The sequence below is a fragment of the Streptomyces sp. NPDC092952 genome (assembly GCF_044754785.1).
In the GTDB taxonomy this organism is placed as follows: domain Bacteria; phylum Actinomycetota; class Actinomycetes; order Streptomycetales; family Streptomycetaceae; genus Streptomyces.
In genome coordinates this window covers 167,158-213,398 of record NZ_JBIVPT010000012.1, presented here as the reverse complement: position 1 = coordinate 213,398, position 46,241 = coordinate 167,158, and the positions used below count along the sequence as shown (strand labels likewise).

The window sequence follows — 46,241 nt, the reverse complement described above, 5'->3', positions numbered from 1 at the left end:
ACACCTACAATCACCACCGTGGACACACCGCACTCGCAGGCAAACCACCCGCCAGCCGCGTCCCCAACCTCACAGGGCAATACATCTAGGGCGTGCTCGTGGTCGAGGAGGGTGTAGCGGCCGGCGAGCAGGAAGCCGTCGGGCCGCGGCTCGTCGAGGCCGAGGGTCAGCTCGATGGGCTCGGTCTTGTTCACGCCCAGGCCCCACGCCTTGATGACGCCCTCGTCGCGCAGCCGGGACAGCACCCGGAACGCACCGGTACGGGCCTCCTCGAACTTCTGGATCCACGCGTCGCCGTGGAAGTCCTGGGCGATGTCGTGGACCCAGACGATGTCCAGGCGGTCGACGCCGAGGCGCTTCAGGCTGCCCTCGATGGAGCGCTCGGTGGCCTCGGCGGTCCACTCGTGGACGATCCTGTTCGGGTTGCCGTGCTCGAACAGGCCGCCCTTCTCCCCGAGGTCCGGGAGGTCCGTCTCGTGCTCGTCGAGGATGACCCGGCCGACCTTCGTCGACAGTACGTAGGAGTCACGGGGCTTGGTGGCGAGGACCCTGCCGAGGCGCTCCTCGGAGAGGCCGGCCCCGTAGAGCGGGGCGGTGTCGTAGTAGCGGATGCCCTGGTCCCAGGCGGCCTCGACGGTGGCGCGGGCCTCCTCTTCGGGGATCGCGCGGAACATGTTGCCGAGCGGGGCCGTACCGAAGCCGAGACGGCCGGGAAGGATTTCCTTGAGGGACATGACGGTGCCTTTGCTGGTGTGCGACTGGCACGCACATTAAGTTGCATGCGCGCCTTACTTGCAAGAACAATACTTGCAGACGCTTGCTAATGCAAGGTCGGGCTGCGCTTCGCCACGCGGCCGTCCGGCATCATGGGCCCATGGACACCCCGAGCACCGAGTGGATCACCGTCGCGGCCTACGAGAACCTGCCGGGCCGCCCCGCGCCGATGGCTGCCGTCCGCGCTTGACTGCGGGAGCGCGGCATCGACTGGATGCCGTTCGCCCCGGAGGAGATGCGGTCCGGACTGGCCTGCGGCATCGGCCCCGACGGCCACTGGCACGGCTGGTTCGACGTCCGCGTCCGGGCCGACGCGCTGCGGCGGCTCGGCCTCCATCCCGACCAGCCCGCGTCCGAGGTCACCGGCGACTCCCCGCCCGGCTGGTGGCACGCGGCTGCGGAACGGTACGCCCACCGGCACCCCGGGCGGCCGCCGAGGGAGTGAGGCGGCCGCCCGGCGGATCACCGCGCGAGGAACTCCAGCAGGTCGGCGTTGAACCGCTCCTTGTCACCCGGGACCATGGCGATGCCGTGCGAGCCGCCCTCGTAGACCTTCAGGGTCGCGCCGGGGATGATCTCCGCCGACCTGCGCCCGGTCGCGTCGACCGGCACGACCTGGTCGTCGTCGCCGTGGACGACGAGGGCGGGGACGTCGATCTTCTTCAGCTCCTCGGTGAAGTCCGTGTCCGAGAAGGCGTCGACGCAGGCGACCCCGGCCTCGATGGTCTGGGCCATGCCCATGAGCCAGAAGGCGTCCTTGTTGCCCTGGGTGACCTTGTTGCCCGCGCGGCCGGCGGAGAAGAAGCCGACGGCGGTGTCCTTCCAGAACTGCGAACGCTCGGCGACGATGCCCGCCTTGATCTGGTCGAACACCGCCTTCGGCACCCCCTCGGGGTTGCCCGGGCCCTGGAGCATCAGCGGCGGGATGGCCGAGAGCAGGACGACGGAGCGGATCCGGCCGGTGCCGTGGCGGCCGATGTAGCGGCACAGCTCGCCGCCGCCCATCGAGTGCGCGACGAGGGTGACGTCGCGCAGGTCGAGCCCCGTGACCAGGTCGTTCAGGTCGTCCGCGAAGGTGTCCCAGTCGTAGCCGTCGAAGACCGGGGTGGAGCGTCCGTGGCCGCGCCGGTCGTGGGCGATGCCCCGGTAGCCGGCGTCGACGACGGCCTTGAGCTGGTCCTGCCAGGCGTCACCGTTCAACGGCCAGCCGTGGATGAACACGACCGGGCGCCCGCGGCCCCAGTCCTTGTAGAAGATCTCGACCCCGTCACGTGTGGTGCACACGGGCATGGTGGCGTCCTTCCGTTCGTGGCTTTCGGCGGCGCTGGGCCGGTTCCAGGAGTGGTCGCGCATGGGTACGGAACTCATCCTCGGGGCTGCCCGGCGATCCGCAATCCGGGCCCGCTCCCGGCCGGGCCGTTCCACCCGGGTACGGTCCGCGTATGACCAGGACCACGCCGGACCGACCGGTGCCGGTGGAGACCGTCTTCCCGGAACTGGCCGCGCACCGGGGCCGGACCACCCGGCTGCACCCGAGACCCGGGCGGCCCGGCGCGCACGACAGCCATGTGGGTGGGCCGATGCTCTGGCCGGACGACGAGGCCTGGCCGGTCTGCCGCGAGCCGCACCGGCCCGAGCCCGAGGGGTACGCGCCGGACGGGATCCGCGCCGCCCGGACCACGGGCTCCCGGCCGCCGGCCCGGCCGTGGCCCGGTACCGGAACGCCCGGGGAGGACGGGCCGGTGCCCTTCACCGGGCTCGCCCAGCTCTTCCGCCGGGACGTCCCGGGACTGGCCGCCGGGCCGGACGGCGCGGATCTGGTGCAGCTCTTCCGCTGTTCCTTCGCCCATGGCCCGCACCTGGAAGTCCGCTACCGACTGCGGTGGCGGCGGGCCGCGGAGACCGGGCACGCCGGACGCCTCCTCGCCGCCCCGCCCGAAGCGCCCCTGCTGCGCCGGCCGGACGACCTTCCCGAACCGTGTGTCCTGCACCCCGAAGAGGTGGACACCTATCCGTGGGCGGAGGGCGACACGCTGCCCGCCCCGCTGCTCGCCCGTATCGACGCGTGGGACGACGCCCGGGCGGCGGAGCACGGCCCCGACGCCCCCAGCTACCAGGGCGACCTGTCGATCCCGCCCGGCTGGCGGGTCGGCGGCTTCCCCAGCTGGCCGTCGACGGGCCCGATGTCCGTCGAGTGTCCGTCCTGCGCCGCCCCGGGACGGCTGCTGCTGACGGCCGACGGGATCGAGTGGGACGGCTCCTCGCTCAGCTGGATACCGGTCGAGGACCGCGCCCTCGTCCTGCGTGGGAACGCCCCGGCCCCGGAAGGCGTGGCGATGGCCCGGCCCACCCGGCTCCGCTCCGGCCGCGACCGCGACCTGCATGTCTTCGTCTGCCCGGCCGACCCCGGACACCCGCCCCGGTGGGTGCTCTCCTGAACCGTGCCCCGGCCCCGGACTCGCCCGGCGCCCTGCCGGACAATGACCCGATGACCTCCGCACCGCGGCAGTGGACCCGCGCCGAACGCCTCGCCCCCGACCGGCTGACCGCCGCCGTGCACCGCGCGACGGGGGTGCGGCTGGTGGTCGAGGGCCCCTGTCCGGGAGGGCAGGTGGGGGCCGCGTACGTCCGGTGGCCCGACGGGCACCGGTCCGTGCTGAAGTGGCGGCCCGGCGCCCGGCTCGACGAGCTGCGGGCTGGCCCGCTGGCGGTCTGCGCGGTACTGCGCGAACGGGGGTACCCCTGCCCCTCGACGGAGCTGGCGCTCCAGGTGGACGGTGCGGTGGTGCTGGTCCAGGAGCTGCTGCCGGGCGCGCCGCCGGACGTACTGGACCACGACGGGCTGGACCGGGCGCTCGCCCTGAACGCCGCGCAGGCGGGGCTGCTCGCCGGGCGCCCCGACGTCCCGCGGGTGCCCCTGTATCTGCGGGAGGACGGCCCCGGCTACTGCCTCCACGATCCGCTGCGCCGGCACAGCGGGCGCGGCGCGGCGCTGGAGGAGCGGATCCGGTCGGTTGGCGCCGCCCATCCCCCGGTGCTGGCCGGGGACGACGTGGTGCACCTGGACTTCCACCATGGCAACCTGCTCGCCGTGGACGGCTCCGTCACCGGGGTCGTCGACTGGGACGGTGCCGGGCGCGGGGACCACCGCTTCGATCTGGTCACCCTCCGCTTCGGCCTGCACGCCGAGGAACAGCCCCCGGGCGTCGTCGGCCGCCTCGACGAGCTTCTGGACACCCTGCCCGAGGACGTCCTGCGCCCCTGCTGGGCCCACATGAGCCTGCGCATGACCGACTGGGCCGTCCGGCACTTCCCTCCGGAGCAGGTGGAACACTGGCTGGAGCTGGCCGAACAACGCCTGTGACCTGGGGTGTTCGAGCCGGTTCACGATAGGTTCCCGCGATGACCTCCGACTGGCGGGACAACCGCATAGCCAGTGCCCTGCGGGGCGAGAACCCGGCCGTCGTACGCCGCCTGGACGCGGGGTTCGCCGCGATCGGGGACGTGCAGTTCCTGCCCGGGTACTCGGTGCTCCTCGTGGACGAACCCGGGGTGCGCCGTCTCTCGGACCTTCCGAGGGCGAAGCGGCTGGCCTTCCTCTCCGACATGGACCGGCTCGGCGAGGCCGTCGAGCGCGCCTGCCTCCGTACCGACCCCGCTTTCCGACGGGTCAACCTGGAGATCCTCGGCAACACCGACGGCTTTCTGCACGCCCATGTGTGGCCCCGCTACGACTGGGAGCCCGCGGACCGGGTGTCCCTGCCGGTCTGGCTCTACCCGCGTGACCGCTGGACCGACGGCCGCTACGCCCTCGGCCCCCGGCACGACGCGCTGCGGGCGGCGCTCGGCGAGGAGCTGGACCGGACCGGCGCCTCCGGGGACGGTGAGAAGTGACCGCATCGGCCACCGGGGCGACGGCCGTCCCGACCCCGCTGCGGATTCCCGCCTTCCGGCGGTTCCTGCTCGCCAACCTCGTCTCCGCCACCGGTTCCGCGATGGCCCCGCTCGCGCTGGCCTACGCGGTGATCGGACAGGGCGGCGGGGCGGGTTCGCTCGGGACCGTCCTGGCCACGAACTCCGTACCGACCATCGTCTTCCTCCTCGCGGGCGGGGTGCTCGCGGACCGGTTCTCGCGGAGCCGGATCCTGTTCCTGGGCAATCTGCTGGCCGCGCTCGCGCAGGGGGCCCTCGCGGCGCTGGTGGCCACGGGCCATGCGACGACCGCCTCGATCGCCTCGTGCGGCTTCGTATCGGGGGTCGCCGTCGCCTTCACCGCACCGGCCGCGGTGGGCGTGGTGGGTCAACTCGTCGCGGCCGAGCAGTTGTTGCGGGCCAACGCCCTGGTCCGGCTTCCGAACAACGCCGTCAAGGTGCTGGGGCCGGTGGCCGCGGGGGTGATCGTCGCGGTGGGCGGCCCGGGATGGGCCCTGTCGTGGGACGCGCTCAGCTTCCTGGTCGCGGCCCTGCTGCTGCTCGGGCTGCGGCTGGACGCGCCGGTCGCGGCGGCGGGAGGCGCGATCGCCGATCTGCGGGCGGGCTGGGCCGGGTTCCGGGAACGCATCTGGCTGTGGACGTACACCGTCTCGGGCACGGTGGTGGTCGCCGCGTGGCTGGCCGGGTTCCAGCTCCTGGGCCCGGTGGTCGCGGCCGAGCACTACGCGGGGGCGCGGTCCTGGGGGCTCGTCCAGGGCGCGTTCGCGTCCGGGCTGCTGGCCGGGACGGTGCTGTGTCTGCGCTGGAGGCCGAACCGGCTGCTGGCCGTCGCCGTGGTCGCGAGCGCCGGACTCTGCCTGCCGCCGACGGCGCTCGGGCTCGGGCTGCCGCTCCTCTGGGTGCTGCTCGGCGCGGTGCTCGCGGGCATCGGGCTGGACGTGGCCGTCGTGGCGTGGAACACCGCGCTCCAACAGCACGTCCCCCAGGACGAACTGGGCCGGATGAGCGCGTTCAACGGGGTGGGCGAGCGGATCGCCATCCCCGTCGGCTACCTCGCCGCCGCCCTCTCCGCGCAGGTCTGGACCGAGCGGACCGTGCTCCTGGTCTGTTCCGGTGCCATCGTGGCGACCACGCTCCTCAACCTCTGCGTCCGGGACGTGTACCGGGTCAATCGCCTCCGGGCCGATCAGTAGGAGGGGTCGGCCGTGCCGTCCGCCGGGAGGTGGAGGGCCTGTCGCGCCGTCGTCGTCGTACGCGGGGCCGGGAGGGCCTGGGCGAGTGCGTCGGCGGTGACCGGGTGGGCGGTGCGGCCGGCCGTGGTCTCCGGGCCGAGGGCGCGCAGGCGGTGGGCGGCGTCGGCGCGGGGCGCGGCGTCCGGAGCCACCGGGTCGTGGCCGGTGCACCGGGCACCGGGCCTCGGCGTGCCGCCGCGGTCTTCGGCTCCTGACAGCCGCGGCAGCCGTGCCGCTACTCGGCCCCGCCCGCCCCCGCCGGTGCCGGGGCCGTCGACTCGCGGACCACCAGGCGGGGGCGGATGAGCAGGGAGCGGCCCGCAGCCGGGGCGGACTCGATGCGGGCGCGGAGCTGCTGGAAGGTCTCCGCCGCCATCTCCGGCAGCGGCTGGCGGACCGTGGTGAGCGGCGGCTCGAAGAGGTCGGCGAGGAGAATGTCGTCGAAGCCGACCACGGAGACGTCCTGTCCCGCGCTGCGGCCCGCGTCCTTGGCGCCCCGGCAGATCCCGATCGCGCACATGTCGTTGATCGCGACGAACGCGGTGGGCGGGCGCGGCCCGGACAGGAGCTCGCGGGCCGCGTTGCGGCCCAGCTCGGCGGCGTCCTTGTCGCCGAACTCGGTGGCGTCGGCGCCGGGCCAGACGATCGCGTCGGCCGGATCGAGGCCCGCCGACTCCAGGGCGGCCCGGAAGCCGCGCAGCCGTTCCCGGCGGTTGACGCTGTTGACGGAGCCGGAGACGAACGCCAGGCGCCGGTGGCCCAGTTCGATCAGATGGCGGGTGGCGAGCTCGGCGCCCATCGCGTTGTCGACGCTGATCGAGGCCAGTGACGGCGGGTCGCCCGCCTGCGCGGTGCGGTCGAAGGCGACCATCTTCAGCCCCCGGCTGAGCAGGGGCGTCACATGGTCGATGGAGGGCAGCGAGGAGCACAGCACCACTCCGCTGACCCCGTCCGCGAGCAGCTCCTCGCCGTACTTCAGCTCGCGGGCCGGATCGCGCTCGCTGTTGCAGAGCAGGACGTGGTACCCCTCGGCAAGCGCGATGGCCTCCAGCTCGCGGGCGAGGGCGCCCCAGAACGGGTTGGCGACCGAGGGCACGATGAGGCCGATGACCTTGATGCGGCCGGTGCGCAGCATCCGGGCGGCGCGGTTGGGCCGGTAGCCGAGCTGCTCGATCACCTGCTCCACCCTGGCCAGCGTGGCCGCCTGCATCCGGTCCGTACGCCCGTTGAGGACGTTGGAGACCGTGCTCGCGGACACCCCGGCCGCCCGCGCGACCTGATGGATCGTTACCCCGCTCATGCCACCTCCGGTTCGACTACGCATGACCCTATCAGTGTATCGATTTACTGAACATCGTTTACCACTACACCCGTTAACGCTCCGGAAAATTCATGCACACAAGCTGTTGACGCCCCTCTCGACGCCTTCCTAGCATCACTGCATCGATTTACCAGCGCTTCCCAGCCATGGCCGGGACTCTCTGCTGGATCGATCCACAGCCTCCACCTCAAGAGGGGTGTCCCATGCAACTCAATCGACGGTCGCTGCTCGCCGCCATCGGCGCCGGAACGGCCGCCGCCGCGCTCGGCGGCTGCGGGACCGGCACTTCGCCGGCCGGCTCCGCCGAAGGCCCCGCCGAGGGTGAGATCACTCTGCTCACCCCGATCTACGAGGGCGCCGACGGCAAGAAGCTGCTGGAGCAGGAGATCCTCGGCGGCTTCCGGAAGAAGTACCCGGACGTCAAGGTGAACGTGGACTACACCACGTACCAGCAGCTCAACGAGAAGATCACCACTGGTCTGGCGGGCGGTCTGCTGCCCGACGTGCTGATGATGGGCGTGGGCTGGATCCCCCCGTTCGCGGCGAAGAAGGCGATCGCCGAACTGCCGGAGAAGTTCGCCACCGCGCACGACTACGAGGAGCGGGTACTGGAGCCCTCCCGGTACGGCGGCAAGCTGTACGCGCTGCCGGTCGTCCTCGACACCCGCATCGTCGTCTACCGCAAGGACCACTTCGCCGAGGCCGGGATCAGGAAGACCCCGGCCGACTGGGCCGAACTGCGCGCCGTGGCCAAGCGGCTGACCCGCGGCGGACGGATCGGCTTCGACCCGTTCTCCATCGAACTGCGCCAGTGCTGGGAGACCTTCCTCTTCGCCAACGGCGGGCAGCTGTTCAGCCAGGACGGCAAGAAGGTGATGTTCACCGACGCGCGCGGGGTCGAGGCGCTCCAGTTCTTCAAGGACCTCGTCGCGGACGGCTCCGCCGACTACGGGAAGAAGACCGAACTCGGCGCCCCGTCCAACGTCCAGACCGGCAGGGCGTCGATGATGATGACGTCGAGCGCGCTGTGGAAGCAGGTCGGGGACCAGGCCCCGGACCTGCTGAAGGAGGACAGGCTCGGTGCGTTCGTCCTCGCCAACCGCAGGCCCGCGATGCTCCAGGGCGGCACGCTCGTCAGCCAGTCCGCCGGTTCGAGGCACCCCGCGGCGGCCCGCGCGCTCGTCGAGTACCTGGCCGCCCCCGAGTCGGTCCTCGGTGCCGCCAGGCAGCGCGGTTCGGTGCCCGGTCTGAAGGACCTCGGCGACACCTCGTACGTGAAGGAGAACGAGTTCGTCGACCTCTCCCTGCGGAGCATGGGCGACGCGTGCTCCGAGGGCGGCACCCCCGCGTGGATGGAGATCCGCGAGAAGATCAAGCCGACGCTGGAGCCCGCGATCGTGGGGAAGCAGTCCGCGAAGGACGCCATCGCGGAACTCGGCCGGCTCGCCGAGGCCGCCATCGGCCGGATGTAGGGACCCGTCACCGTGGGAACGACATCCGTACTCAAGGCGCGTCCCGCGCCGCCCGCCTCCCCGGACGCACGCCCGGCCGCGCAGCGGCGGCGCGCCCGCCGGACCCCCACCGGACCGGGACGCCGCAGGCAGCGCGCCGGCATGCTGATGGTGGCGCCCGCGCTGCTGCACGCCTCGCTCTGGATCGGTCTGCCGGTCGTCGCGTCGGTGGTCCTGGCCTTCACGAAGTACGACGTGCTGACGGCGCCGCAGTTCGTGGGTCTGGACAACTTCCGCGAGATGCTGGGCGACACGGTCTTCCGCAAGTCCGTCGTCAACACCGTCGTGTACACCTTCTTCACCGTGCCGTTCGGCATGCTGCTGGGGCTGCTCGTCGCCCTGGCGCTGCACACCGGCCTGAGGGCGCGGGGGATCTTCCGTACCGCGGTCTTCCTGCCGCAGGTGACCGCGACGGTGGCGATCGCGCTGGTCTGGCTCTGGATCTACAACCCGGGCAACGGGCTGTTGAACACCCTGCTGTCGTTCCTCGGGATCGACGGCCCGGCCTGGCTCTCCTCGACGACCTGGGCGATGCCGTCGGTGATCCTGGTCGGCATCTGGCAGGGCATCGGCATGAAGATGCTCATCTATCTGGCCGCGTTGCAGTCCCTGCCGAAGGAGCTGTACGAGGCTGCCTCGGTGGACGGCGCGTCCAGGGTGCGGCAGTTCTTCTCGATCACCCTGCCGCTGCTGAAGCCCGCGACCTTCTTCGTCCTCATCACGTCGATGATCAGCGCCTTCCAGTCCTTCGACCAGATCTACATCCTGACCGACGGCGGCCCCGCCAACAGCACCACGATGATGACGTACGAGATCTACAAATCCGCCTTCCGGGAGTTCCGCGTCGGGTACGCCTGCGCGCAGTCGCTGGTGCTGTTCGTCCTGCTGATGGGCTTCACCCTGGTCAACCGGCGGATCATGGGAGGCACCCGTGGCCACAACTGAGCCCTGCGCACCGGCAGCCACGCGCGAGCCCCGGCGGGCGAGGAACCGCAAGCCGGTCCCGGCCGGCCGGATCGCGCTCTACGCGACCCTGGTCGTCGTCTCGCTGCTGATGGTGGTGCCCTTCGTCTGGATGGTGCTCACCTCGCTCAAGACCCCGGTGGAGATCGCCTCCCAGGACGCCGGACTGCTGCCGGAGCACTGGGAGTTCGGGAACTACGTCGACGCGCTCAGGGCGGCGCCGTTCGCGACGTACGCGCGCAACAGCCTGATCATCGCGGTCAGTCACACCACCATCAACGTGGTCGTGGCGTCGATGGCCGGGTACGCGCTGGCGCGGATCAGGTTCCGGGGCAGCGAGGTCATCTTCTACCTCTTCATCGCCGCGCTGATGATCCCCACGTACACCAAGGTGCTGCCGGAGTTCCTGATCGTCCGCTTCATGCCGCTGGCCGGGGGGAACGACATCCTCGGCCAGGGCGGCAGCGGCTGGCTGGACTCCTGGTGGGCGCTGATCGTGCCCGGGGCGGTCACCCCGTTCGCGGTCTTCCTCTTCCGCCAGTTCTACCTGGACCTCCCGGTGGAGCTGGAGGAGGCGGCCCGGCTCGACGGGCTGGGCGAGTTCCGGATCTACGCCCGGATCATGACCCCGCAGGTCAAGCCCGCGCTGACCACCGTGGCGCTGCTGACCTTCGAGTCGTCGTGGAACAACTTCCTGTGGCCGCTGCTGGTGACCCGCACGGACAGTCTGCGGGTGATCCAGGTGGGGCTCTCCGTCTTCAAGACGGAGAACGGGCCCCAGTGGCACTTCCTGATGGCCGGCACCACGCTGGCCACCCTCCCCATGGTCGTTCTCTTCCTGATCGGCCAGCGCTACTTCGTCCAGGGCTTCGCGACCGCCGGTCTCAAATGACCCCGCCCGCCCCGGATTCCCCCTCCTCGAAAGGTACGTGCTCCATGTCTGCTGATCTCCACGGTTCCCGCGCGCTGGTGACGGGGGCGGGCCACGGCATCGGCCGGGCCATCGCCGTCGCGCTCGCCGAGGCCGGTGCCGACGTCGCCGTCCACTACCACTCCTCCGCCGACGAGGCCGCGCGGACGGTCTCGGAGATCGAGGCGCTGGGCCGCCGGGCGAAGGCGCTGCGGGCCGATGTGACGGTGACGGAGGACGTGGACCGGCTCGTCGAGGAGGCGACCGGCTTCCTCGGCGGCCTGGACGTCCTGGTCTGCAACGCCGGCCATCTGATCGGCCGGGCCACCGTCGCCGAGATGACCGACGACCACTTCGACCGGGTCCTCGCCACCAACCTGACCTCCGCCTTCCGCACCGTGCGCGCCGCCCTGCCGCATCTGAAGGAGTCGGCGGCCGGGCGCGTCATCACCATGTCCTCGCTGGCCGCGCACAACGGCGGCGGCCCCGGTTCGGTGGCGTACGCGGCGGCCAAGGCCGGTGTCCTCGGCCTCACCAAGGGCCTGGCCAAGGAGTTGGGCGGCACCGGTATCACCGTCAACGCCGTGGCCCCCGGCTTCATCAAGGGCACCGCCTTCCACGACACCTTCACCGCCCCCGAGGCCCAGCACGCGATCGAGGCGAGCATCCCGGTCGGCCGGGCCGGCACCCCGCAGGACGTGGCGGCCGCGGTGGTCCACCTGGCCTCGCCCGCCTCCGGCTTCCTCACCGCCACGACGGTGGACATCGACGGTGGCGTGTGGCCGCGGTGAGGCGCGTTCCCCGGGAGCGGGGCGGCTGGTGGCACGCGTACGTCTGCCCGGCGCACGGCGTGGAGCTCGATCACGGTGATCTGCTCGGCGGGGTGTTCCCCGAGGGCGGCGCACGGTGCGCGTACGGCTGCCGGGTGGACGACGAGGCGGTGCGCGGCGCCTGGCTGGTGCTGTCGCACCAGGCGTGGGCGCGGCGGGTGCGGGTGCTGGCGCACCGGGGCGAGCGCGCGGAGGCGGTGGCCCGGCTGGTGGAGTACGCGGGGCTGTACGCGGAGCTGGCCACCGAGCGGCACGGCGAGGCGCAGGACTGGATGCTGCGCGGCCGCCTCTTCCACCAGGCGCTGACCGACGCCATCTGGGCGGTGAACATCGGCCACGCCGTGATCACGCTGGCCGAGGACTCCACCGAGGGCCTGGCCGGTGTGCTGCCCCTGCTGGACGCGCTGGAGCGGGCCGCGCTGGACGCCCGCTCCGTCCTCACCGGCCAGGGCCTTCTCGCGTCGAACTACACCGCGTGGCTGAACGCCGCGGGCGCGGCGGCGAGCCGGGGCGCGGCGGCGGTGCGCGGCCGGGCGTGGGACGGGGCCGGGAGGTGGCTGGAGGGCGAGCACGGGCTGTACGCGCATCTGCGGGTCGCGGTCGCCGAGGACGGCTGGGAGTGGGAGGGCAGCACCTACTACCACGGGTTCGTGCTGCGGGCCGCGCTGCTGGCGCTGCGCGGCGCCGACCCCGCCGCCCTGCCCCCGGACGTGGTGGACGTGCTGGCGGGGATGACGGACGCGCTGGCGGCGGTCGCCACGCCGGGCGGCATCCTCCCGGCGTTGCACGACGGCCCGTACCGGCGCGCCCCGCTCGCCCTGGAGTGGCTCGAACTGGTCGCACTGGCACAGCAGTTGACGCCCTCCCCCGCCCTGGAGGCGGTGGCCGGGCGGGCCCGTGCCGAGCTGGGCGGGGGCGACGACGGGCTCGACCGGGAGCTGGGCGGCTGGTTCGCCGGTCCGCCGCTGCCGAACCGGCCGGCGCCCGGCGCGGTGACGGTGTTCCCGGACACCGGGTACGCGGTGCTGCGCCACGCGGGCGTCCACGCGCTGCTGGACTTCGGCCCGCACGGCGGCTCGCACGGCCACCGCGACAAGCTGTCGTTGTATCTCTACGGCGACACCACCGCATGGCAGCCCGATCCGGGCCAGGTGCCGTACGCGCACGCCGAGTTCCGTGAGCTGTACGCGTCGACCCGGGCCCATCCGGCCTTCCGGGTGGACGACGGGGAGCAGGCGGAGTGCGCCGGGCGGCTGCTCGGCTCGGACGCCGCCTCGGTCACCGCCGAGGTGACGGAGGCGTACGAGGGGGTGCGCGCGGTGCGTCGGGTGGTGCTCGGTGACGGGCATCTGGTCGATCTGCTGACGGTGGAGGCCGGGCCGGAGCGGTCGCCGGTCGCGCAGTTGCGCCCCGGGGTGGCGCTGGACGTCCAGGTCCGGCCCTCGGGCGAGCTGCACACCACCTGGTACGGCGACGAGGTCCTGCACGGCCGGCACGTCCACACCCCGGGCACGACGGTGCGCCCGGTGTCCCGGCCGGGCCCCGGCCCGGCGGACGATCCGCAGCGGGTGCGCACCCATGTCGACCTCACGGCGCGGGCGGAGCGGGTCACGTTCGCCTCCGTGTACCAGGCGGCGTCGGCCGCTCCCGCGGTGACCGGCGTGGAACTGGACGACGACGGGGTGCTGACGGTCTCGCTGGCCGACGGGCGAAGCGCCGTGTACCGGACGGAGGGCTGACCCGTGCTGCTCTCGGCGACCCCGCCGCCCGGACCGCGCCCCGCGCAGCGGGCCCGGCTGTACGCGGAGGCCGTGCGCCATCGCGGACTGACCCCGCCGCGCACCCACCCGCTCGCCAGCGTCACCTGGCTGGGCCCCGCCGCGTCCAACCCCGCGCTGGCCCACCGGGTGGGCGGCGACCCGGCCCATCTGGCGGAGAGCGCGCGGTGGATCGAGGCGGCCGCGCGGCTGCCGCACTGGGGCCGGGCCCATATGCCCGACCACGACCTGGACGCCGGCTGGCTGCTGCACCACCTCTCGCTCGCCCTGCGGTGGATCGGCGACGAACTGCCGGAGGAGACGCGGGCGCTGCTGCGGTACAAGCTGCTGCTCCAGGGGCGGCGGATGTACGAGTTCGCGGTGGCGAGCGAGGGCGGCTGGTGGTCGTCGTCGTACTGGCAGAACCACAACTGGATCTGCCACGCGGGCCTGGCGACGGCGGGTTACGTCCTGGGCAAGGAGGAATGGACGGAACGCGCCAGGGACAATCTCGGCACGGTCCTCGATCTGCTGCCGGACGACGGCTCGCACGCCGAGGGGGTCGTCTACTGGCGCTACGGGGTGCCGTTCCTCGCCGCCCATCTGGACCTCCTCCAGGAGGCGGAGGGCATCGACTGGTGGGAGCGGGGCGGTTTCCTCTCCCGTACCTTCCGCTACCGGATGCACCAGCTGGCCCCCGGGTTCGCGTTCAACGTCGACCACGGCGACTGCCACGACCGGCGCAGCGGGCACAGCGCCGGGCTGTACTACCGGCTCGCGGCGCGGTACGGGATCCCGGAGGCGCAGTGGCTGGGCGATCTCGTCTCGGACGAACTGCTGTGGCAGGAGGCGGAGCACAGCGGGGTACGGCCGGGCATCCTGCCGGAGGCGTACCTCGAATACCTCTGGTACGACCCGTCCGTCCCGGCCGAACGGCCCACCGAGACCCGGGCGTTCTTCCCTGACCTGGGGCTGCTCGCCGCCCGTACCGGCTGGGAGGACGACGCCACGCTCGTCTCGTTCAAGGCGAGCCCCGGCGGCGGCCACAAGGCGTGGGAGGCCTCCGCGAAGCACCGGGCGGAGCGGGGCTGGGACACCCTGGACCAGGGGCACCACCATCCCGATTCGGGCTCGTTCGTGCTGGTCTCGCAGGGCGCCTTCCTCGCGGTCGACGAGGGCTACAGCAACCGCAAGCGGGCCGCGCACCACAACCTGTTGCTGGTGGACGGGCAGGGGTACGCGGACGAGGACCGGTACCACGTGTACCGGGACATCCCCCACGACCGGCAGGCCCGCCAGCGCGACGTGCTCCTCGCGCCCGACCGCGGCTGGGCGCACGCCACGGCGGAGATCGCCGCGATGTACGACCCCGCGCTCGGGGTGCGGCGGCTGGACCGGACGCTGGTGTTCACCCCGGCGGGGCGGCTGGTGCTGCTGGACCTCGCCGAGGCCGGGGCGGAGCGGGAGTGGACGTTCCTCCTCCAGACCGACCGGCCGACCGAGCCGCTGCCCGGCGGCGACCGGCTGATCCGGTCCGGGACGGCCCGTGCGCTGGTGCGGAGGTTCGCGCCCCTGGACGCCCGGGTCGTCGCGGAGACCACCGAGGTCGAGGCCAATCCGACATCCAGCACACCGGAGCTGCGGCTCACCCGCACCCTGCACACCCTGCGGGCGACGACCGGCCCTTCGGCCGGGGCGGCCTTCCTCACCGCGATCGTCCCGGGCGCGGAGCCGGGCCCGGCCGAGCGGGTGGGGTGCGAGCGGGGGTGGGGCGTCTCCTTCGACACGGAGACCGTGCTGCTCTCCCCCGTCGACCGCCGCATCCGTACCGCCGGGGTGTCGGCCGACGCGGCAGCGGTGCTGCTGGGTGGCGGCGACCCGGCCCCGTACGTGGTGGCGGCCACCCGGCTGGAGCGGGACGGCCGGGTGCTGCTCGACGTGCCGGAGCCGTACACGGGAAGGGTGGGCTGACCATGGGCGCGCGTTCCTCGTCCACCTGGCCGACGCTGCTGCGGCGGCTGGAGTTCGTGGCGTACCCGGCGGCGGCCGGGGCCGCGTTCACCGTGCTGTCGCTCGGGATCGTGACCTGGCTGCCCGCGCTCGCCGCGCTGGCGCACGCGCTCCAGCGGTGGCGGGAGGAGGGGGACGGCCGGTGCTTCACCGGGACGTTCGCCGCCTTTCCCCGCTACTGGCGGGCGCTGTGGCGGCACTCCCTCGCTTCCACCGCGGCCGGTGGAGTGCTGGCCGTCAACACCGTCCATCTGCTGGGCCGTCCGGAGCCGTGGACCTTCGTCCTGCTCGCCGCGCAGGTGGGCATCGCGGCCGCGCTCACCGTCCACCATGTGGCGCTGGCGGCCGAGGCGGGCCGGTTCCCGCACGGTTCGGTCCGCGCCTGGTCGCGCGGTGCGCTGGCGCTCGGCTTCGGCTCGGCGGCCCGTGGCACCGCGCTGCTCGGAGCGGTGGTGTCCGCCGCGCTGCTCTCCCTCGTCGTACCGCTGGGCCCCCTGCTTCTCGGTCCCAGCGTTCCCGTACTGCTCGCCCTGTCCTTCGCCGATCCCAGGAGGCACACCCCATGAGCCGTGTTCTGCGTTCCGCTCTCGTCGCCGCGCTCGCCGCCGGCGCCCCGCTCGTCCTGCCCCCGCCGTCGGTGGCCGCCGGGGCCGCCACCGCTTACTACGTGTCGCCGTCCGGCAGCGACGCCAACGCCGGTACGGAGCAGGGCGCCCCGCTCGCCACGATCCAGAAGGCGGTCGACCTGGCGCCCACCGGCGCGGTGATCAACCTCGCCGCCGGGACCTACCGGCAGGACATCGTCACCAGGCGCGCCGGGGTGACCATCACCGGCCCGTCGGACGCCGTGGTGAAGGGGGCGGGCGAGGCCCGGATCATCCAGGTTCAGCACGATTCGACGACGCTCAGCGGCTTCACGGTGGACGGGCTGCACGGTTCGTCGGCCGATGTGTCGGGGTACCGCCTCAAGCTCATCTATGTCATGAGCACGACTCCCGGGAACGGGGTGGGCGGGCTGCGGATCACCGGGATGACGCTGAAGAACGCCGCCGACGAGTGTCTGCGGGTGCGCTATCTGGTGACCGGTGCCGACATCTCCGGGAACACCATCACCCACTGCGGCGTCAACGACTTCGTGTTCGGCGGGGGCGGGAAGAACGGCGAGGGCATCTACCTCGGCACCGCTCCCGAACAGCAGGGGGCCAACGGCGCCCCGGACGCCGCCCCCGACATCAGCAGGAACAACCGCATCCACCACAACACCATCGCCACGTACGGCAACGAGTGCGTCGACATCAAGGAGAACTCGACCCACAACTACGTCGAGTACAACGACTGCGGCGCCCAGAAGGATCCCGGCTCCGGCGGCCTGGACGCGCGCGGCAGCGGCAACATCCTCCGCTACAACACGGTCCACGACAACGTCGGCGCGGGCATCCGCCTCGGCGGCGACACCGCCACCGACGGCACCGACACCAGCGTCTACGGCAACACCATCACCGGCAACGCGGGCGGCGGCATCAAGTTCATGCGCACCCCCCAGGGTCCGGTGTGCACCAACACCATGAGCGGCAACACCGGCGGCGACGCCGTCGGCACCTACGGCGGCGCGTACGACCCGACGGGTGCGTGCCCCGCGTGAGCGGCTGGGCACCCGCCAGGCGCGGGGTACTGACGGCGGCGGCCGGCGGGCTGGCCGCGGTCGCGGTCACAGCACCGGCGGCGCGGGCGGCCGGTCCCTCCGGAGGTCCGGGCCCGTCCCGCTGGACGGTCTCCTGGGCCACCGCGCAGACCGCGCCCACCCCCGCCGACCCGATGGCGGCGGCGGGCCTGACCGACGCCCTGTGCACCACCCGCGTACGGCTGTCGGCGGGCGGCCGGGTCCGGCTGCGCTACGCCCACCCCTTCGGCACCTCACCGGTCCTCGTCGGCCCGGTGACGGCCGGCGGGCGGCCGGTCGCCTTCGGCGGGCGGCGACAGGCGTGGCTCGCCGCGGGCGCCTCGCTGACCAGCGACCCGGTCGCCGGGCTGCGGGCCGCCCAGGGGGCACGGCTGACCGTGGAGACCCGGCTCCCCGGGCCCACCGGCCCGCTCTCCTTCCACCGCAACACCCATGCCTCGCACTCCGTCGACGGCACCCGTACCACCTCGGTGTTCCTGCTCACCGGCGTCGAGGTGACGGGCGCTCACGGACCGGCGGTCGCGGTGCTCGGCGACTCCATCACGGAGGGCGTCGGCACCCCGGACGACGCCGATCTGCGCTGGCCCGACCAGCTCGCCGGACGGCTGCCCGGATCGGCCGTCGCCAACCTCGGCATCAGCGGCAACCGGCTGCTGCTGGACGACGCCCGGTTCGGGCCGGGCGGCCAGGCCCGCTTCGACCGGGACGTGCTGGCGCTGCCCGGACTGCGCACCGTCCTCGTCCAGCTCGGCGTCAACGACCTCCAGCAGCCGCCGCACCAGACCGACCCGGCGCTGATCCTGGCCGGATACCGGCAGCTGGTACTGCGGGCCCACGGCTCCGGACTGCGGGCGGTCGGCGCGACCATCACCCCGTTCGAGGGCTGGACCCGCTGGACCCAGGAACTGGAGGCGGTACGGCAGCACGTCAACGCCGCGGTGCGTACCGGCCGGGTCTTCGACGCGGTCGCCGACTTCGACGCGGCGCTGCGCGACCCGGACCGCCCGTCCCGGCTCCGGCCCGCGTACGACAGCGGCGACGGACTCCACCCCGACCCCTCCGGTCACGCCGCGCTGGCCGCGGCCGTGGACCGCCGACACCTTCTGTGAGGACCGCATGACCGACCCCGGCACCACCTCCCGCACCACCCGCCGCACCGTCCTCGCCACGGCTGCGGCCCTCGGCGCGGCGGCCGTACTCCCGCCGCCCACCGCCTCGGCCACCGGACGCGCCACCACCGGGGCCACCGCCGACGACCCCGCCGCCCTGCGCGTCCGCTGGCACACCCTGCTCACCGGCGGCCCCGGCCTCGACCTGGCGGACCCGCGGATCGCGGCGGCCGTGGTCCGGACCGGCAAGGCCGCGACCACCGCCGTCAAGGGCCTCGACCCGGCCCGGACCGACGGGCTCTTCCCCGACCTCACCAGCACCGCCCTCTCCAACCATGTGACGACCTCGTTCAAGCGGCTCGCCACCGCCGCCACCGCGTGGGCCGTCCCCGGCACCCCGCAGTACGCCGACCCCGCGCTGCGCGATCTGCTGCTCGCCGGGGTCGACTGGATGCTGGACCACCGCTACGGGCCCGCCCACGCCCGCTTCGACAACGACTGGGACTGGGAGATCGGCTCCGCGCTCGCCCTCAACGACACGGCCGTGCTCCTGTACGACGTTCTCGGGCCGGAGCGGCTCGCCCGGGTCACCGGGGCCGTGCGGCACTACACGCCCGACCCGAACCTCTGGCGGGCCGACCGGCAGATCGCCACCGGGGCCAACCGGGTGTGGGTCTCCACCGTGGTCGCGGTCAACGCCGTGCTCAGCGGCGCCGGCGACGACCTGGCCCGGGTCCGGGACGCTCTTTCGGACGTCGAGGGTTCGGGCGCCAACAGCGTCCTGGCCTTCAACGACGCCAACGCGGCGGCGGAGGGCACCGGCGAGGGCTTCTACTCCGACGGATCCTTCCTCCAGCACTACAAGCACCCGTACAACGGCGGGTACGGCAAGGAGCTGCTGAACAGCCTCTCCCGGCTGCTGAACCTGCTCGCCGGCACCGCCTGGGCGGTCACCGATCCCGACCTCGACCACATCCGCGGCTGGGTCGACGACGGCTTCGACCCGCTGCTGGTGCGCGGCGACGTGATGGCCTCGGTGTGCGGGCGGGAGATCGCCCGCCCCAGCAAGCAGGGCCACGTCTCGGCGCAGACCGTCATCGAGGCGGTGGTCCGGCTGATCCCGGGCTTCCCCGGCGAGACCGGCGACCGGTTCACCGCCCTGGTCAAACAGTGGATCACCGAGGACACCTACCGGGACTTCCTGGCCGTCACCGACCTGGCCTCGCTGGTCGCCGCGCAACAGGTCCTCGCCTCCCCGGTACCGGCCCGGGGACCGCTGGTCACCCACAAGCAGCATCCCCGGATGGACAAGGCCGCCCACCGGCGCCCCTCCTTCTCCCTGGGCATCTCCGCGTACTCGTCCCGGATCTACAACTACGAGTCGATCCAGAACGAGAACCTGCACGGCTGGCACCTCTCCGACGGCATGGTCCTGCTCCACACCGACGACCTCGGGCACTACAGCGAGGACTACTGGCCGACCGTCGACCCGGCCCGACTGCCCGGCACCACCGTCGTCGCCGGACGCCCGGCGGACGCCGCGGGCCAGCGGACCACCAGCACCGCCGACTGGGCGGGCGGCACCGCCCTGCCGGGCACCACGCTCGGCGCGTACGGCATGGAGCTGCGGGCGTACGGGAGTTCGCTGCGCGGGCTGAAGAGCTGGTTCTGCCTGGACGACGTGATCGCCTGCGTCGGTTCGGGCATCGGCGCCGACGCGGGCACCGTCGAGACCGTGGTGGAGAACCGCAAACTCCGCGACCCGGCGGCGGCGCTGCTCGTCGACGGCACGGCGGCCCCGGCGGACACCGGCTGGTCGCAGCGGCTCGACGGGGTGCGGTGGCTGCATCTGGCCGGGACCGGCGGCTACGTCTTCCCCGAGCCCGTCACGCTCCGGGGGCTGCGCGAGGACCGCACGGCGACCTGGCGGGAGATCAACCTCAAGTACGGCACCGACACCCCGGTCACCCGCCCGTACCTGACGCTCTGGCAGGACCACGGCACCGCCCCGGACGGGGCCGGCTACTACTGGCTCCAGGCCCCCGCGGCCTCGCCCGGGCGGACCGCCCTGTGGTCGGCCGCACCGCCCGTCGAGGCCATCGCCCGCTCCACCGCCGTGCACGCGGTGCGGCGCGGCTCGGACGGGCTGCTCGCCGCGAACTTCTGGACCGCGGGCACAGTCCGGGAGCTGGCCTCGGACGGACCGGCCTCGGTGCTGGTACGGCCGGACGGCACGACCGTGAAGGTGGCGCTGTCCGACCCGACGCAGCTGCGGTCCACGGTCGTCCTGGACCTGGCACGGCCCGGTCTGACCGTCGCCTCCGCCGATCCGGGCGTGCGGGTCGCCGCCTTCCGTGGCGGCGTCCGGATCACCGCCGACACCGCCGGGCGCCACGGCGCAACCCTCAACCTCACCCTGAAGAGGAGCTAGACCCTTGCTGTTCGACCTGTCGCTGGACCGGCTGCGCGACTACCGGCCCGAGCCGGAGGAACCGGCCGACTTCGACGCGTTCTGGGAGAAGACCCTCGCCGAGACGGCCCGCCAAGACCTGGACGCCGTGTTCGTCCCCTACGACACCGGGTTCGCGACCCTCGACGTGTTCGACGTGGCGTTCCGGGGCTGGGGCGGGCAGCAGGTGAGGGCGTGGCTGCTGCTGCCGAAGGAACGCTCCGGCCCGCTGCCCGCCGTGGTGCAGTACATCGGCTACAACGGCGGCCGGGGGATCCCGTACTCCTGGCCCGTGTGGAGCTCGCTGGGCTACGCCCATCTGGTGATGGACAACCGGGGGCAGGGCGGTGGCGGCAAGAACACCGCGGACACCCCCGACCTCGCCCCGGACGGGCACGGATCCGCCTCCCCCGGCTTCCTCACCCGGGGCATCGAGGACCCGCACCGCCACTACTACCGGCGGCTGATCACCGACGCGGTGCGGGCGGTGGACGCCGTACGGGCCCACGGGGCGGTGGACGCCGCGCGGGTGGCGGTGCTCGGCGGCAGCCAGGGCGGCGGGCTCGCGCTGGCCGTGGCCGGTCTGCGCGACGACGTCGCGGCCGCCGTCGCCGACGTGCCGTTCCTCTGCCACTACCGGCGCGCCTCGCAGATCACGGACGCCGGGCCGTACGCGGAGATCGCCCGCTGGCTCTCCGGGCACCGTTTCCGGGTCGAGGAGGCCATGACGACCCTGTCCTACTTCGACGGGGTCAACTTCGCGGCGCGGGCAACCGCCCCGGCCTGGTTCTCGGTCGGTCTGATGGACCGGATCTGCCCCTCGTCCACGGTGTTCGCGGCGTACCACCGCTACGCCGGTCCGGCCCGGATCGAGGTGTTCCCGTACAACGGGCACGAGGGCGGCGCGGAGTACGACCTGCCGCGCAAGCTGGCGGCGCTGCGCGGTGTGTTCGGCCGGTAGGGGCGGTACGGGTCACCGGCCCAGCGCCGCCATCGCGGCGTTGTGGCCGGGCACCCCGCTGACCCCGCCGCCGCGCACCGCACCGGCCCCGCAGAGCAGCACGTTGGCGTGCGGCGTCTCCACCCCCCACCGGCCGGTCGGTCCGGTGGCGTACGGGAACGCGAGGTCCCGGTGGAAGATGTGGCCGCCGGGCAGCCGCAGTTCCCGTTCCAGGTCGAGCGGGGTCTTCGCCTCGATGCACGGCTCGCCGTTCGCGTCGCGGGCCAGGCAGTCGGCGACCGGCTCGTCGAGGTGCGCGTCGAGCTCGGCGAGCGTGGCCGCCAGCAGTTCGGTGCGGGTCGCGGCGTTGTCGGCGGCGAAGAGCCGGGCGGGGGTGTGCAGGCCGAACAGGGTGAGGGTCTGGTAGCCGCGGGCCGCCAGGTCGGGGCCGAGGATCGACGGGTCGGTCAGCGAGTGGCAGTAGATCTCGGACGGCGGGGCGGCGGGCAGCCGTCCGGCGGCGGCGTCCCGGTAGGCGTCGGCGAGCTGTCCGTAGCCCTCGGCGATGTGGAACGTTCCGGCGAACGCCTCGCGCGGGTCCACGGAACGGTCCTTCAGCCGGGGCAACCGGGTGAGCAGCATGTTCACCTTCAGCTGGGCGCCCTCGGCGGGAGCGGGCGGCTCCTCGCCCAGGAGCCCGGCGAGCGCCTGCGGCGAGGCGTTGACGAGCACGGTGCGGGCCGCGACGACCTGCTCGCCCCCGGCCGAGCGGACGGTGATCTCGGCCCGCCGCCCGTCGGTCTCGATCCGGACCGCCTCGTGGCGGACCCGGATCTCCGCCCCGGCCTCGCGGGCGGCGCGGGCGAGGGCGTCGGTGAGCGCGCCCATGCCGCCGACGGGGACGTCCCAGTCGCCGGTGGAGCCGCCGATCACGTGGTAGAGGAAGCAGCGGTTCTGGATCAGCGAAGGGTCGTGGGCGTCGGCGAAGGTGCCGATCAGGGCGTCGGTGAGGACGACGCCGCGGACCAGGTCGTCGGTGAAGTTCCGCTCGACCGCGACACCGAGGGGCTCCTCGAAGAGCATCCGCCAGGCCTCCTCGTCGCCGATCCGGTCGCGCAGGGCGGCCCGGTCCGGCAGGGGTTCGGTGAGGGTCGGGAAGACCCGTTCGGCGACCTGCCGCGTCATGCCGTAGAAGCGCTGCCACGCCGTGTACTCCCGGTCGGAGCCGGTGAGAGCGGCGAAGGACTCCCGGGTGCGGCCGGCTCCGACGAGCAGACCGGTGGCCCGGCCGCCGCGCACGGTGGGGGTGTAGGAGGAGACGGTCCGCTTCCGCACCGCGAAGTCCAGCCCGAGATCGCGGACGATCTTCGACGGGAGCAGCGAGACCAGGTACGAGTAGCGCGAGAGCCGGGCGTCCGTACCGGCGAAGGGGCGGGTCGAGACGGCCGCCCCGCCGGTGGTGGCGAGGCGTTCCAGGACCAGGACCGACTGTCCGGCACGGGCGAGGTAGGCGGCGGCGACCAGTCCGTTGTGGCCGCCGCCCACGATCACTGCGTCATAGCTGTCGGGTGCGGGCATGGCCCTTGGTAGCACGGCGCGTTCGCCCTCGGCCAGGGGCGGGGCGGATCATCCGGGGGACAGTTGCCGGTCGCGGCGGGCGGCCGCGACCCGGCGGTACAGCTCGACGGCCTCCGGGCCGCGGCCGAGCTGCTCCAGGCAGTGCGCCTCGTCGTTGCGGGCGGCCAGGGCGTCGGGATGACCCGCCCCCAGGCTGCGTTCGCGGGCCCCGGCGACCGTCCGGTAGGCGGTGAGCGCCTCGGACCAGCGGCCGAGCCAGCCGAGGCCGACGGCGACCTCGCGGTGGCTGACCAGGGTGTCGGCGTGGTCGGCGCCCAGGACGCGTTCGCGGATCGCGCACACCTCCCGCGCTTCGGCGAGCGCCTCCTCCCAGCGGGCCAGCCGGCCGAGGTTGACGCCGACGCCGTGGCGGGCGCGGAGCGTCTCGGGGTCCTCGGGCCCGCCGGCCCTGGTCCGGTCCGCCACCAGGGAGCGGTACAGCTCCAGCGCCTCCTCGCTGCGGCCCAGCCGGCCGAGGCCGATCCCGACCTCGTAGCGGGCGGCGAGGGTGTCGGGGTGGTCGGCGCCGAGCGACCTGGCCCGGGCCCGGGCGACCTCCCGGTACGCCTGGAGCGCCTCGGGCCAGCGTCCCAGCCTGCCCAGGGTGTACGCCACTTCGTAGAGCGTCACCAGCGTGTCGGGGTGGTCGGCGCCGAGCAGCCGGGTACGGGCCGCCACCACCTCCCTGGCCATCCGGTACGAGTCCTCCAGGCGGCCCAGCCGGCCCATGTTGAAGGCGAGGTTGTGGCGGCAGCGCAGGGTGTCGGGGTGGTCGGGGCCCATCGTGCGCTCCCGGGACGCGAGCACCTCCGCGTACACCTGATGGGCCTCGAAGTGCCGGCCGAGGCGGCCCAGCACGTACGCGCTCTCCTGCCGGGCGGCGAGGGTGTCGGGGTGGTCGGGGCCGAGCGCGCGATCGCGGGCCTTGGCCACGCGGTCGAACTCGCGCAGGGCGTCCGCGGCGCGCCCGGTGCGGCTGAGGGAGAAGCCGATCTCGTACCGGCTGGCGAGTGTGTCGGGGTGGTCGGGGCCCAGGGCGTGCTCGCGCTCGGCGGCGACCGCCCGGTGCACCTCGCCCGCCTCCTCCCAGTGGCCGAGGCGGCCCAGGTTGAGCCCCGCGTCGTGCCGGCCGGCGAGGACGGAGAGCAGCTCCGGCGAGGGCGTCGGGCGCCCGGCGCGGACCGGCGGGAGGCCGTCGGCCGGGGTGCGCGGTCCCGCACCGGTGGTCCACTCGCCGGTCAGCCCGGTGAAATGGCCGGTCACGGCTGCGGGGCGGGGTCCGGTCGCCGGGTGCCCGCCGGTCATGGAGCCGGCCCAGCCGGGCAGTTGACGCACGGGAGGCATGACGAGGGCCGGCGGCGCGAGCGGCACCTGACCGGTGGGCGGCAGATACGGCTGCCCACCGGTGCGGCCGACGGCGATCCGGTGACGCAGGTCGCCCGCGTCGACGGGCCGCTCGTCGGGGGTCTTGGCCAGGAGCTCCAGCACCACCCGGTCGAAGAAGCCGGGCAGTTCGGCCCGGTGGGTGCGGAGCGGGCGGGGCTGGGTGTCGCGATGTCCGACCAGGACGGCCCAGGCGTCGTCGAGATCGAACGGCGGTGCGCCGGTGGCGATCTCGTAGAGGACACAGCCCAGTGAGTACAGGTCGCTCCGGTGGTCGACCTGACCGCCGCTGATCTGCTCGGGCGACATGTAGTGCGGGGTGCCCATGGCGATGCCGGTGCCGGTGAGTCGGGAGGTGAAGCCGATGTCGTGGCCGAGCCGGGCGATGCCGAAGTCGCAGATCTTCACCGTGCCGTCGGTCAACCGCATGATGTTGGCGGGTTTGAGGTCGCGGTGGACGATGCCCTGCTGGTGGGTGTAGCCGAGGGCGTCGGCGACCTGCTCGGCGATGTCGACGACGTCGTCGACCGGCAGCGGGCTCTGCTTGTTCTCGTCCAGGAGCTGGCTGAGGTTGCGGCCGTCCAGCAGCTCCATCACCAGATAGAGGACGCCCTCGTGCTCGCCGAAGTCGTGGACGACGGTGACGCCGCGGTGCTGGAGCGAGGCGGCGACCCGGGCCTCGCGGCGGAAGCGCTCGCGCAGGACCCGGGTGAACGCCTGGTCGTGCTGGGGCCCCATCGGCTTGAGGCATTTGACGGCGACATGACGACCCAGCGACTCGTCCTGAGCACGCCACACCTCGCCCATGCCGCCGCGCCCGATCCGTTCGAGCAGCCGGTACCGGCTCTGGATCAGCCTGGTGTCCGCCATCGCCTGCTGTCGCCCCCGTCGCTACGCCCGTGCCCACGCCCTCCCCGGCCCGTCCAGTATGGCGGGGACACCGCACCGCGGCGCAGCGGCGCCATGCACCGGATTCGTGTCGCCCATGTCGGTACCTCCCGCTCGACGCCGTACGTACGCGCAGGATACGTGCGGGCACCGACAATCCCCGCCGCCGAGGCGCGGGGAGTGGCCGCTCCGCCTTTCGTCAGCCTAGAGCCGGGCCGCCGCCGGGGCCGGCCTCGCCCTCGCCCTCGCCCTCGCCCTCGCCCGCGGGCGTTGGTTCACCGCCCGCCCGTTCCCGCGTGGGCGTCGGGATTCGACGCGGCGTCGTCGTAGGCGGCGCGGGCTGCGGTGATGTCGGCCCGGTGGCGTTCCGCCCAGCCGACGAGCCCGGTGAGGGATGCGTGGAGTTCGCGGGCCATGGGCGTGAGGCTGTACTCCACCTTGGGCGGAACGGTGGGGTAGACGGTGCGGATGAGCAGGCCGTCGCGTTCCAGCTTGCGCAGGTTCAGGGTGAGCATGCGTCGGCTGATACCCGTGATGCCGCGTTCCAGCTCGGTGAATCGGACGGGTCCGTGTGCGGCGGCGACGAGGATCCCGATGCTCCACTTGCCCGCGACATGGTCGAGGACCTCGGTGAGCGGGCACGCCTCGTTGTTGACCTGGTCGGACACATCGGTGTGACTGTGTGACATGAAAGTGCCTCCTTCCGCCCCACGGCATGGTTACAGAAGATGACCGCTGTAACAAGTCGTGCACCATGGGAAGGATTTCGCATGCGAAGGACCAACTCATCAGCGCCGCGGTCGCGTTGGTCGGCACTGGTCGTGCTCTGCGCCGGACAGTTGATGGTCATTCTCGACGGGACCGTCGTGAGTGTGGCGCTGCCGTCCATCCAGCACGGCCTCGGGTTCTCCTCCTCCGGCCTGGCCTGGGTGGTCAACGCCTATCTGGTCCCCTTCGGCGGCCTGCTGCTGCTTGCCGGACGGCTCGGCGACCTGGTCGGACGCAAGCGCGTCTTCCTCGCCGGCCTGGGTGTCTTCACCGCGGCCTCGCTGCTGTGCGGGGTGTCCCAGGACCCGGCGACGCTGCTCGCCTCCCGGTTCGTCCAGGGCATCGGGGGCGCGGTGACCTCCGCCGTCACACTCGGCATGGTCGTGACCCTGTTCCCGCAGCCGAGGGAGCGGGCCAAGGCCATCGGCGTCTACAGCTTCGTCCAGTCCGCCGGCGGCTCGCTGGGCCTCCTCGTCGGCGGAGCCCTGACGCAGACCGTCGGCTGGCACTGGATCTTCTTCGTCAATGTCCCGATCGGAGCCGTGGCCGCGCTGGCGGCCTGGCGCGTGCTCGCTCCCGAGCAGGGGGTCGGCCTCGGCAGGGGCACCGACGTCGTGGGCGCGCTCCTGGTCACCTCCGCTCTGATGCTCGGCGTCTACACCATCGTCGGGACCGCCGGCCGCGGCTGGGCGTCCGCGCACACGCTGGGCTGCGGCGCCGTGGCGCTCGCGCTGCTCCTGGCGTTCGTCGTCCGCCAGGCGAAGGCTTCCCATCCGCTGCTGCCGCTGCGTGTGTTCCGCTCACGCGACGTCTCGGGCGCGATGGGTATCCAGGCCCTCATGGTGGCCGGGATGTTCAGCTTCCAGTTCCTGTGCGTCCTCTACCTGCAGAAGGTGCTCCACTTCGACGAGATGCGCACCGGCCTCGGCATCTTCCCGGTCTCGGTCGCGATCGGCGCCCTGTCCCTCGGCCTTTCGCCCCGGCTGATCGCGCGCTTCGGCCCCCGTGCCGTACTCCTTCCGGGACTCGCGCTGATCGCGGCCGGTCTCGCCGCGCTCGGCCGCGTACCGGTGGGCGGGAGCTATGCGGTCGACGTCCTGCCCGCGCTGCCGCCGCTCGGCATAGGCTTCGGCCTCGCGATGCCGGCGCTGGCCACACTCGCGATGTCGGCGGCCACGCCCCAGGACTCGGGGATCGCCTCCGGCATGTTCAACACCATGCAGCAGATCGGCTCCGCCTTCGGCCTCGCCGTCCTCAGCACCCTCGCCAACGCGCGCACGGATGCCCTGCTGGGCAACGGGACAGACCCCGCCCCGGCGCTCACGGACGGCTACCGGCTGGCCTTTCGCATCGGCGCGTGCCTCGTCGCCGTCTCACTCCTCCTCGCCGTCACCCTGCTGCGATCCCCCGTCCCGGCACGACGTCCGAGGACGGCTGAGGAGATCCCGGTGCCCGAGAACGCCGCCCACTGAGCGGGGGGGCGACGCCGCCCGCGGCGATGTCACCGTCGGCGGATCCCGGACGGGGGTGGCGCACCGACGGACTCGCCGAGGCGTCGGGGTACGGGACGGGACGGCCCGTTGCCGGGTGCCCGGGTTCCTCCTAGCATGGCCCGCATGGCCGATTCGAGCGGATTACCTCCTTCGGTGCCTCTGATGGGTGTGGAGGAGGAGTACTTCCTCGTCGACCCCCGCATCCGCGAAGTCGTGCCGTACGCAGCGGACGTGGTGCGCGGGGCCGCCGCCGAGGTGGGCGACCTCGTCACGACGGAGCTGGGCCGGTACCAGGTGGAGGTCAGGACCCCGCCGTACGGTTCGTTCGGGGAACTCCACGCGGAGCTGCGGCGTTTACGGGGCGCCGTCGCGGCCGCCGCCCGGCGGGCGGGGGCGCGGGCCGCCGCGGTCGGCACGGTCCCGCTCGGTGCGCCGGTCCCGATGCCGGTCAGTGACGGGCGGCGCTGCGCCGAGCAGTTGCGGGACTACCGGCGCCTGGTCGAGGAGCATGCCATCTGCGCGACCCATGTGCATGTCGGCGTCCCGGACCAGGAGCGGGCCGTGCTCGTGAGCAACCATCTGCGCCCCTGGCTCCCGCATCTGATCGCGCTGTCGGCCAACTCCCCCTTCTTCTGCGGCCGGGACACGGGGTACGCGAGCTGGCGCCGCATGGTGTGGCAGCGCTGGCCGGTCTCCGGGCCGCCGCCGTTCTTCGCCTCCCTCGACGCGTACGAGGCGCTGGTCGCGGCGCTCTCCGAGAGCGGGACCCTGCCGGACCGCCGCACGGTCTTCTGGGACGTCCGGCCGTCGTCCCGGTATCCGACGATCGAGGTGCGGGCGGCCGACGTTCCCGTGACGGCCGAGGAGAGCGCCCTGCTGGCCCTGCTGGTACGGGCGTTGACGGTGACCGCGCTGTGGGCCGTCGAGCGGGGCGACCCCGGTCCCGAGGTCTCCGCCGAGCTGCTGCGGGCGGCGTGCTGGCGGGCGGCCCGGGACGGGCTGCGCGGTGCGGCGATGGACCCGCACACCGGCCTGCTGTCCCCGGCCGGTGATCTGGTGCCCTCGCTGCTGGGCCGTCTCGGCCCCGCGCTGGAGGAGACCGGCGACCGGGAGACCGTCGTCGCACTGCTCCGGCGGCTGCTGGTGGCCGGGACGGGCGCCGACCGCCAGCGCGCCGTGCACGCGCGCCGGGGGTCGCTCACCGATGTGGTGGACGCGCTGGTGGCGCAGGAGCCGGTGGCCGGGCCGGGCTGACACCGGCCGGGAAAACCGTTCGCCGTACCGGGTCGCCCGGCCGACACGGGAGGGCTGGATTCCTCGGCCCGGGAGCGACCCGGGCCCTGCCCGGACCGTGGTCGAATCCGTCGGCGAGGACCTCGCGGCCGGCGTCACCGGCCGGGCGCCCTACCGCGGCCACCCCGAACGTGAAGCCCTGGAGGAGCTCCATGACCGCCGCTGGCAGCATCGCGGTCTGGCTACGGGTGCGCCGCGAGGCCGAGCTGGCGGGGCGCGCCGGTCCTGCGGCCGGTTCCCGGGGTGCGCGACGGGTTCGAGGCCTGGTGCGAGGGGCCGGTGCGCAGCCGTGATCCCGGGCGCGCCACCCGGCTGCTCGCCGCCCACGCCCTGGCCCGTGCCGATGCCGCCCGCCGTGCCCCGCTCGGCTTCGCCCGGCCGGCCGTCCGGCAGCGCGAGGTCCTGGGCACGGCGCGGGCGCCGTTCCGTACGGGCGACGCGTACGCGAAGGGCGGCCGTGAGCGCTACGGGCTGACCCCGCGCACCCGGGCCGATTTCGCCGCCTGCCTGGGCGAGGCGGCCGAACCGGGGCTCGCGCTCGCGGCCCGTGCCGCCCGCGCCTGCCTCGACGTGGCGTTCTTCCACCCCTTCCACGACGGCGACGCCCGCGCCGCCCCGCTGGTCCTGGTGCACGTACCGGCCCGCGAAGGTGTCGTCCTCCCGGAGGTCGGGCCGCCGACGACCGCCCGCTACGCCGACGACCCGGCCGGGGCCGCCGATCCGGCCGCCCTCGTCGGCGTGCTCAACCGTCCTCGGCCGCCGTCGCGGGCCTGAGCGCCGCCACGGCGTCGAGCATCAGCTCCAGGGCGAAGGGGTAGCCGCTGACCCGCATGTCGGCGGCGAGCAGCGGGAAGGTCGCGGCGATGTGCGGGTGGGTGTCGGCGGGCAGTCTCCCGTACGCCTCCTGCCAGACCTCGGCGTCGGCCGCCCGGGCGGCGGGCGGCAGGGCGAGGGCCGCGGCGTCCTGAGCCGCGAAGGCCAGGGCCTGGTCGACGAAGGCGTGGTAGATCCGGACCGCGAGCCCGTCCGGGAAGCCCGCCTCCCGCAGGACGCCCAGGATCGTCTCGACCGCGCGCATCTCGTGCGGACGGCCGGTCGTGCGGTGTGCCGCGAGGACCGCGGCCTGGGGGTTGGCCCGGTACGACTCGTGGACGCGCAGACCGATGGCGCGCAGGTCGGTCCGCCAGCGGCCGGTCAGGGTCCAGCCCTGCTGGGCGCGGCCGATCAGCTCGTCGGCGACGGCGAGCAGAAGGTCGTCGGTGTTGCGGAAGTAGCGGTACAGGGCACTGGGGTCGGCACCGAGGGCGGCGCCCAGCCTGCGTACGGAGAGCGCCTCGGCACCGCGCTGCCCGATCAGGTGAAGCGCGGTCCGGACGATCAGCTCCTCGGAGAGCAGCGCCCCCTGCTTGGTGGGCCTGCGGCGCTGCCGCCGGCCTTCGGGAACCACCCGGTCTGCCATGGGCAGACCCTACGTCAACACCATTGACGTGTGAACCGTCCCTCCTATTCGATGGCGCCGACCGCTTTCCCCGACGCGTGCCGCCGTGTGCCGAGCGCCGTCCCGTCCGTTCTGGAGCAGCCCATGACCGCAGCCGACCTGGTCTTCACCCGCGGCCCCGTCTTCACCGCGGACCCGGCCCGCAGCCGGGCCTCCTCGCTCGCCGTCACCGGCGACCGGATCACCGCCGTCGGCCACGACGAGGTGCGCGATCTCATCGGTCCCGGCACCGAGGTCGTGGACCTGACCGGCAGGCTTCTGCTCCCTGGGTTCCAGGACGCCCACGTCCACGCCGTGAGCGGCGGCGTGGAGATGGCCGAGTGCGATCTGACCGGGACGGTCGGGGCGGCCGAGTACCTGGAGCTGGTCGCGGCGTACGCGGAGGCGCACCCCGGACGCGAGTGGATCACCGGCGGCGGCTGGTCCCTGGAGAGCTTCGAGGGCGGGATGCCCACCCGGCAGCTGCTGGACGGGGTCGTCCCGGACCGCCCGGTGCTGCTGTCCAACCGGGACCACCACGGCGCCTGGGCCAACAGCCGTGCGCTCGAACTGGCCGGGATCACCGCGGACACCCCCGATCCGGCGGACGGGCGGATCGAGCGGGAGCCGGACGGCACGCCGAACGGGATGCTCCAGGAGGGCGCGGTCGCCCTGGTGGCCCGGCTGGTGCCGCCGGGCACCGCGCAGGAGCGGCTGGAGGGGCTGCTGCGCGCACAGCGGCTGCTGCACTCCCTCGGCATCACGGGCTGGCAGGACGCGCTGCTCGGCGTGCTCGGCGACAAGCCCGACCCCTCGGACACGTATCTGACGGCGGCCCGCGAGGGTTCGCTCACCGCCCGGGTGAACGGTGCGCTGTGGTGGGACCGGGAGCGGGGCGCGGAGCAGATCGAGGAGCTGGTCGCCCGGCGCGAACGGCTGCGCCACGGGCGGTTCCGGGCGGGCTCGGTGAAGATCATGCAGGACGGGATCGCGGAGAACTTCACCGCCGCGATGACCGCCCCGTACCTCGACGCCTGCGGCTGCGCGACCGCCAACAGCGGCCTCAGCTTCGTCGAGCCCGGCGCGCTGCGGGGGTACGTCACGGAGCTGGACGCGCTCGACTTCCAGGTGCACTTCCACGCGCTGGGCGACCGCGCGGTCCGGGAGGCGCTCGACGCCGTGGAGGCGGCGCTCGCCGCCAACGGCCGGCGTGGCAACCGCCACCACCTGGCCCATCTCCAGGTGGTCCACCCCGAGGACCTGCCCCGGTTCGCCCGGCTCGGCGCGATCGCCAACATCCAGCCGCTGTGGGCCGCCCACGAGGCGCAGATGGACGAGCTGACCATCCCGTTCCTCGGGCCCGAACGCGCCGCCTGGCAGTACCCGTTCGGTGATCTGGTGCGGGCCGGGGCGACCCTGGCCGCGGGCAGCGACTGGCCGGTGAGCAGCCCGTCCCCGCTCGAAGGCATCCATGTGGCGGTGAACCGCAAGGAGCCCGGGACCGCCGACGAGCGGGTCTTCCTGCCCGAGCAGCGGCTCGACCTCCAGACCGCGGTCGCCGCCTACACCGCGGGCAGCGCCCATGTGAACGGCCTGGACGACGCGGGCAGCCTGCGCGCCGGGCACCTCGCCGATCTGGTGGTCCTCGACCGGGACATCTTCACCGGGCCCGCCGAGGAGATCGGGCAGGCGCGGGTGGAGCGCACGTACGTGGGCGGCAGGCTCGTCCACGCGGTGTGAGCCGGCCGCCCGCGCACCCGTTCAGCCGGGCAGCGGCCGCCGCGAGGACTCCCGTACTTCCAGCCGGGTCGGCACCAGCCGTCCGGCGGGCGCCGACTCACCGAACTCCAGTACCGACATGAGGAGTTCGGTACCGGCCCGGGCGACGTCCTGGGGCCGCAGGCTGAGTGTGGTCACCGCGGGCCTGGTGTGCTCCGCGGTGGAGTCCTCGCTCACGCAGACCAGGAGGAGGTCGTCGGGGACCCGGCGGCCGCGGCGGCGGGCCGCCTCCAGGACGAGGGGCGGGCTCGCCTCGGCCACCACGAACAGGGCGTCGGGGCCCCCGTCCGTCGCCCCGGTGCCGCCGAGGGCCGCTTCGACGGCCGCGACGACGGGCCCGTTGCCGGGCTCCGCGGCCAGGGTGATCCGTTCGGGCAGCCCGTGCGCGGCGCACCAGTCCCGGTATCCGGCGAGCACCCCGGCGTGGAAGACGGTGGTGCTGTCGGGCAGCACCATCGCGGGCCGCCGGGCCCCCTCCCGCCAGAGGTGGTCCAGCGACTCACGGGCCGCCGCCCGGGGGTCGACGTCCACCCAGTGGGCGCCGGGGCGCCCCTCGACGGAGCGGTCGCTGAACACCGGGATGCGGGCGGCGAGCAGTTCGTCGACGATCCGGTCACCGGCGACGGGGTCGGCGACGACCACCGCGTCGAGCGGCAGCTCGGCCCATTCGTCCTGCAGCGATCCGGCGGGCAGCAGCACCACCGCGTAGCCGCGTTCGAGCGCGGTCGCGGCGGTGGCGCCGGTGAGCCTGGCGAAGTACGGGGACTCCAGGAACGTCCAGGGGGCGTGGGCCAGTTCGCCGACCACGTAACCGATCAGCCGGGCCCGTCCCGCGCGCAGCTGGCGTGCGGTCGCGTTGGGCCGGTAGCCCATGGCGCGGGCGGTCTCGCGTGCTTTCTGCCGGACGGCCGGGGAGAGGCGTCCGGTGCCGTTGAGCGCCGCCGAGACGGTGGTCTTGGAAAGGCCCGCCTCTCGGGCGACGTCGACGAGCCGGACCCTCGGTCCGGCCTCGGGCGGTTGTCCCGCCCGGCGTGGGGCTTCGGTCATGCCGTCGATGGTGCCACCGCCCTGACCTCTGCAAAACCGTTCCCGCGAAGTCTTGTGCGGGAACGTTCCCGCATTAATACTCACTCCCACTCCCAGCGCCCGTCACAGCACCCGTAAAGGGGTTGGTCCGCATGCGCATGCGCAGAACCGCCGCCTTGGTCACCTGTACCGCCGCCCTCGCGGCCGTCGCCACCGCCTGCTCCGGGGCCACCACCCCCCGGCAGACCGGTGGAGCGGCCGACTACCGGGTCACCCCGACCTCGCCCGCCGCGAAGCGCGGGCTCGACTCCGTCACCTGGTCCCTGTACGCGGAGCCGTACACCCTGGACTACGCGCTCGCCTACGACTACCCGCCCAACACCGTCCTCGCCAATGTCTGCGAGCAGTTGATGCGGGTCACCCCCGACAACCGGATCGAGCCGGGGCTCGCGCTCCGCTTCGAGCGCCCCGATCCGCGCACCCTGGTCTACACCCTGCGTCCCGGGGTCAGGTTCCACGACGGCACGACGATGACCGCCGACGACGTGGTCGCCTCCCTGAAGCGCCATCTGGACCCGGCCGTCGGATCGCCCTGGGCCTCGACGTTCAAGAACGTCAAGGCCGTCGAGAAGACCGGACCGCTGGAGGTGACACTGCGTCTGTCCAAGCCCGACGTCCTGCTGCACGAGATGATGGCCGTGTCGCCCGGCACCGTCGAGAGCGCCGCGTACCTGAAGAAGGCCGGCAAGGACTACGGCACCGCGAAGGGCGGGGTCAACTGCACCGGCCCGTACGCTCTCGACACGTGGTCCCGGGGCGACAGCGTGACGCTGAAGGCGTTCCCCGGCTACTGGGACCGGGCGCTCGCCCCGAAGACGAAGTCCGTGAAGTTCACCTTCATCGAGGACCCGGCGGCGCGCTCCAACGCCTTCCTCTCCGGCACCGCCGACGGCGGCTACCTGGTGCCGTCGTCGGCCCTGGACCAACTGCGCGGCAGCGGCAAGGGGAAGGTCCTGTTCGGCCCCAACACCGCGGCCGCCGACCTCTCCGTGCTCGACCTCAAGGGCACGCTCGGCGACGTCCGGGTCCGCCGGGCCCTGTCGATGGCGCTCGACCGCAAGGCGATCATCAAAGCAGCGGCCGGCGGGGTGGGCGTCCCCGCCAAGGCCCCGGCGGCGCGCGGCGCCTGGGCCCTGGTCCCCGGGAGCGCCGCCACGTACTACGACCCGCTCCCCGAGCCGAAGTACGACATCGCCGCGGCCAAGAAGCTGGTGCGGGAGGCCGGCGCGGAGGGCAAGCGGGTCACGCTGGTGACCAGCACGCTCGCCCCCGAGGTCAGCATCGTCGCCAACGCCGTGCAGGGGGCCGGCCGGCAGATCGGCCTCGACGTGCGGCTCAAGTCCGTCTCCCCGGACGCGTACAGCAGCATCTTCGTCGACCCGTCGGCCCGCGCCGGTCTCGACCTGGTGATCACCAACGGCTACGACAACACCCCGGACCCGGTCGAGTTCTACCAGTACCTGCGCACCGGCGACTTCGGGAACTACGGGAACTACTCGAACCCCGGGTTCGACGCCGCCTTCGACCGCGCGAACGCCGAACCCGATCCTGACAAGCGTGCCGGACTCACCGCCGAACTCCAGCGGATCGCCCTGCGCGACCTCCCGGTCATCCCGGTGTACGAGGCCCCGTACACCGTCTTCCTCTCCCACCGCGTCACCGGTGCGCCGACCGGCATCGCCCAGCTCTACTACCCGTGGGCGGCGAGCATCGGGGCGGCGAAGTAATGGTCCGCTTCCTCACCGGCCGGCTGCTCGGCACGGTGGCCGTGCTCCTGGTGACCTCGCTCGTGGTCTTCGGCTCGGTCCATCTCGCCCCCGGCGACCCGGTCTCCTTCCTGTTGCACGGCCGGCCCGCCACCCCGGAGGCCGTGGAGTCGCTGCGCGCCCAGTACCACCTGGACGAGCCGCTGCCGACGCAGTACGCGAAGTGGCTCGGCGGGGTGCTCCACGGCGACTTCGGCCGCTCCGCCCAGTACCACCAGGACGTCTCGTCCCTCCTCGGCTCCCGGATGAGCGGCACGCTGCTGCTCATCGGCTACGCCGCGCTGCTCGTGGCGCTGATCGGGGTGGCCGCGGGGATCGGCGCCGCGCTGCGCCCGGGGCTGTTCGACCGCTCGGTGCTCATCGGCACCGGGGTGGCCACCGCCACGCCCGCGTTCGTCACCGCCATCGTGCTGGTGTCGGTCTTCTCCGTACGGCTGGACTGGTTCCCCGGCCCCGGCGGCACCCCCTCCGGTCCCACCGAGCGGCTGTACCACCTGACGCTGCCGGCCTTCGCGCTGGCGCTCTCCTTCGCGGGGCTGCTCGCCCGGGTGACCCGCTCGGCGATGCTCGACGAACTGGGGCGCGAGCACGTGGAGGTGGCGCGCGCCCGGGGGGTCGCGGGGCGGGCCGTGGTCCGCAGGCACGTGCTGCGCAACGCGCTCGGCCCGGTCGTCACCGTCGGCGGCACGATGCTCGCCGGGCTGCTCGTCAGCACGTCGATCGTCGAGACCGCCTTCGACGTCCCGGGCCTCGGCTCCCTGCTGGTGCAGGCGGTGACGGCCAAGGACTTCGCCGTCGTCCAGGCCATCACCCTGCTCAGCGTGGCGGCCTTCGCCGTGGTGAACCTCGTCGTCGACCTGCTCGTACCGCTCATCGACCCCCGTCTGACCCTCCGGGGGGAAGGCTCCTCATGACCTCACCAGCAACCACCGCCGAGGAGGCGCGGACCCCCCTCGGGCCGTCCCGGCGGCCGGGCCTCGGCCGCCTGCGCCTGCTCGGCCAGGGCCCCGCGTTCACCGTCTCCGTCGCGGTGCTCGCCGTCCTCGTCCTGGTCGCCGTCCTCGCACCGGTCGTCGCACCGTACGACCCCGAGGCGCTCGACCTCTCGTCCAGCCTGGTCGGCACCACCGGCGACCATCTGCTCGGCACCGACCAGTCCGGGCGGGACATCCTCTCCCGGCTGATCCACGGCGCGCGCACCGGCCTGCTGGGCCCGCTGCTGATCGTCGTCGTCTCCACCGTCCTCGGGACGGTGCTCGGCACGGTCGCGGCGTGGCGGGGCGGCTGGGCGGACACCGTCCTGTCCCGGTCGATGGACCTGGTGTTCGCGATCCCCGGGCTGCTCCTGGCGATCCTGCTCGTCGCCATGATGGGGTCCGGCATGACGGCTCCGGTGCTCGCCATGGCCGTCGCGTACACGCCGTACGTGGGGCGGCTGGTGCGCGGGATCGCCCGGCAGGAGAAGGCCCGCCCCTACATCGAGTCCTACCGGGTGCAGGGCTGGTCGGGCTGGACGATCTGCCTGCGCCATCTGCTCCCCAACATCACGCCGACGGTGTTCGCCCAGTCCGCGATGAACTTCGGGTACGCGCTGATGGACCTGGCGGCGCTGTCCTACCTCGGCTTCGGGGTCCAGCCGCCGGCCGCCGACTGGGGCGCCATGATCAACGACGGCCAGTCGGCCGTTCTCCAGGGAGCGATGTTGCCCGCTCTCGCGCCCTCGGCCTGCATCGTGCTCGCCGTGGTGGCGTTCAGCATCGTCGGCGAGGGCATCGCCGACCGGATCGCACGGCGGGAACGGTGAACGACATGACCGAGCGCACGACCTCCACCGGCACCCCCGTACTGGAGCTGGACGGGCTCGGCGTCCGGCTGCCCGGCGACCGGGCCGCGCGACCGATCCTCGACGGGGTGAGCCTGCGGGTCGCCCCGGGCGAGACCGTCGGCCTGGTCGGCGAGTCCGGCTCCGGCAAGTCCGTGGCCTGCCGCAGCGTGCTGGGGCTGCTGCCGTCCGGCGCGCACACCACCGGACAGGTACGGGTGGGCGGCCGGGACGTACTCACCATGGGCCGCGCGGAGCTGACCGCGCTGCGGACCCGGCAGGTCGCCATGGTCTTCCAGGACCCGCGCGCCTCGGTGAACCCGCTGCGCCGGGTCGGGGACTTCCTCACCGAGGGGCTGCGCGCGGCCGGCACCTCCGCCGCCGCGGCCGGGGCACGGGCCGAGGAACTGCTCGACGCGGTCGGCATCCGTGATCCGCGCGGCGCCCTGCGCCGCTACCCGCACCAGTTCTCCGGCGGAATGCTGCAACGGGTGGTGATCGCGGCGGCGCTCGCCGCCGAACCGGCCCTGCTCGTCGCCGACGAGCCGACCACCGCGCTGGACGTCACGACCCAGGCGGAGATCATCGCCATCCTCACCCGGCTGCGCGCCGAGCACGGCACCGGTCTGCTCTTCGTCACGCACGACCTCGAACTGGCCGCGGCGATCTGCGACCGGGTGTACGTGATGTACGCGGGCCGGATCGTCGAGACCCGGGGGACGGACGAGCTGTTCGACCGGCCCCGGCACCCGTACACGGCGGGGCTGCTCGCCTCCACACCCCGTATCGAGCCGGGCGCACCACCGCCCCGGCCCGTCCCCGGCCGCCCGGTCTCGCTCGCCGAGGCCCCGCCGGGCTGCGCCTTCGCCGCGCGGTGCGCCCACGCGCTGCCGCGCTGCGCCGGGGAACCGCCCGCACTGGCCCGGTACGGCGACGGACTCGCCGCGTGCCACCGCGCCGACGAAGGGATCACGCTGTGAAGCCGACCACGACGACGGAGAACGGCCTGGTGGTCGAGGGGCTGTGCAAGCGGTACGGCGACCACCGGGCGGTCGACGGCGTGTCCTTCACGCTGCCCCCGGGCGACTGCCTCGCCCTGGTCGGGGAGTCCGGCAGCGGCAAGACGACCACCGTGCGGATGCTCGTCGGGCTGGAGCGCCCCGACGCGGGCACCGTGCGGCTGGACGGCCGGGACCGCTCGTCCCGGGCCCGCGGCCGGGCCGAACGCCTCGCCCGTGCCCGGGACATCCAGATGGTCTTCCAAGACCCGTATCTCTCGCTCGATCCCCGGGTGACGGTGGCGGACTGCGTGGCCGAGGTGCTGCGGCTGCACGCCCGGCTCGCCCCGGCGGCCCGCGCCGCCCGGGTGCGGGAGCTCCTGGAGCAGGTCGGCCTCGGCGAGCGTGAGGCGGCGGCACTCCCCCGGGAGCTCTCCGGCGGCCAGCGCCAGCGGGTGGCCATCGCCCGGGCCCTCGCGGTCGAGCCCCGGGTGCTCGTCCTGGACGAGGCGGTCGCCGCGCTGGACGTCTCGATCCAGGCCCAGATCCTCGACCTGCTGGCCACCATCCGCCGCGAGTCGGGTATCGCGTACCTCTTCGTCACGCACGACCTCGCCGTGGTCCGGCACGTCGCCTCCGCGGTGCTGGTGCTCAAGGACGGGCGGGCGGTGGAGTCGGGGCCGACGGGAAAGGTGCTGGACGCGCCGGAGCATCCGTACACCCGGCTGCTCCTCGACTCCGTCCCCCGGCGCGGGTGGGACGCGTCCCGCGGTCCGCTCTGACGGCGGGGCGGCCGGGCGCCCGGGGCGCGGTTCCGGGTGGCCGCCCGCGCCCGCCGTCCCGCGGCTCCGCCCCTCTCCCCGGTCAGTCGGGCAGGCCGCGCAGGAAGTCGCGGATCAGCGCCACGCTCCGCGCCCGCCGGGTCAGGAACGGGAAGTGGCCCGCGTCGAGCAGATGGATCCGGGCATCGGGCAGGTCGCGGGCGAACGCGCGGGCACCGTCCGGGCCGAAGATCTCGTCGCCCCGGCCCCAGACCGCCAGCAGCGGTGGCCGATGCGTCCGCAGGTAGTGCTGCCACGCGGCGTAGCGCGGCGGGTTGGTGCCGTAGTCCAGGAACAGGTCGAGCTGGATCTCCTGGTTGCCGGGCCGGTCCAGCAGCGCCTGGTCGTACAGCGCCTGCGACGGGTCCACCAGCGCGGTGTCCGGGACGCCGTGGGTGTACTGCCAGTGGGTGGCCTCGGCGGTGAGCGTGCTGCGCAGCGCCTCACGGTTCTCGGTGGACCTGTCGGCCCAGTAGTCGCGGAGCGGCTTCCAGAACGGCGTCAGGCCGTCCTCGTAGGCGTTGCCGTTCTGGGTGACGATGCCGGTGATCCGCTCGGGGTGGCGCAGCGCCAGGCGGAATCCGACGGGCGCGCCGTAGTCGTGGACGTGGAGCGCGTACCGGGTGACGCCCAGCTTCTCCAGCAGCGCGTCCACCGTGTCCGCCAGGTGGTCGAAGGTGTAGTCCCACGCGTCGGCGGGCGGTGCGGAGCTGAGGCCGAAGCCGGGGTGGTCCGGGGCGATCAGGTGGAACTCGTCGGCCAGGTCGGTCAGCAGGTCGCGGTAGACCACCGAGGAGGTCGGGAAGCCGTGCAGCAGGACGAGTGCGGGCGCGTCCGGATCACCCGCCTCGCGGTAGAAGATGTCGAGTCCGTCGATCCGGACGGTGTGGTGGCGCACTGCGTTCATGGTCATCTCCAACCATCTAAATTCATTTAGCCGGTTGACTGCATCGCAAGCGTAGGCCGGTCGCGACCAACCAGTCAAGTCCTCTTTACTGGTTGGCTAGACTGTGCGCATGACACGCCCACTCATCGGCGAGCCCCTGGCCCTGGACCTGGTCAACTCCGTCTGGGTGGATCAGGGCCACGCCTTCGACCAGTTCGACGAGCCCGACGGGCTGGAGAGCTGGCTCGACGACCACGACATGGCCGGCATCGCCGCCGACACCGCCGCTGTCCGCGACGCGCTGGTGCAGGCCCGGTCCGCGCTGCGCGCCGCGCTGGAGGACGGGGACGACGCCCCACTCAACGACGTCCTGGCCCACGGCTTCCACCGGCCCGGGCTGCGCGACGGGGCACCAATGGTCGCCACCGTCACGGACGACCCGGCGTGGCTGCCCGCCTGGACCGCCGCCGCCGACCTGGTCCGCCTGCTCGCCGAACGGGCCGAGCGCGTCCGCCACTGCGCGAACCCCGCGTGCGTCCTGTGGTTCTACGACGTCAGCAAGAACGGCTCCCGCCGCTGGTGCTCGATGGAGGTCTGCGGCAACCGCGCCAAGTCCGCGCGGTTCCAAAGGTCGCACCCGCGGCAGTAGACCCACCCACGACCACGGGCCGCCCCGCGCGATCCAGCGGCTCCGGCGGGACGGGCGCACCCGACGGGGCGCGGGCGCGCACCGCGCCCGGTCCCGCGGCGGGACCCGCGGACCTACGCGGTGGGACCCATATACGTACGGGCCCAGGCCTCGAAGGCGGTGAGGGGGATGCCCAGCTCTCGCGCGTACTGGGGGCGACCGGGCTGGCCGGCCACGTTGAGGAACTCGTGACTGGCGCCCGACCCCGGCATTCCGGCGGCGCGCGCCTGCGCCTCGGTCATGTCGGGCGCGGCCAGGCGCGTACCCAGGACCCGGGAGAGGACCTCGGCGATCTGCTCCATCGACAGGTGGTCGCTCGCCAGTTCCAGTTCAACGCCGTTGAAGGTGTCCCGGTCGGCGACGGCCGCCGCCACAGCGGCCCCGATGTCGTCGACGGCGACCAGGGAGAGACGGGTCTCGGGCTTCAGGACGCTGACCAGGCCGCCGCCGACGCCGCGGGGGAAGAGGAAGGCGCTGGAGGGGAGGAAGTTCTCCATGAAGAAGCCGGGCTTGAGGAGGGTCCAGTAGGGGAAACCCGCCGCGCGGACCCGGTCCTGGATCGCCGCCTTGGCTCCCAGGGTGCCCTCCACGGACACCCAGCGGCCCTCGGCCCAGCCGGGGATCGCGGTGTGCTGCCCGGCCCCTGTCACGGAGGTGTGGACGAACTGCGGAACGCCGGCCTCAAGTGCGCCCTCGACGAGGTTGGCCGCCTGGGCCACCTCACCGTCGAAGTCGAAGCCGTCCGGGGTCGGGGCGGGCATCTGCACGGAGAAGACCGCACGGGCGCCCGCGGCGGCGTGGGCCAGGGATGCGCGGTCGTCGAGGTCACCGGTGACCAGTTCGGCCCCCAGCTCCCGGACGGCCCGCGCCCGCGCCGTGGACGCGTCGCGCACCAGGGCCCGGACCGGGACTCCGGAGCCCAGCAGGGCACGTGCGGCGGCGCCCCCCTGCTTGCCGGTGGCACCGACGACGAGCACGGGCGCTTCGGACAGGTTCGACATGAGCACTCCCAGGGCATTAAGTGGCGAGGGGCACCGTTTCTTACCGGATACAATACGGCGACCCCCGCCGTTTAGTGCAAGAGCCTCCGGAGTCCGCGTCATGCCCGCACCACAACGCGCCGATGCCCGGCGCAACTACCTGCGCCTCCTCGCGGTGGCGGAGGAGGAGATCGCCTCTCACGGCGCCGAGGCGTCCTTCGAGCGGATCGCCCGTACGGCGGGCGTCGGCTCGGCCACGGTGCGCCGCCACTTCCCCTCGCGCCGCGCACTGCTGGAAGCGGTCTCACAGGAACGGGTCGAGGCATTGCGTACGCGCGCCCGGGACCTGACGGGCCGCCCCGGGTTCGAGCCACGTGCCGCCCTGCTGGATTGGCTCGCCGAGGTCGTCGCCTACTGCGTACGCGCCCACGGGCTGGCGGTCGTGCTCTCCTACGAGGGCTCCACGCACGACAACAGCTGCTCGGCGACCCTCCAGGAAGCGGCCGGCCTCCTGCTGGACCATGCCGTACGGGAGGGCGCCGTGGACCCGGACGTGACAGCCGCCGATCTGATCACGCTGGCCGCCGGCCTCGCCATGGCCACCGAGCACCACCCCGACCCCACCGCTTCGGCACAGCGGCTGCTCCGGCTCACGACCCTGGGGCTGAGCCCGGAGAACCCGAGGCCGAGGGCGACGGGCACGGCGGAGTAGCCGGCGCTTCTTCGTGGGCACCGTGGGCGGGAACGGGGCTGTTCCCGCACCTCGCGTACGGGTTCGGGGGCGCCGCCTCAGGCCCTGGACGCACCGTTCGGCCGAACCGCTCCCCCGGCCCGGGGCACGGGCGGCGCGAGCCGTGACCGGAAGCCGCGCCCGAGGCCGCGATCCGTGCCGCGGTGGCGCGCGGGCCGGGACGGACGCGCGACGGCCGGGGCGCGCCTTCTCGGCCGTGAACGCGACAATAGGCTGGTCCCCGCACATGAGGGAGCACGGATGCAGGAACTCGTCGGGCGCATCACCGCTCTGGACCCGGAGGCGAGCGAGACCCTGAAGGTCGTCGCCTACTTCGACGCCCTGAGCGCCGCGGGCGTGGGCCTCTCCGGCCTCCTGCGTGGCGCGGCGGCCCTGTCGGGCGTCGTCGCCGGGGCGGAGCGGCGGGGCAGGATCACCAGGTGCGACCCGGCGGGGCACCGTCTCGACGCCGGGGACGACATCGTCCGGTCCCCGGAGCATGCCGGCCCGGGCGGGCGGGTGTGGCTGGAGCGGCGGGAGGAACCGCAGGCCCATGACGAGATGATCGTCGAGCGGCTCGCCCTGGCCGTCGAACTCTTCGAGGCACGCCGTGGTTCCGGCAATGCTCTCGACATCGCCCTGGATCCCGTCTGCGGGATCGACGAGCGCGCGGCGGCGCTCGCCCGGCTGCGGACCGACGCGGGCACGCGGATCCGGCTGGTCGCGACGAGTGTCGACGACATGCCTCCCGGGGCACCGTCGACCATCGTGCCGACGCGGTACGGCATGCTGCGGGCGACGCTCGACGTATCGGGCGAGGTGTCGCCGGAGGGGCGTGCCGGACTCGGTCCATGGGCCAGGGCCGACCACGCGCCGGAATCGTGGGCCGGCGCGGTCGTCGCCTACCGTCTCACCGACGCGGCCGACCCGGTCGTCGACGCGACCGGCCTCGGAGCCATGCTGCTGCTGGCGCAGGCGTACGACGTCGAGACCCCCCACGACGACGTCCGAGCGCTCGGGCGCCTGGACGTGCGGTCGGCCGCGGTGCTGCGCGTTCTCGTCGAGGCCGACAGCATTCGGGCCGCGGCGGCCGAGCTCGGCCTGCACCATTCCACGGTGCAGGCCCGGCACGAGGCCATCACCCGCGAACTGGGCTACGACCCCCGCACGCCGGCCGGCCGCATGCGCTACGCCGCGGCCGGTCTCCTGCTCCGCCTCTCGAACCCCTCGGCCTTCTCTGCTCCCCCGGCTCCCTCGGCTCCCTCGGCCATGAGCTGACGCGCCCCTCCCGCGCCGCGCCCCGGTCGACCGTGTTCGTGGATCCGGTCCGCCGCCCCTCGTCGTTCCGGGCCGGTTCCGAGAAGGTGTGACGGCCCCGGCCCCGGGCACGCACCTGCCCGGGGCCGGGGGTTCCGGTCGGCCGCAGAGACGACTGCCGTCGCCGTCCCGCAGGCGTCATGACACCAGGCCGGCCCCCTCCAGCTCGGTCAGCCGCACGGTGCACAGCCCCCCGCGCTCGGCCTTGACCTCCGTCACCTTGAGCTGCGTCCCCGGCGCGAGGATGTACTCCTCCTCCCCCGTGAACGCGGAGAACCGCCGGATCCCGACCGCGCGCGCGGGCGTCACCTCGAACAGCGTCCGCCGACCGCGCCCGCCCAGGAACGCGCGGGCCACTCCCAGCTCGGACGTGCACGACGACACGCCCCACCACGTCACCGTCCGCCCCAGCGGGTACTGGGACCGCAGGTCCAGCGCGACTCCACGCCACAACGGCCGCGTCTGCGCGGGCAGCGCCCCCATCGCCGAGAACAGCAACCGCAGGTACGGCAGGTAGGGCACCACGCGTTCGCGGTCCGAGGAGCGCAGCACGGCGTTGATCTCGCGGTAGAAGCCCGACTCGCACGTGTACAGGTAGAGAGCCGAGATCTCGTCGGCCGACAGCGTGCTCTCGGACGCCGCCTCGGACGCCTTCGTCTCCCCGAAGCTGCTCGACCGATCGATGTACCGATCCAGCTGCCCGAGCACCCGCGAGACCGGCTCGACGGCCTTCCGGAAGTCCATCAGCGGCGTGTCGAAAACGCCGGTGACGGGCGGCAGGACGAGGCCCTCGTCCTTGACGCTGGTGAGCCGCTCCAGATACAGCTGGTGCAGCTCCATCGTGGACGCGATGAACGCCCCCATCCGCTGCGCCACACCACCGTCCTGCGGCCCGTCGGCCCCGCCCGCCGAGTGGTCCCAGCCCTTCTGCGGCAGCCAGTCGACCGGCTCGGCCCCCACCGCCCCCAGGGCGTCGTTGACCTGGGCGAAGTGGTCGCCCTCGCAGAACCGGTCCCCCTGAGCGGCCGGATTGGCATGGTCCAGGTGGCGGACCTCGACCCCCGGATACTTCTTCTCCAACCGCTGGACGACTCTCTTCAGGCTGCGGGCGTGCGCGCCCCACCAGGCGAACACCACACCACGGTCGTCCTCGTCGGCCGCGACCTCCTTGGCCCGGAGGATCTCCTCGACGATCTGCTCGGCCACGGGGCGCCAGAACGCCGTGTGCCGATCCGTCGCCATCGCCCCGTCCGCGCTCGCCGTGAGCGACGCGTTCAGCAGCAGCACGCCCTGGGTCAGCATCGCCTGGAACCACTCGGGCGGCTGAACCGTGTCCTCCTTCTTCAGCAGGGCACGGACATCGGCGATCGGGGTCTTCTTGGCGATGCCGTACTTCCACATCGCGGCCGCCTTGATGAGGCAGCGGATGCTCACGACCCTGCCGAACTGGCTGTCCTTCCAGTCGTTGAAGGTGTTGTCGAACATCGCGATGCCGGTCGCGCTCTCCGGCCGCGGATAGGGGTTCTGTCCGAAGACGACCACCTTCCACTTCTCCGGCGGATGCGGCTTCAACGCCTGGAATGTCAGCTCGCGCACCGGAACGACCTCCGGGCTGCGCTTCGGGCCGATGAAGTCGGCCGCCCCCGGCTGCCCCTCGATCACCGGTGCGAGCAGCGGCAGCCACGGCTCGCCGCCGCCGGTGAACAGGTCGGCCAGTCCCAGCGGGTCCCCGCCCGGGGAATCGGCGCCGCCTGCGGCCGTCACGTCGACATCATTCACGAGGGGGGAACTCCCAGTACTCGAACCGGGCGCCTGCGCCGGCGCTCCGGTGTGCTGAACGGATACGGCAGGACCGTCGCCGGTGTCCGCCCCCGGGGCGGCACCGTTCGTCGCGGTCTTCGGGTCAGTGGCGAAAGGAAGGCCGCTGTGGCACGTTGATCCGGACCCGCCGCGCGGACCCCGCTCCCTCGATGTCGTCGAGCTGGCCCAGCACGGCTGCCCGCAGCTCGTCGTAGTCCGCGAAACCGTGGTCGTGGAAGAGGGTGTAGCCCGTCCACATCAGGTTGGCGCACACCTTCGCGGGCACCTGCCCGGTCTGCGCGCCCATCCCGACCAGGGCCACCGACCGGATGCTGCCCGGCTTCGCCCGGTTCTGCAGATGCACCGCCTGGAAGGCCGCCGCGCAGGCCAGGGCCACGTTCATCGTGGCGCTGATGTTCTGCGACGACTGACGCATGGTCGGCGTCGAGATCAGATAGCGGGGTATGTCCGCCCCGGACGGGACGCACACCGCGCTGCCGACCGGCAACCGTCCGCCGAACCGGTCACGGATCGCCCGCTGCACCCGCACCTGGATGCCCGCGCCGAGGTACCGCTTGACGACGGCGTCGACCCCACCGTCCATGCGGCCGCGCTCGTTGGTCGGCGAGACCCAGGCGTCGGCGTCCACCCCGAGAAGGGAGCCCCGCCTGATCTCGACCTCCGGCGTGTCCGCGAACGCGGACCGCCATGCCGTCACCACCTCGTCGTTGACGTCGATGAGGACGACGCTCAACGCATGCCTGAACCCCACGAATTCACCTTTCTCGCCCCGCGATCCCGAACACCTCCGAAGCTATCGCGCGCCACTGACAACGCCGTTCCACAGCGTTCACGGAACTGGTCGGAGGCGGAGGCGGTGTCGGAGGAGGTGCCGGATCGCGGCTCTCACCGGTTTCCGCTTCGTCGTGGGCGCTGCCGGGCGAGTGGGCCAGGTGTGTGCCGCCGCGAGTGAGCAGCAGTGCGAGCACGGCGATCAGGGAGCAGCCGGCCATGCCGGTGCAGAGCGGCACGGCAGTCTCCTCGCCGCCCAGACCGACGAGCGGTGAGGCGGCACCGCCCGGATTGCCTACAGGATTCCGAGTACGGCCGGACCGGACGGCGGGGCACGGTGGCGGGACCCAGGTGGTCCCCCTTCTCGCGACGAACCGTGAGTTGTCGGCGTCGGCATGGGGCTACTGGTCGAGGTCGGCGTGGAGTCCGCGCAGTTC

The 46,241-nt window shown here is 73.4% G+C and carries 41 protein-coding genes and 1 pseudogene (1 of these 42 running past the window's edge); 28 read left to right on the top strand and 14 right to left on the bottom strand.

Annotation, left to right across the window (positions count from 1 at the left end; all coding sequences use genetic code 11):
* Positions 1–77 precede the first annotated feature (77 nt).
* Positions 78–734: pseudogene (locus ACIQGQ_RS26360) on the bottom strand (aldo/keto reductase); the annotation flags it as partial.
* A 254-nt stretch (positions 735–988) separates the two neighbouring features.
* On the opposite strand from ACIQGQ_RS26360, the gene ACIQGQ_RS26355 reads away from it, so the two are divergent.
* The gene (locus ACIQGQ_RS26355; protein WP_402399697.1) at positions 989–1,219 is read left to right on the top strand and encodes a hypothetical protein; all 231 of its coding nucleotides are present in this window, start codon (positions 989–991) and stop codon (positions 1,217–1,219) included.
* Positions 1,220–1,236: 17 nt separating this feature from the next.
* Here the strand turns inward: ACIQGQ_RS26355 and ACIQGQ_RS26350 are convergent, their stop codons facing one another.
* Positions 1,237–2,064 carry an alpha/beta fold hydrolase gene (locus ACIQGQ_RS26350; protein ID WP_402399714.1) on the bottom strand — a complete coding sequence of 276 codons (828 nt, stop codon included), beginning with the start codon at positions 2,062–2,064 and terminating at the stop codon, positions 1,237–1,239.
* 152 nt (positions 2,065–2,216) lie between these two features.
* Here ACIQGQ_RS26350 and ACIQGQ_RS26345 point away from each other — a divergent pair, with 152 nt between their 5' ends.
* From ACIQGQ_RS26345 to ACIQGQ_RS26330, 4 genes are read left to right on the top strand one after another with little or no spacing between them, the layout of a single operon-like run.
* On the top strand, positions 2,217–3,212 hold the full coding sequence (locus ACIQGQ_RS26345; protein WP_402399694.1) for a hypothetical protein: 996 nt from the start codon (positions 2,217–2,219) through the stop codon (positions 3,210–3,212).
* A gap of 50 nt (positions 3,213–3,262) precedes the next feature.
* Complete coding sequence (locus ACIQGQ_RS26340) at positions 3,263–4,138, top strand: phosphotransferase (RefSeq protein ID WP_402399691.1); 876 nt, start codon at positions 3,263–3,265, stop codon at positions 4,136–4,138.
* Positions 4,139–4,176: 38 nt separating this feature from the next.
* Positions 4,177–4,668 carry an HIT family protein gene (locus ACIQGQ_RS26335; RefSeq protein WP_402399688.1) on the top strand — a complete coding sequence of 164 codons (492 nt, stop codon included), beginning with the start codon at positions 4,177–4,179 and terminating at the stop codon, positions 4,666–4,668.
* Positions 4,665–5,900: an MFS transporter gene (locus tag ACIQGQ_RS26330; RefSeq protein ID WP_402399686.1), complete on the top strand. Its 1,236-nt coding sequence runs from the start codon at positions 4,665–4,667 to the stop codon at positions 5,898–5,900. Before ACIQGQ_RS26335 ends, ACIQGQ_RS26330 begins: the two co-directional genes overlap by 4 nt.
* On the opposite strand, the gene ACIQGQ_RS26325 is transcribed toward ACIQGQ_RS26330, so the two are convergent.
* Positions 5,894–6,091: a hypothetical protein gene (locus ACIQGQ_RS26325; RefSeq protein WP_402399683.1), complete on the bottom strand. Its 198-nt coding sequence runs from the start codon at positions 6,089–6,091 to the stop codon at positions 5,894–5,896. The two genes, ACIQGQ_RS26330 and ACIQGQ_RS26325, sit on opposite strands and share 7 nt — an antisense overlap.
* 83 nt (positions 6,092–6,174) lie before the next feature.
* Entirely contained in the window at positions 6,175–7,263 is a 1,089-nt protein-coding gene (locus tag ACIQGQ_RS26320) for a LacI family DNA-binding transcriptional regulator (protein WP_402399680.1), read from the bottom strand.
* Positions 7,264–7,463: 200 nt separating this feature from the next.
* Between ACIQGQ_RS26320 and ACIQGQ_RS26315 the strand changes: the two genes are divergently transcribed.
* Genes ACIQGQ_RS26315 through ACIQGQ_RS26265 form a run of 11 tightly spaced genes read left to right on the top strand, consistent with a single transcriptional unit; the run spans position 7,464 to position 21,441 of the window.
* Positions 7,464–8,732: an extracellular solute-binding protein gene (locus ACIQGQ_RS26315; protein WP_402399677.1), complete on the top strand. Its 1,269-nt coding sequence runs from the start codon at positions 7,464–7,466 to the stop codon at positions 8,730–8,732.
* A 12-nt stretch (positions 8,733–8,744) separates the two neighbouring features.
* Positions 8,745–9,716, top strand: a complete 972-nt coding sequence (locus ACIQGQ_RS26310; protein WP_402399674.1) for a carbohydrate ABC transporter permease — start codon at positions 8,745–8,747, stop codon at positions 9,714–9,716.
* Positions 9,703–10,626 carry a carbohydrate ABC transporter permease gene (locus ACIQGQ_RS26305; protein WP_402399671.1) on the top strand — a complete coding sequence of 308 codons (924 nt, stop codon included), beginning with the start codon at positions 9,703–9,705 and terminating at the stop codon, positions 10,624–10,626. The genes ACIQGQ_RS26310 and ACIQGQ_RS26305 overlap by 14 nt, the downstream gene beginning before the upstream one ends.
* A 44-nt stretch (positions 10,627–10,670) precedes the next feature.
* A complete protein-coding gene (locus tag ACIQGQ_RS26300; RefSeq protein ID WP_402399668.1) occupies positions 10,671–11,435 on the top strand; it encodes an SDR family NAD(P)-dependent oxidoreductase in 765 nt (254 codons plus the stop codon).
* Positions 11,432–13,213 carry a heparinase II/III family protein gene (locus ACIQGQ_RS26295; RefSeq protein WP_402399665.1) on the top strand — a complete coding sequence of 594 codons (1,782 nt, stop codon included), beginning with the start codon at positions 11,432–11,434 and terminating at the stop codon, positions 13,211–13,213. The genes ACIQGQ_RS26300 and ACIQGQ_RS26295 overlap by 4 nt, the downstream gene beginning before the upstream one ends.
* Before the next feature lie 3 nt (positions 13,214–13,216).
* Positions 13,217–15,202, top strand: a complete 1,986-nt coding sequence (locus ACIQGQ_RS26290; protein ID WP_402399662.1) for a hypothetical protein — start codon at positions 13,217–13,219, stop codon at positions 15,200–15,202.
* Between the two features lie 2 nt (positions 15,203–15,204).
* A complete protein-coding gene (locus tag ACIQGQ_RS26285; protein ID WP_402399659.1) occupies positions 15,205–15,807 on the top strand; it encodes a DUF624 domain-containing protein in 603 nt (200 codons plus the stop codon).
* Complete coding sequence (locus tag ACIQGQ_RS26280) at positions 15,804–16,883, top strand: DUF1565 domain-containing protein (RefSeq protein ID WP_402399657.1); 1,080 nt, start codon at positions 15,804–15,806, stop codon at positions 16,881–16,883. Before ACIQGQ_RS26285 ends, ACIQGQ_RS26280 begins: the two co-directional genes overlap by 4 nt.
* Entirely contained in the window at positions 16,880–18,031 is a 1,152-nt protein-coding gene (locus tag ACIQGQ_RS26275; RefSeq protein ID WP_402399654.1) for an SGNH/GDSL hydrolase family protein, read from the top strand. The genes ACIQGQ_RS26280 and ACIQGQ_RS26275 overlap by 4 nt, the downstream gene beginning before the upstream one ends.
* A gap of 7 nt (positions 18,032–18,038) precedes the next feature.
* Positions 18,039–20,462: a polysaccharide lyase 8 family protein gene (locus tag ACIQGQ_RS26270; protein WP_402399651.1), complete on the top strand. Its 2,424-nt coding sequence runs from the start codon at positions 18,039–18,041 to the stop codon at positions 20,460–20,462.
* A 4-nt stretch (positions 20,463–20,466) separates the two neighbouring features.
* Positions 20,467–21,441, top strand: coding sequence for an acetylxylan esterase (locus ACIQGQ_RS26265; protein ID WP_402399648.1), 975 nt, complete (start codon positions 20,467–20,469; stop codon positions 21,439–21,441).
* Between the two features lie 12 nt (positions 21,442–21,453).
* Here ACIQGQ_RS26265 and ACIQGQ_RS26260 read toward each other — a convergent pair whose 3' ends face one another.
* The 3 genes from ACIQGQ_RS26260 to ACIQGQ_RS26250 all read right to left on the bottom strand — a co-directional run bounded on the left by ACIQGQ_RS26260 (position 21,454) and on the right by ACIQGQ_RS26250 (position 25,997).
* Positions 21,454–22,998: a phytoene desaturase family protein gene (locus ACIQGQ_RS26260; RefSeq protein ID WP_402399645.1), complete on the bottom strand. Its 1,545-nt coding sequence runs from the start codon at positions 22,996–22,998 to the stop codon at positions 21,454–21,456.
* A 48-nt stretch (positions 22,999–23,046) separates the two neighbouring features.
* On the bottom strand, positions 23,047–25,290 hold the full coding sequence (locus ACIQGQ_RS26255) for a tetratricopeptide repeat protein (RefSeq protein ID WP_402399643.1): 2,244 nt from the start codon (positions 25,288–25,290) through the stop codon (positions 23,047–23,049).
* Positions 25,291–25,583: 293 nt separating this feature from the next.
* Positions 25,584–25,997, bottom strand: a complete 414-nt coding sequence (locus tag ACIQGQ_RS26250; protein ID WP_402399640.1) for a winged helix-turn-helix transcriptional regulator — start codon at positions 25,995–25,997, stop codon at positions 25,584–25,586.
* An 81-nt stretch (positions 25,998–26,078) separates the two neighbouring features.
* Here ACIQGQ_RS26250 and ACIQGQ_RS26245 point away from each other — a divergent pair, with 81 nt between their 5' ends.
* The 3 genes from ACIQGQ_RS26245 to ACIQGQ_RS26235 all read left to right on the top strand — a co-directional run bounded on the left by ACIQGQ_RS26245 (position 26,079) and on the right by ACIQGQ_RS26235 (position 29,636).
* On the top strand, positions 26,079–27,548 hold the full coding sequence (locus tag ACIQGQ_RS26245) for an MFS transporter (RefSeq protein WP_402399638.1): 1,470 nt from the start codon (positions 26,079–26,081) through the stop codon (positions 27,546–27,548).
* A gap of 144 nt (positions 27,549–27,692) precedes the next feature.
* A complete protein-coding gene (locus ACIQGQ_RS26240) occupies positions 27,693–28,823 on the top strand; it encodes a glutamate--cysteine ligase (protein ID WP_402399635.1) in 1,131 nt (376 codons plus the stop codon).
* Between the two features lie 282 nt (positions 28,824–29,105).
* Positions 29,106–29,636: a hypothetical protein gene (locus tag ACIQGQ_RS26235; protein WP_402399632.1), complete on the top strand. Its 531-nt coding sequence runs from the start codon at positions 29,106–29,108 to the stop codon at positions 29,634–29,636.
* Here ACIQGQ_RS26235 and ACIQGQ_RS26230 read toward each other — a convergent pair.
* Positions 29,605–30,321 carry a TetR/AcrR family transcriptional regulator gene (locus ACIQGQ_RS26230; RefSeq protein WP_402399630.1) on the bottom strand — a complete coding sequence of 239 codons (717 nt, stop codon included), beginning with the start codon at positions 30,319–30,321 and terminating at the stop codon, positions 29,605–29,607. The genes ACIQGQ_RS26235 and ACIQGQ_RS26230 overlap by 32 nt on opposite strands.
* Before the next feature lie 123 nt (positions 30,322–30,444).
* Here ACIQGQ_RS26230 and ACIQGQ_RS26225 point away from each other — a divergent pair, with 123 nt between their 5' ends.
* Entirely contained in the window at positions 30,445–32,079 is a 1,635-nt protein-coding gene (locus tag ACIQGQ_RS26225) for an amidohydrolase (protein WP_402399627.1), read from the top strand.
* 21 nt (positions 32,080–32,100) lie between these two features.
* On the opposite strand, the gene ACIQGQ_RS26220 is transcribed toward ACIQGQ_RS26225, so the two are convergent.
* Positions 32,101–33,165 (bottom strand): LacI family DNA-binding transcriptional regulator, encoded by a 1,065-nt coding sequence (locus tag ACIQGQ_RS26220; RefSeq protein ID WP_402399624.1) that lies wholly within the window; start codon positions 33,163–33,165, stop codon positions 32,101–32,103.
* A gap of 131 nt (positions 33,166–33,296) precedes the next feature.
* Between ACIQGQ_RS26220 and ACIQGQ_RS26215 the strand changes: the two genes are divergently transcribed.
* The 5 genes from ACIQGQ_RS26215 to ACIQGQ_RS26195 are packed head-to-tail and all read left to right on the top strand — an operon-like array spanning position 33,297 to position 38,572.
* Positions 33,297–34,931: an ABC transporter substrate-binding protein gene (locus ACIQGQ_RS26215; RefSeq protein WP_402399621.1), complete on the top strand. Its 1,635-nt coding sequence runs from the start codon at positions 33,297–33,299 to the stop codon at positions 34,929–34,931.
* Positions 34,931–35,884 (top strand): ABC transporter permease, encoded by a 954-nt coding sequence (locus tag ACIQGQ_RS26210; protein WP_402399711.1) that lies wholly within the window; start codon positions 34,931–34,933, stop codon positions 35,882–35,884. Before ACIQGQ_RS26215 ends, ACIQGQ_RS26210 begins: the two co-directional genes overlap by 1 nt.
* The gene (locus ACIQGQ_RS26205; protein ID WP_402399619.1) at positions 35,881–36,774 is read left to right on the top strand and encodes an ABC transporter permease; all 894 of its coding nucleotides are present in this window, start codon (positions 35,881–35,883) and stop codon (positions 36,772–36,774) included. The genes ACIQGQ_RS26210 and ACIQGQ_RS26205 overlap by 4 nt, the downstream gene beginning before the upstream one ends.
* A 5-nt stretch (positions 36,775–36,779) precedes the next feature.
* On the top strand, positions 36,780–37,772 hold the full coding sequence (locus ACIQGQ_RS26200; RefSeq protein ID WP_402399616.1) for an ABC transporter ATP-binding protein: 993 nt from the start codon (positions 36,780–36,782) through the stop codon (positions 37,770–37,772).
* Positions 37,769–38,572, top strand: a complete 804-nt coding sequence (locus ACIQGQ_RS26195) for an ABC transporter ATP-binding protein (protein WP_402399614.1) — start codon at positions 37,769–37,771, stop codon at positions 38,570–38,572. Before ACIQGQ_RS26200 ends, ACIQGQ_RS26195 begins: the two co-directional genes overlap by 4 nt.
* A gap of 82 nt (positions 38,573–38,654) precedes the next feature.
* Here ACIQGQ_RS26195 and ACIQGQ_RS26190 read toward each other — a convergent pair whose 3' ends face one another.
* Positions 38,655–39,530 (bottom strand): alpha/beta fold hydrolase, encoded by an 876-nt coding sequence (locus ACIQGQ_RS26190; protein ID WP_402399611.1) that lies wholly within the window; start codon positions 39,528–39,530, stop codon positions 38,655–38,657.
* A 97-nt stretch (positions 39,531–39,627) separates the two neighbouring features.
* Between ACIQGQ_RS26190 and ACIQGQ_RS26185 the strand changes: the two genes are divergently transcribed.
* Positions 39,628–40,146 carry a CGNR zinc finger domain-containing protein gene (locus ACIQGQ_RS26185; protein ID WP_402399608.1) on the top strand — a complete coding sequence of 173 codons (519 nt, stop codon included), beginning with the start codon at positions 39,628–39,630 and terminating at the stop codon, positions 40,144–40,146.
* A gap of 113 nt (positions 40,147–40,259) precedes the next feature.
* On the opposite strand, the gene ACIQGQ_RS26180 is transcribed toward ACIQGQ_RS26185, so the two are convergent.
* Positions 40,260–41,186 (bottom strand): NmrA family NAD(P)-binding protein, encoded by a 927-nt coding sequence (locus ACIQGQ_RS26180; protein ID WP_402399605.1) that lies wholly within the window; start codon positions 41,184–41,186, stop codon positions 40,260–40,262.
* Between the two features lie 100 nt (positions 41,187–41,286).
* Between ACIQGQ_RS26180 and ACIQGQ_RS26175 the strand changes: the two genes are divergently transcribed.
* Together ACIQGQ_RS26175 and ACIQGQ_RS26170 are read left to right on the top strand one after the other, a co-directional pair.
* Positions 41,287–41,877: a TetR/AcrR family transcriptional regulator gene (locus ACIQGQ_RS26175; RefSeq protein WP_402399602.1), complete on the top strand. Its 591-nt coding sequence runs from the start codon at positions 41,287–41,289 to the stop codon at positions 41,875–41,877.
* 279 nt (positions 41,878–42,156) lie between these two features.
* Positions 42,157–43,173, top strand: a complete 1,017-nt coding sequence (locus tag ACIQGQ_RS26170) for a helix-turn-helix domain-containing protein (RefSeq protein ID WP_402399599.1) — start codon at positions 42,157–42,159, stop codon at positions 43,171–43,173.
* Between the two features lie 177 nt (positions 43,174–43,350).
* On the opposite strand, the gene ACIQGQ_RS26165 is transcribed toward ACIQGQ_RS26170, so the two are convergent.
* The 3 genes from ACIQGQ_RS26165 to ACIQGQ_RS26155 form a co-directional block, all read right to left on the bottom strand.
* Positions 43,351–44,976 (bottom strand): ADP-ribosyltransferase domain-containing protein, encoded by a 1,626-nt coding sequence (locus ACIQGQ_RS26165; protein WP_402399596.1) that lies wholly within the window; start codon positions 44,974–44,976, stop codon positions 43,351–43,353.
* A gap of 139 nt (positions 44,977–45,115) precedes the next feature.
* Positions 45,116–45,784 (bottom strand): macro domain-containing protein, encoded by a 669-nt coding sequence (locus ACIQGQ_RS26160; RefSeq protein ID WP_402399593.1) that lies wholly within the window; start codon positions 45,782–45,784, stop codon positions 45,116–45,118.
* Between the two features lie 421 nt (positions 45,785–46,205).
* Positions 46,206–46,241, bottom strand: partial view of a hypothetical protein gene (locus tag ACIQGQ_RS26155; RefSeq protein WP_402399590.1) — the 3' end only. The gene runs 375 nt beyond the window's last position; 36 of the gene's 411 nt are visible here — the last part of the coding sequence; the start codon falls outside the window, past its right edge; it ends in the stop codon at positions 46,206–46,208.

Coding starts and splice junctions, on each gene's coding strand:
- ACIQGQ_RS26355 (WP_402399697.1), top strand. CDS start 989: ATGCCGTTCGCCCCGGAGGAGATGCGGTCCGGACTGGCCTGCGGCATC.
- ACIQGQ_RS26350 (WP_402399714.1), bottom strand. CDS start 2,064: ATGCCCGTGTGCACCACACGTGACGGGGTCGAGATCTTCTACAAGGAC.
- ACIQGQ_RS26345 (WP_402399694.1), top strand. CDS start 2,217: ATGACCAGGACCACGCCGGACCGACCGGTGCCGGTGGAGACCGTCTTC.
- ACIQGQ_RS26340 (WP_402399691.1), top strand. CDS start 3,263: ATGACCTCCGCACCGCGGCAGTGGACCCGCGCCGAACGCCTCGCCCCC.
- ACIQGQ_RS26335 (WP_402399688.1), top strand. CDS start 4,177: ATGACCTCCGACTGGCGGGACAACCGCATAGCCAGTGCCCTGCGGGGC.
- ACIQGQ_RS26320 (WP_402399680.1), bottom strand. CDS start 7,263: ATGCGTAGTCGAACCGGAGGTGGCATGAGCGGGGTAACGATCCATCAG.
- ACIQGQ_RS26315 (WP_402399677.1), top strand. CDS start 7,464: ATGCAACTCAATCGACGGTCGCTGCTCGCCGCCATCGGCGCCGGAACG.
- ACIQGQ_RS26300 (WP_402399668.1), top strand. CDS start 10,671: ATGTCTGCTGATCTCCACGGTTCCCGCGCGCTGGTGACGGGGGCGGGC.
- ACIQGQ_RS26285 (WP_402399659.1), top strand. CDS start 15,205: ATGGGCGCGCGTTCCTCGTCCACCTGGCCGACGCTGCTGCGGCGGCTG.
- ACIQGQ_RS26280 (WP_402399657.1), top strand. CDS start 15,804: ATGAGCCGTGTTCTGCGTTCCGCTCTCGTCGCCGCGCTCGCCGCCGGC.
- ACIQGQ_RS26270 (WP_402399651.1), top strand. CDS start 18,039: ATGACCGACCCCGGCACCACCTCCCGCACCACCCGCCGCACCGTCCTC.
- ACIQGQ_RS26260 (WP_402399645.1), bottom strand. CDS start 22,998: ATGCCCGCACCCGACAGCTATGACGCAGTGATCGTGGGCGGCGGCCAC.
- ACIQGQ_RS26255 (WP_402399643.1), bottom strand. CDS start 25,290: ATGGCGGACACCAGGCTGATCCAGAGCCGGTACCGGCTGCTCGAACGG.
- ACIQGQ_RS26250 (WP_402399640.1), bottom strand. CDS start 25,997: ATGTCACACAGTCACACCGATGTGTCCGACCAGGTCAACAACGAGGCG.
- ACIQGQ_RS26245 (WP_402399638.1), top strand. CDS start 26,079: ATGCGAAGGACCAACTCATCAGCGCCGCGGTCGCGTTGGTCGGCACTG.
- ACIQGQ_RS26240 (WP_402399635.1), top strand. CDS start 27,693: ATGGCCGATTCGAGCGGATTACCTCCTTCGGTGCCTCTGATGGGTGTG.
- ACIQGQ_RS26230 (WP_402399630.1), bottom strand. CDS start 30,321: ATGGCAGACCGGGTGGTTCCCGAAGGCCGGCGGCAGCGCCGCAGGCCC.
- ACIQGQ_RS26225 (WP_402399627.1), top strand. CDS start 30,445: ATGACCGCAGCCGACCTGGTCTTCACCCGCGGCCCCGTCTTCACCGCG.
- ACIQGQ_RS26220 (WP_402399624.1), bottom strand. CDS start 33,165: ATGACCGAAGCCCCACGCCGGGCGGGACAACCGCCCGAGGCCGGACCG.
- ACIQGQ_RS26215 (WP_402399621.1), top strand. CDS start 33,297: ATGCGCATGCGCAGAACCGCCGCCTTGGTCACCTGTACCGCCGCCCTC.
- ACIQGQ_RS26210 (WP_402399711.1), top strand. CDS start 34,931: ATGGTCCGCTTCCTCACCGGCCGGCTGCTCGGCACGGTGGCCGTGCTC.
- ACIQGQ_RS26205 (WP_402399619.1), top strand. CDS start 35,881: ATGACCTCACCAGCAACCACCGCCGAGGAGGCGCGGACCCCCCTCGGG.
- ACIQGQ_RS26200 (WP_402399616.1), top strand. CDS start 36,780: ATGACCGAGCGCACGACCTCCACCGGCACCCCCGTACTGGAGCTGGAC.
- ACIQGQ_RS26185 (WP_402399608.1), top strand. CDS start 39,628: ATGACACGCCCACTCATCGGCGAGCCCCTGGCCCTGGACCTGGTCAAC.
- ACIQGQ_RS26180 (WP_402399605.1), bottom strand. CDS start 41,186: ATGTCGAACCTGTCCGAAGCGCCCGTGCTCGTCGTCGGTGCCACCGGC.
- ACIQGQ_RS26175 (WP_402399602.1), top strand. CDS start 41,287: ATGCCCGCACCACAACGCGCCGATGCCCGGCGCAACTACCTGCGCCTC.
- ACIQGQ_RS26170 (WP_402399599.1), top strand. CDS start 42,157: ATGCAGGAACTCGTCGGGCGCATCACCGCTCTGGACCCGGAGGCGAGC.